The following is a 55,463-nucleotide window of genomic DNA, read 5'->3' on the forward strand; positions in this document are numbered from 1 at the left end:
CCGCACCACGCCGCGAGGAGCCCGAGCAGTCCGGCGCGCTGCAGCCCGAGGGCCATCCCGACCTGGCTCGACGCCGGTCCGGGCAGGAACTGGCACAGCGCGACGAGGTCGGCGTAGGCGTCGTCCCGCAGCCAGCGGCGACGCACCACGAAGGCTTCACGGAAGTACCCGAGGTGTGCGACCGGCCCGCCGAACGAGGTCAGCCCGAGCCGCAGGAACACCAGGAACACCGATGCCGCGGATGACCGCAGGGGCTCAGGGCTCGTCGTCACCGGCTCATCTTGACGACGGCAGATGGTTCAGTCAACATTGAACCGATGAACACCGGGCGGCAGGACCTCGAGCGGCGTGCGGCGCAGCACGCGGCCCTCGGCGACGTCGCCCGCCTGGCGATCGTCGACCTGCTCGCCGCGTCCGACGCCAGCCCGAGCGAGGTGCGGGCCGCCCTCGGGATCTCCGGGCCGCTCCTGGCGCACCACCTGCGCGTCCTCGAGCAGGCCGGTCTGGTCACGCGACGCCGCTCCGACGGCGACGGGCGCCGCAGCTACCTGCACCTCGAGCCGAGCGGCGTCCCGCACGGTTCGGCGGCGGTGTCGGGCCCGGTGTCCCGCGTGCTGTTCGTCTGCACCGGCAACTCCGCGCGCTCCCCGCTGGCGGCCGGCGTCTGGGCGCAGGTCAGCGAGATCGGCTCGCTGTCCGGCGGGACGCGTCCCGCGGCCGCCATCGCCCCCGGGGCGGTCGCCGTCGGGGAACGCCACGGCCTGGACCTCGGCGACCACGTCCCGCGTGCCTTCCGCGACCTCGTCGCCGACGGCGACCTGGTCGTCACGGTCTGCGACCGCGCGCACGAGTCGATCGACGACGGCGACAGCCTGCACTGGTCGCTGCCGAACCCCTCGCGCGTCGGCACGCCGGACGCGTACGAGGCCACCTACGCGGACCTCCGGTCCCGCGCCACCGCGCTCGCTGCGCGCCTCGCCGCCTGACGCGGCCCCACGAACGGAACGCCCCGATGAGATCCCCCCTCCTCATCGGGGCGTTCTCCTTGCTCGACCGCCTGCGGACTGGAGGCCCGGGGCGGGCCCGCACCGCGCCTCCAGTCCGTCCCGTGGTGCGCCCAGGGCGGTGTGCGCTCACGGGGGAGCCGTCACTCAGGGCCGGCAGCTGCCGGCGACCAGCCGGAGGACCTGATCGGTGTGCCGCTCCGCCGTCGCGAGCCGCGCGTGCTCGATGGCGGCGGCGGTGTGCGGCCGCAGCAGCGTCCGGTCCGAGGCGAGTTCGATGATCGTCGTGGCGAGCCCGAACGCGGTCTCGTCGTCGGTCAGGACGGCGGCGGAGCCGAACTCGCTCGCCAGGCGGATGTCGGACACGATGACCGGACGGTGGTCCCGGAACGCCTCGAGCGCGGTCATCGGCTGGCCGTCGTGCTCGAGCGAGCAGACCACCGCCGCGTGCCCGCACAGCAGCAGGTCGTGGACGGCCTGCGACGACAGGCGGCCGTGGACACGGACCGACACCGGCGTGCGGGTCGGGGGAACGGTCCCGCCGGCGACGTCGACCCGCACGGCGTGTGCCCCGAGCCGGATCTCCACCAGCCGGATCGCGTTGAGGAGGACGTCGAGGCGCTTGTCCGGGGTGAACCGCGACGCCCAGACGAGCCGGAGCGGGCCGAGTTCCGGCGCCGGCGGCGGTTCGACCGGCCGACGGCCGAGTGCGTTGGGCACGACGTGGACCGGGCCGACGCCGGCCTCGCGGAGGACACGGGCCTGCCGCGTCGTCGGGGTGACGACGACGTCGGCCGCCCCGGAGACGGCCACGGCCATGTTGCGGCGAGCGTCGTCCATGGGGTGCCCCGTGAAGCGGTGCCGTGTGGGCCGGATCCCGGTCACCACACGGTGCGCGTGCCGTGCGAGGGGCGCCATCGCCGCCGCGGTCCGGCCCCGGACCGGCGCCGAGCCGTGCACGGTGTGGATCGTCGGCAGCTCGAGGGAGCGCGCCGTGGTCAGCGCCGCCGCGGCGAGGCCGAAGTCCGAGTGGGTGACGACGAGGTCGATCCGTTCCTCGAGCATCAGCGTGCCGAGGCACCGGCGGACACGGACCGAGTTGCGGACCACCGGCAGGTCGCTCTCCGGCGCGCTGATCGACGGTTCGACCTCGAACAGGCGGACGCCGTGCTTCCGCAGCTCTGCGGTCTCGCTCGAGCGCGGAGTCGCCACCCAGACGACGTGACCGGACTCCGCGAAGGCCTTCGCCTGCTCGACCAACGCGGCGCGTTCACCCCGCATCGCCGACAGGGGGAAGTCGCTCACGAGCAGGACGGTCGCCTTCGCCGCGGCCACGTCAGCGGCCGGTCTCGAGCACGGTGGTCTGGCGGGGGCTGCGCATGCGGTCTCTCACGGTTCGGGAGCGGAACGGGGTGCTGGGAACCGTAGGCGTTCAGAAGACGATCGTCTAGTGAACTGCGGCGCTGCTGAGCGGGCCTTCACGAGTCCCCGGGCGGACGCCCAGCCGGGCGCGCGGCGGACGGTCGGGCACTGTCCGGTTCCTGCGGAACATGGACACGTCTGAGCCGTGGTCGACGTACAGTCTCCGGAAGCTACCCCGCCGGACCCTATCGGCGGGTGCCCGACCCCCCGTTCCCGGGCTGGCCTCGTCATGACCACCGCGTCGAACCCGACGGCGTCGTAGCGCGAGGACGTCTGCTCCTGACCCGAACTCGTGGCAGACGTCCTCGCACCTTCCCGCTGTCGTCGAGCGGACGGCGGGTCCCCGACCTCGGGCGCCGCGTAGGACGTGGAAGTGGCCGACCAGCCCGAGGACTGATCGGCCACTACGCGGTGTCCGACGACTAGCGGTCGGACGCCTCGACGACGCAGCTCTCGACCTGCTCGGCGGCCTTCGAGTCGTCGGCGAACGGCGTCGGCGCATCCGAGGTGGTGGTCGTCTCGTCGGCGACGGCCTGCTTGGCGACGTCGTTCACGGCGTACAGCGGGCCGTCGAAGTCGTCGGCCGTGGGGTCGGCGGTGGTCGCCCAGATGGTGACCTCGTCGTCGTTCGAGTCGTTGCTGTCCGCGGGGACGATGGCGGCACCGAGGTACCAGCCGCCGTCACCCTTCTGGATGTTCGCGAACTCGGTGGTGTCGTGCGAACCGACCGCCTTGTCGATCATGTCGACGGCGGCGCTGGCGGCCACGTCGCACTGGGCCGACTGCGACTTCTCCTCGGAGCCGGGGACCTTGCCGACGGGGTTGATGTTCTGCGCTCCGCCGGGGTCGCAGGCGGTTAGCAGGAGGGCTACGGTGGCGGCGCCGAACAGCGCCGTGACGGTCTTCGCTCGCGTGGACATGGCCCTGAACGTAGGCCGGCCCCGGTGGGCGGCGGTTCAGCCAGGAGCGTCCCCCGACGACGGACGGGAGGCCCGGCGCACGTCGTGCCCCGGGCCTCCCGTCCGTCACCTGGTCCCGTTGCCGGACCGGCGTCCCGTCACAGGATCGGGGTGCCGCCGGTGACGGCGACCCGCGCGCCGGAGACGTAGCTGCCGTCGTCACTGGCGAGCAGCACGTAGACGGGCGCGAGTTCGGCCGGCTGGCCGGGACGGCCGAGCGGCGACTGCTTGCCGAACTGCTCGACCTGCTCCGGCGGCATCGTCGACGGGATCAGCGGCGTCCAGATCGGACCGGGGGCGACGCTGTTCACGCGGATCCCGCGTTCCCCGAGCAGCTGCGCCAGCGCGGCCGACAGGTTCGCGACGCCGGCCTTCGTGACGTCGTAGGGCGCCAGGTTCGGCTTCGGGTTGTCGGAGTTGACCGAGCTCGACCCGATGATCGACGACCCCGGGCCGAGGTGCGGCAGCGCGGCCTTGACGAGGTGGAAGTAGGCGCTGAGGTTCGTCGCGAGGGTGTGGTCCCACTCCTCGTCGCTGATCTCCTCGATCGTCTCGTGGGTCATCTGGTAGGCGGCGTTGTTCACGAGGACGTCGAGCCCGCCGAGTTCCGAGACCGCCTGGTCGATGACGGATCGGCAGTACGCGGGATCGCTCACGTCGCCCGGGAACAGCACGGCCTTCCGACCGGCTTCCTCGATCCAGCGCTTCGTGTCCTGCGCGTCGTCCTCCTCTTCCGGCAGGTAGCTGATCAGGACGTCAGCGCCCTCGCGCGCGAACGCGATCGCGACGGCCTTCCCGATGCCGCTGTCCCCGCCGGTGATGACGGCGCGCTTGCCGGTGAGCTTGCCGGAGCCGCGGTACGACTCCTCGCCGTGGTCGGCCTTCGGGGTGAGTTCCTGGTCGCTCCCCGGGGGCTGCTGCTGCTCGGTCATGTCTCTCCCTGTGGTCGGTTTCCCTGGACGTCCCCGATGCTGGGCGGGCGCCACTGAACGCCTGTCCAGGGTCACGGCGTACCCCGTTCGGTGCCCGAAGATGTGTACCCGGCACGACGGCGGCCTACCGTGGCACCGGATCAGGGAACCGTCACCGCGACGGAAGCTCCTCTTCACCAGGGAGCAACGTTGAAGTACGTGAACTACGCGGGCACGGTCCGTGTCCTGACGAGCGACACGATCGCCGACGCGGTGATCCGGTACGCCGCCGCACTGCACCAGAGCCGGCTGAGCGACGTCGTGTCAATCCCGACGGCCGACGACTTCGGGGTGGCGAGCACGATCGAGGTGCTCCTGGCCCCGGCGATCCCGGTCGCCCTCGAGCCTGCTCCGGACGACGACCTCGAACCCGAGGGCGAGGCGTTCCTGCTCGAACTCGACCGGCGCACCGAGGCCGCGCTCGCCGTCGACACCAACGCGTCGCCGCCGGACTTCGGGCGCTGAGCCGGCGCCCCTACGCCACCGGCCCCTCGGTCAGGTCCGTCCGGGTGTCCGCGTGGATCACCTCGTCGTGCTCGAACGTCAGCGCGGCGGCCCGCAGCCGTGCCACGAACACCGTGTCCTCGCGCTCGAGTTCGTCCTCCTCGGCGTCCTCGACCACGAGCTGACTCGACGGACCGATGAGGACCTTGGTGGTCGTCATGGTGCCGTCCGTCGCCACCGAGGGGATCGCGACGGTGTCCGCCCGGTTGCCACCGGCCAGGGCCGCGGCGTACTCGATCACGGCATCGGCCACGTCGTCGCTCGTCAAGATCGTGGAACGGTCGTACTGGATCTGCTTCATGTCCGGGCCTCCATCTGCACAGCCAACAGCGCCGTTGCTGGCCGCCGTACAGGAACACGGCGCGTCGCTCGTTGCGCCGACGCCGACTTGTCGTCAGGATCATCACGTGCCCGAGACCATGCACCGCCTGCTGCGGGAGATCCAGACCGCCGAGCCGTCGGTGGCGGCCGAGGCGATGGCCCGGACGCACATCACCCACGGACTGTCGGTCGAACCGACGGACGCCGAGTTCGTGTTCGAGGAGCGCGTGCGCGGAACGGCGCTGCTGTCGCTCGAGTCGACCCGCTGCACCGGGGTCCTGAGCGGCACGATCGAGCCCGGCGACGCGATGATGATCTTCTGGATGAAGTCCGGGGTCGCCCAGCTCGACGAGAACACCGTGAAGATCGGCCGGCCGACGCTCTTCCGTCAGGGGCCCCAGCGCTTCCGCTGGATCGCCTGCAACAAGGACGTCCTGCGGATCGACCGCTCGATCGTCGAACAGGTCGCGGCCGAGCGCGGCGACTGGGCCCCGGGTCCCATCGAGTTCCGTCCGCGGCACGTCCCCGAGGGCGCGCCGCTCGCTGCCTGGTGGCTCATGGTGCGGTCCATCGCACAAGAGGTCCTGGCCGGACCGGACGCCGTCCCGGTCGAACGCGAGCGGGAGCTCGCGCGCTTCGCCGCCGGTGGGCTGCTCACCGCGATCCCGCACTGGCCCGTCGGGCAGCACGAGCCGGCGATGGCCGCCACCGCCCGCTTCGCCCGTGCCGAGACCTTCCTGCTCGAGCACGCCACCGAGCAGATCACCGTCGACGACGTCGCCGAGGCCGCCGGCCTGAGCGTGCGCGGCGTGCAGGCGGCGTTCCAGCGACACCACGGCATCACCCCGACCATGTACCTGCGTCGCATCCGGCTGCTGCTCGCCCGCGAACAGCTCGAGTCGGGCGACGGGCGGAGCATCGCCGAGATCGCCCGGGCCACCGGGTTCGCCCACCTCGGCCGGTTCGCGGGGAGCTACCGCGAGGAGTTCGGCGAGCTGCCCCGGCAGACGGCGTCCACCGCGCGGGACGGCGCCCGCGCCTAGCGAGCAGCCGCGCGGGCCCGCAAGAATCCCGCAACCGCCCGCCGTCCGGCCGATCGCCGACGATCGTCGCCCTACGTTTGCGCTGCACGGACACGCAGCCACGACGACTGGAGACCCCATGGCCGGCTCAGCAGCACCACCCGTCCCGACCACGGCCGTCCCGCCGACGACCGATCCGTCGACGTTCGGCCGTCGGCTCGTCGAGGACGCCTCCTACGCCCGTGAGCACTTCGTCTTCACGGCACTGCTCGGATCCCCGCTGCTGCCCCGGATCGTCCGGCGGCTGCTGCTCCGTGCCGCCGGGGCACGCGCCGAGTCCGGTGTGGGGACCGGGTTCTCGCTGACGGGTGACCCGAAGCACCTCACCATCGGCCGGGGCGTCTTCTGCAACCGCAACGTGACCGTCGAGGCCGTGGCCCCCGTGACGATCGGTGCGAACACCGCGATCGGGATGCAGGTGCTCATCATGACGAGCCACCACGAGATCGACGCCGAGGGCCGGTGGAGCGACGTCGCGACCGGCCGCCCGGTGGTCGTCGAGGAGCACGTCTGGATCGGCGGCCGCGCCACGATCCTGCCGGGCGCCCACATCGAGCACGACGTCGTGGTCGCCGCCGGCGCCGTGGTCGTCGGCCGCCTGGCGGCGCACGGCGTCTACGCCGGCGTCCCCGCGAAGCGGATCCGTGAGCTCGCCCCGTCCGCGCGACCGCCGGTGGTGGACTCCGCCGTGTGACGGCATGGAGGCCCGTGGCGGCGCCGTCACGCGCCTCCCGTCCGGCGTTGGTGCTGCTTCGAACACGCCGGTGTGTTGCTGCGACGCCGTGCCGTCGTCGAGACGCCGCCGAATGTGGAGGCGTCTCGACGACCTGGCGGCGCCGAACGAAGACGACGGCGTCTCCTTCCGCGGGGTCGCGCACTCTGCCAGCATGATCACGACGCGGACGACGACGCCCGCGCAGGACGAGGGAGACCGTCATGACCGTTCGCCTCAACCCCTACCTCGGGTTCCGGAGCGGCGCCCGCGAAGCGCTCGAGTTCTACCACTCGGTCTTCGGCGGGACGCTCACCATCGGCACGTTCGGTGAAGCCGGCATGAGCCTGGACCCCGCCGACGCCGACAAGGTGATGCACGGGCAGCTCGACGGCGACCAGGGCCTGCTCCTGATGGCCTCGGACGCGCCGTCCGGCATGCCGACACCGGCGGAGAGCAGCATCTCGCTGTCGCTCAGCGGTGACGACCACGAGCTGCTGACACGGTGGTGGAACGGCCTGGCCCAGGGCGCGACGATCGTCGAACCACTCACCACCGCGCCCTGGGGCGACACCTTCGGCATGCTGACCGACCGCCACGGGGTGTCGTGGCTGGTCAACATCAGCGGCGCGACGAGCTGAGCGGCAGCGAACCCACGCGCGCCGGCACCGGCCACCGCGGCACCCAGCACCGGACCTGCTCGGCGTAGCGGCGGAAGTCGTCGCCGAACCGTTCCGCCAGGTCCGATTCCTCGAGCGGGCGGACGATGCAGTTCCAGACCACGGAACCGGCGACCGCGTAGACGACGACCAGCCACGACGACAGCAGCAGCCCGACGGCGACGCCCTGCGTGATGCCGGCCAGGGCCATCGGGTTCCGCACCGACCGGTACGGCCCGGCGACCACCAGGCGGTTCGCGGTGGCCGAGGGCAGCGGCGTGCCCTCGCCCTTCGTCGACATCGCCGCTGCCGACGCGATGCCGAGCGCGCTGGCCAGCAGGAGTACGACCACACCGACGACGGTGAGGGTGGTGACGAAGGGTGCGGGCAGGTCCGGGTGCAGGCCCCAGCGCTGCTCGGCGAACGCGATGAGCAGGGGGAGCACCCCGAGGAACAGGCCCCAGAAGACGACGATCTGCAGCACGGTCGCGGTGACGTGCCGGGAGCGCGGGGCCGCGGCGTCAGCGGTCCGGATCCGCAGCGGACCGCTCGTCACCCACTCCGTCGGGACCCGTCCGAGCAGGACGAGGGCGAGCGCGAGGACCGAGCCGATCGTCGCGGCGAGCATGACGAGCACGCCCCAGCCGGCCTCGCCGGTCACGGTGGCCCAGACGCTCAGGGCGACGAGCACCAGGGCGGTCCACACCGTCGTGACCACCGCGGCGGCCCGGACACCGGCGGCGGCGAGCGCCGAGGCGACGACGAACAGCGGAACGTCGAACACGGCGACGAGCACCGGGTCGAGCGAGCCGAGCGTCGCCGTGCGGATCCAGGGCAGCGTCGCGACGGCGATCCACCAGGCCGCTCCACCGACGGCTTGCAGCGCGTAGTACCGCCGGCCCCAGGACATGGGTGCACGGTAGCAGTGCGCGGCGAGGGGCCGGGCCGTCGGCGGACCGTGCGTGCCGTCGCTCCCGACGGTGGGTCAGTCGGTGTGGTTGATCTGTCCGAGCCAGCGACCGAAGGACGGGGTGCGCTCGTCGTGCAGGGTGGGCAGGACCGGCTTCGGCAGGCAGGCGAGCTCGTCGGTGACTGTTCCGGCGCCGGTGCTCTTGTGGAGGTCGAGGCTCATGGTGGGCTCCTTCGTGGTCGGTGGAGTGTTCGACACCGGGCGGGGCCGTTCCATTCCCATCTGACCCGGCCCGCCCTGCGCAGTCGTCCAGCACCGTCGGGTTGTCTCGACCGCATGAGCGAGCACGACGACGAGCAGACCCGGGCCGACTTCGACGAGACGGTGAACATGACCGCCACCGAGCTGCGGAAGTGGCTCGACACCGACGAGTCGAAGTCCGTCGGGCAGAAGCCCTCGGGCGGCGGCGAGTCGACCGGGCACGAGAGCGGTCGGCACATCGTCCGCATCCTCGAGAAGCACAAGGCCGACCGCACCGACGACGACCTGGCGCACATGCGGAGGTCGTCGGCTACGTCGCCCGGCACTCGGAGCAGCGTCCTGACGGCGACGTGCACGACACCCCCTGGCGGTACTCGCTCATGAACTGGGGCCACGACCCGGAGAAGCACTGACGGCATCGGGCAGAATGGGTGGTGTGAACGAGACGGGCATGCCGCGCTTCCGACGGATCTGGTCGACCGTGCAGGTCGGTGTCCTCGCGATCGCCGTCGCGTTCTGCGTCGTGATGCTCGTGATCGGGCAGGGCAAGCTCGACCGGGTCTACGCGGTCGCCGCGGTGTTCTTCGGACTCGCCCTGGTCGGGCACAGCACGTACCTGTGGCTCGTCGCCCGGGCGAACCGCCGTCCCTGACGCTCGTCCGCTTCGGCGATCCCCGGCTAGGCGTTCTGGTGGACCCGCAGCCAGTCGATGGTCATCTGCTGCGGGAACCGTGTCGAGGCGTCGGGCGAACCCGGCCAGTTCCCGCCGACCGCGACGTTGAGGATCACGAAGAACGGCTTGTCGAACACCCACGGAGCCGAGCCGACGTCGGCCCGGGTGACCGTCCGGTACGCGACACCGTCGACCGTCCAGGTGATCGAGCTGGGGCGCCAGTCGACCCCGTACACGTGGAAGTCGTCGGCGAACGCTGCTCCGGACGCGTTCGTGTACGCCGCCGAGATGCCCTGCGCGCCGGAGTACCCGGGCCCGTGCACCGTTCCGTGCACGATCCCCGGCTCGTACCCGACGTTCTCCATGACGTCGATCTCCCCGCACGCCGGCCAGCCGACCTGCCCGATGTCCGCGCCGAGCATCCAGAACGCCGGCCAGATGCCCTGGCCGCGGGGGATGCGGATCCGCGCCTCGATGCGGCCGTACTGCGCGGTGTAGGTGCTCTCGGACTTCAGCCGGGCCGATGAGTACGACCCGTCGGCCTCGCGGCGTGCGGTGATCACGAGGTTGCCGGCACCGTCGAGCGCCGCGTTCCGCCGCGAGTCCGTGTAGGTCTGCAGCTCCGCGTTGCCCCAGCCGCCGGAACCCAGGTCGTACCGCCAGATCCCGGGGTTCGGCGCGCTGCCGGTCGGGCCGTCGAACTCGTCGGCGGCGAGCAGCACGGGCGCAGCGGTCGGCGCCGCAGCTCCGGTCACGGCCTGTGCCGAGCCGTCCGGGATCGCCGTCGCGCCGAGGGCGGTCGTCGCGGCTCCGGCGAGTCCGAGCGTCATGAAGCGCCGTCGATCGATGTGCTGGTCCATGTCGTGCTCCCTGCAGCGCGATGGTGGTGTGGTCGTCGGATCATGCACCATCAGACCGCACCTGAACAGGCCCACATCCCGCTTCGTCCGCGGGGCGCACCGGTCAGCCGAACCGCATCGCCAGCGGCACGAGCAGGCCCGCGACCCAGACGAGCACCATCACGAGGGCGCCGACCGCGATGAGCCGTCGGCGACGCCGCAGCTTCGGGCTCCGCTCCTCGCCCCACATCTGTGCACGGACCAGCACCCGGTTCGCCTGCTCGACGACCTTCCGCACCTCGGGGTCGTCGACGTCGAGGACACCGGCGCGGGCGTGTTCGGCGATGACCGCGGCTTCGTCGACGGTCAGGTCGTCCTTGCGCATGCTCCATCTTCGCACCGCGTGCAGGGGTACGACCCGGCTGTGCGGGAACGGACCACGGCCGGGTACCAAGGACACATGGGACATCGGTACCGCGGGAAGATCGTCGTCATCACCGGAGCATCGAGCGGCATCGGGAGGGCCGCCGCACACGAGTTCGCCCGGCAGGGCGCCACGCTCGTGCTCGCCGCACGCGGGCACGACTCGCTCGAGGCCGCAGCAGCCGAGTGCCGGAAGCTCGGCGCCGAGGCGATCGCGATCCCGACCGACGTCGCCGACGAGCACCAGGTCAAGGACCTCATCGGCACCGTGACGACCCGCTTCGGTCGCATCGACGTCTTCGTCGGCAACGCGGCCCTGTTCGTCTACGGCCTGTTCGAGCAGACCCCCACCGAGGCGTTCAAGCGCGTCGTCGACACGAACCTGTACGGGCACCTCAACGCCATCACGCACCTGCTGCCGCACTGGAAGCAGCGCGGGAAGGGCACCTACGTGCTCGTCGGCTCGATCCAGTCGCTGCTCTCGGCGCCGTACCAGTCGGCGTACGTGACGAGCAAGCACGCTGCGCTCGGCCTGGTCGACGTGCTCGGTGACGAGTTCGCGGGCACCGGCATCAAGTTCACCGCGCTGCTGCCGTCCACGATCGACACCCCGATCTACCAGAACGGCGCCAACTACACCGGCAAGACCTCGCACCCGCTCCCGCCCACCGTCTCGGTCGAGCGGGCCGGACGCGCCGTCGTGCAGGCCGCCACGCACCCCAAGCGCTACCGCTTCGTCGGACGCATCCAGGCATCGCTCGTGCCGCTGCAGTACGTGTTCCCGGGCCTGTTCCACAAGATCACGAAGCCGATGGTGGAGACGTTCGCGCTCCGTGGCAAGGGCGCCCCGAGCGACGGGAACCTCTACGCCCCCGCCGACGCCGCGAACGCGACGAACGGCGGCTGGGTCGCGAAGCGTCGGCGCGTCACGCGGCCCCTCGTCTGGCTCGGCGTCGCCGCTGCGGGCGCGGCGGTCGTGCTCGGCCGCTCGCGTCGGTAGACGCATCCGCTGACGGCCTGGAGGCCCGGTGCCAGCTGGCACCGGGCCTCCCGTTCGTCCGTGCGCGCGTGCACAGCCGGGCGTACCTCGCGGAATCGGGCGTACCTGCCCGAACCGGGCGTACCTGGCGGAATCGGGCGTACCTGCCGGAACCGGGCGTACCTGCCCGAACCGGGCGTACCTGCCGAAACCGGGCGTACCTGCCGTGCTCTTCTTGGCAGGTACGCCCGATCTCACCAGGTACCGCAGCCGTTCTGGGAAGGAACGGGCGGCTAGAAGAGCTTCGCGCTCGCGCGCCGGGCACCCTCACCGAGCGACTCGAGCTTCGCCGCGGCGATCTGCGGGTGCACGCGGCCGCCGAGGCCGCAGTCGGTGCCGGCGATGACGCGCTCGCGCCCGACGACCGAGGCGAACCGCTCGATGCGCTGCGCGACGAGGTCGGGGTGCTCGACGACGTTCGTGGCGTGGCCGACGACACCGGGGACGATGACCTTGCCCTCGGGCAGGGTGACGTCCTGCCAGACGGTCCACTCGTGCTCGTGGCGGGCGTTCGCGGCCTCGAACGAGTACGCACCGGCGTCGATCTCGAGCATCAGGTCGACGATGTGGCGGAGCTCGATGTCGGTGGTGTGCGGTCCGTGCCAGGAACCCCAGCACAGGTGGAAGCGCACGCGGCTGGTGTCGAGGCCCCGCAGTGCGTGGTTGAGCGCCTCGACACGGATGCGGGTGAAGGCGCGGTAGTCCTCGATGCTCGGCTCGGGGTTGATCTGGTCCCAGTTCTCGGCGATCGAGGGGTCGTCGATCTGCAGCACGAGGCCGGCGTCGAGGATCGTCGTGTACTCCTCGCGCAGGGCGTCCGCCCACGCCCAGATGTGTTCTTCCTCGGTCGCGTAGTACTCGTTCGCGATGCGGGCGGCGGAACCGGGGGAGAGCGCCGTGATGAAGCCGTTGTCCGCGCCGGCGGCCTCGACCGCGTGCTTGAGGTTGGCGGCGTCGGTGGCCGCGGCCTCGTGGCCGGTGTAGGTGATCGGGCCGGTCGTGGTCGGGAACGCGGTGGCGTTCTTGCCGGTGCCGATGCCCGACTCGGGGTCGGTGTAGGCGTCGTGGAAGATCGTCCAGTCGCGCCGGTCCGGGAAGCTCGTGAGCCGGATGTTCCCCTGGGTGGACCGGACCGGCTGCTGCGAGAAGATGTTCTCGTCGGTCAGGCTCAGGCCGCTGACACGCTGGAACGAGTAGCCCCACCACGCGCCGTAGTCGACGCTGTTCGACATCGCCTTGCCGAACTCGCCGTCACCGGGCTGCGTGATGCCGAGCGCGGTCTGCCGTGCGACGACGTCGTCGACGGCCGCGCTCGTCAGGGCACGGACCTCGTCGGTGGTCTCGAGCGTGAAGCCGTCGGCGGCCACGGGCCGTGCGGCGTTCGCGGCGATGAGCTCGGGGGTGCGGGGGAGCGATCCGGCCGTGGTGGCCTGGATGCGGTCGGTGTTCTCGAAGGGCATGCGCTGCCTTCCTCTCGATGGGTGCGGACTGTCGGGAGTCGGGGGCCGCGCGCGAGGCTTCGCGGTGCGCTGCAGTGCCACTCTGCCACGAGCGATCGGGCCCGTTACGTTGCGCGACTGTGGCTTCGTGCGGACGCCGAACGACAGGGTCGATGTCGTACGACACCGACTCGGTCGCCTCTTGCGTGCGCGGACGGTTGCAGGCGCGTGCGAACGACAGGGTCGATGTCGCCCGACGTCGACGGTGTCGTTCCGCATCGGCTCGCCCCCGCCCGCCCCGCGCGCGCCCCGGCCCGCCCCGCCCGCCCCGCCGCCCGCCGACGCACGGCGACACGATCGTCGCGCCACCGGGCCACGAGTCGTACGGTCGACCCATGAGCACGACGACCCCGACGAGCGACACCACCACGACGACCCCGACGGCACCGACCTTCGCGGAAGCATGGACCACGTGGCACGACGACCACGAGCAGGCCCGGGCGAGCGAGCACGGCTTCCTCGCGATCACGAGCATCCGCTGGCTCACCGCCACGCCGGAACGCTTCGAGGACGCCCCGGGCAGCTGGTCGACGGACGAGGACGGCCCGGTGGTCGCACTGACCGACGACGAGACGATCGAGGTCGACGGACAGCCGGTCACCGGGACGCACCGGTTCGGCCCGCTGCCGGAGCGCTCGAGCACGAACGTGGTGTGGCACGACGGCGACGAGACCGTGGTGATCGAGGTCGCCCGGCGCGGCGGCAGTGACCTGCTCCGCCCGCGGCACCCGTCGAACCCGACCCGCGTCGGCTACCAGGGCACCCCGGCGTACTCGGCCGCTGAGCGCTTCGTCGTGGACGCGCACTTCGAGCCGTTCGACACCCCGCGCGAGGTCACCGTCGGCAGCGTCGTCGACGGCCTGCTGCACGTCTACGAGGCCCCCGGCGTCCTGACGTTCGACCTCGACGGGCCGCGGTCGCTCCTGGCGTTCAACGGGCACGCCGGCGGTCTGCACGTGCTGTTCACCGACCGCACGAGCGGGGTCACGACGTACGCGGCGAACCGGAGTCTCGACATCGCCGCACCGGATGCCGACGGTGCCACCCGCATCGACTTCAACCGGGCGACGAACCTGCCGTGCGCGTACACCCCGCACGCGACCTGCCCGCTGCCGCCCGCCGAGAACCGGCTCGACGTCGCGGTCGAGGCGGGCGAGCAACTGCCCGCAGCCTGACCGCCGAGCACACACGGCCCGCGGGCACGCACGCCCCGCCGCGCACGCACGGCCCCGGGCGCGCACCGGCACACCCGACCCGTCCAGGACAATGGGGGAGCCATGCCACGACCCACCTCCCGCATCCCGCTCAACACCCTCGCCGTCCCGTTCGGCCTCGCCGGCTTCGCCGAGACGTGGTCGTACGCCGCCCCCGTGCTGCACCTGCCCGCCGTGGTGCCGCAGGTGTTCTGGGCGATCGCGGCCGTCGCGTGGGTGTGGCTGCTCGGTGCGCACATCGTCCGGGGCGCACGTGTCAGCGAACGGCTGGTCGACCAGCTCCGCCACCCGGCGCAGGGCCCGATCGCCGCGCTCGTCCCCGCGACCGCGATGCTGCTCGGCGTCGACCTGGCGCGGTTCGCCCCCGTCGCCGGGCAGGTCGTGGTGCTCGCCGCCGTGGCCACCGCGGCCGGGTTCGCCGCCTGGCTGCTGAGCACCTGGTTCGAGGGCCGGCTCGCCCTGGAGTCCGTGCACGGCGGCTACCTGCTGCCGACCGTCGCCGCGGCCCTGGTCGCCTCGGTCGCCACGCACGAGGTCGGCGTCGGCTGGCTGTCCTGGCCGGCCCTCGGTGTCGGCGTGTTCTTCTGGGGCGTCATGACCGGCCTGCTGCTCATCCGGCTGGCGTTCCGGCCGGCGCTGCCGGGGCCGCTCGTGCCGACGATGGCGATCCTGGTCGCGCCGCCGGCGGTCGCCACCCTGTCGGTGTTCGCCCTCACCGACGGCGCTGTGACGCTGCCCGTGCAGGCCATCGCGGGGCTCGGCGTCCTGATGGTCCTCGTGCAGCTGGCCCTGCTGCCGCGGTACGTCCGCCTGGCGTTCTCGCTCGGGTTCTGGTCGTTCGTGTTCCCGGCAGCCGCGGTCGCCACCGCCGCAGTGGAGTGGTTCCGGGCACTCGCGCTGCCGTCCGCCTGGATCCCCACCGCCACGTTGCTGGCGCTGCTCAGCGTGCTCGTCGCGGTCGTCGGTGCGCGCTCGATCGGCCTCGCCGTGCACCACCTGCTCGGGCAGGCCGAGCGCACCCTGCACGACGCCGACGACGAGGACGCCGCCCCCGGTCCCGTGACGGGCGCGACGCGCGTGGTCTGACGAGCGGGGCGGTCGGGCCGCGCAGGCGGCGGACGGGAGGGCCGTGGCGGCCCCGCCCCGTGCCTCCCGTCAGGTCGCTGGGACGCGTCTCCAGCCGCTGGTCGCCCGCCAGGCGGGCGCGTCGAAGTGGAAGACGCTGCCCATGCCGGGCTGGTCGAGCGCGCGCGTGATCGGGACGCCGCGCAGGTGTGCCAGGAGCAGCGTGCCGACCGCACCGTGCGACACGATCGTGACGTCGCCGGTGGCGCAGTGCCGGCGGACGGCCGCGACGATGCGCTCCTGGGCGTCGATCGCGCGCTCCCAGCCGCGGACCGACTGCTCGGGTGCGGCGAAGAACGCGTCGACGACGGCCTCGAACTCGGACGGCGGCAGGTAGCCGGTCGCGCTCCGGTCGATCTCGCCGAGCAGCGGGTCGTGCTCGACCGACAGCCCGACGGCGCTGGCGAGCAGGTCGGCGGTCTCGACGGCCTTGCGCTCGGTGCTCGAGACGATCCGCCGGGAGCCCGGCGTCCACGCGAGCCGGTGTGCGGCGGCGGCCCGGACGCGGCCCTCAGGTGACAGTCCCCACGACTCGATCGGGACCGCGGGGTCGACCACCACTTCCGCGTGGGTCAGGAACGACGAGACCATCCGGCGATCCTCGCACGGTGCGCCGCGCGTCACACGGCGACACCGTCGGTCACGTTCCGCAACACCGCTTCGCCGCCCGGCCGAACCGTCCTAGCGTCGCCCCATGACCGTGCCCGACCGAATCACCCTCGTCACCGCGCTGCAGGGCGCCGGGTGGCACCCCGCCGCCTGGCGCGCCGCCGGCCCGGCAGCGCAGCGCCTCACGAGCCTCCGGCACTGGCGCGACGTCGTCGTCGAGCAGGACCGGCTCGGCGTCGACGCCGTCACCCTCGAGGACTCCTTCACCGCCGGCCCCACCGACCCCGACGGCGACCTCGACACGTCGACCGTCGTCGGCCGCCTCGACGCCCTCCTGGTCGCGAGCGCGGTCGCCCCCGCGACCCGCGCGATCGGTCTGGTGCCGACCGTCTCGGTCACGCACACCGAACCGTTCCACGTCGCCACGGGCCTCCAGACCCTCGACCACGTCTCGCTGGGGCGGGCCGGATGGCGGATCCAGGTGAGTCCGACGACCCGGGAGGCCGCGCTGTTCGGCCGCCGCCCCGGCGGCGACGACGCTGCCACGCTGTTCGACGAGGCCCGCGAGGCCGCCGAGGTCGTCTCCCGCCTCTGGGACAGCTGGGACGACGACGCGATCATCCGCGACGTCACGACCGGCCGCTTCATCGACCGCGACCGCATCCACAACGCGGCGTTCTCCGGCTCGTTCGTGTCGGTGCACGGCGCGTCGATCGTGCCGCGGTCGCCGCAGGGGAGGCCGCCGGTGTTCGCGCTCGCGCACCGCTCCGACGCGGCGGCGTTCGCGGTGGACGCCGCGGACGTCGTGCTGGTCACGCCCGGCTTCGACGGCCTGGAGGATCGTGCTGCGCTGGCACTCGTCCGTGACGCCGAGCAGGCGGCCGGGTCCGACCTCCGTCGTCCGGTCCTCGCGGACCTCGCGGTGCTCATCGGGTCGTCGCCGGCAGCCGCCGCCGACGAGCTCGCCGCGCTCGACGCGGCCGCCGGCGGCCAGTACGCCGTCGGCTCCGGGTCGGACACGTCCGTCCTCGCGACGACGGTGCCGGACCTCGTGGCACGGATCGCGGACCTGCGGGCGCTCGGGTACGCCGGCGTCCGGCTCCGTCCGCTGCGCATCCCGATCGACTCGACCGCGATCGCCCGGCAGCTCGTCCCGGCGCTCGTCACCGCGGGGCTCCGCGCCGACGTGGCGTCCCGTCCCACCGCCGACCTGCGCACGCGGCTCGGCATCGTGCCGGCGATCAGCCGGTACGCGCGTCCTGCCGTCACCGGTGCCGGTGTCGGTTCCGTCTCCTCGGGGGTCTCAGCATGAGCGCCAAGCGTCAGGTCCACCTCGCCGCCCACTTCCCGGGCGTCAACAACACCACGGTCTGGAGCGACGACCGCGCCGAGAGCCAGATCGCGTTCTCGTCGTTCGAGCACTTCGCCCGGAACGCCGAGCGGGGGTGCTTCGACTTCCTGTTCCTCGCCGAGGGGCTGCGGCTGCGCGAGCAGAAGGGACGCATCCACGACCTCGACGTCGTCGGGCGCCCGAACACGCTCGCGATCCTGGCCGCGCTGGCCGGCGTCACCGATCACATCGGGCTCGTCGGCACGCTGCAGACGACCTTCAACGAGCCCGTCGAGCTCGCGAAGCAGCTCGCCACGCTCGACCACCTGACTGACGGCCGCGCCGGTTGGAACGTCGTGACGAGCTCGGACGCGTTCCACGGCGCGAACTTCCGCCGTGGCGGGTTCCTCGACCACGCCGACCGGTACACGCGAGCCGCCGAGTTCGTGGAGCTGTCGCGCGAGCTCTGGGACTCGTGGGAGTCGGACGCGATCGTGGCGAACGGGTCGGGCGCCGCCGGGACCCTGGGCGTCGGGGCCTTCGCCGACCGCTCCCGCATCCACGACGTCGACCACCACGGCCCGCAGTTCGACGTGACCGGCACGTTCCCGGTGCCGCGCAGCCCCCAGCGGCACCCCGTGGTCGTGCAGGCCGGCGACTCCGACGAGGGCCGCGACCTCGCCGCCGGGCACGCCGAGGTGGTCTTCTCGCTGCACACCGAGTTCGACGACGCGCAGTCGTTCTACCGCGATGTCACCGAGCGACTCGAACGGGTCGGCCGGTCGAAGGACGAGCTGCTGATCCTGCCCGGCGCGACCTTCGTGCTCGGCGACACGGCGGACGAGGCCGAGGAACGTTCCCGGGCGATCCGCCGCGCCCAGGTCAGCCCGGCGACGGCGATCGCGTTCCTCGAACAGGTGTGGAACCGTGACCTGTCGTCGTACGACGTCGACGGGCCGTTGCCCTCGATCGAGCCGGACCTGGAGGGCGCCGACATCACCCGCGGCCGCGTCCGCCACACCCGCGACGTGCCCGCGCTGGTGCAGTCGTGGCGTGACCTCGCCGCGGCCGAACACCTGTCGATCCGTGACCTGGTCATCCGCGCCTCCACCCGTGGCGGCTTCGTCGGCACGCCCGCACACATCGCCGCCGAGATCGACCGGTACGTGCAGGAGCGCGCCACCGACGGGTTCGTCGTCGTGCCGCACACCAACCCGTACGGGCTCGACGAGTTCGTCGACCGGGTCGTCCCGCTGCTGCAGGAGCGCGGCGTCTACCGGCAGTCGTACGACGAGGGCGCCACGCTCCGGCAGACGCTCGACCTGCCCGGACGGGTCCTCGACCGGCAGCGGGTCCTCGCATGAGCCGCGTCCCGCTCTCCGTCCTCGACCTCGTCCCGGTGAGCACCGGGACGACGCCGGCCCAGGCCCTGGCGAACACGGTCGACCTGGCCGTCGCCGCGGAACGTGCTGGGTACGCCCGCTACTGGCTCGCCGAGCACCACCTGAACCCAGGCGTCGCGGGCAGTGCCCCGACGATCGTCATCGGTGCGGTCGCCGCAGCCACCTCGACCATCCGGGTCGGCAGCGCCGCGACCCTGGTCGGCAACACCCGGGGGCTGCAGATCGCCGAGACCTTCGGCACGCTCGCCGCGCTGTACGGTCCGCGGATCGACCTCGGGCTCGGCCGCTCCGGAGCACCAGCACCGGGCGCCCCGAAGCCGCCGTCGCTCGCCCCGCGGACCGACCAGGTCGTCGACGGCCTGCTCGTCCCCGCGCCGTTCGAGTTCCGCATCGCGCCGGGCAGCCGGTTCGCCCTGCAGGGGGAGCTGCTCGGGCGGGTGCCGGGCGACGTCGAACGGTTCGCGGGCGAACTCGACCTGATCCGCGGCCTGTTCGCGGGCACGTGGTCGCGGGACGGTGCGGTGGTCGAGGCCCCACCGGCCGCGAGCGCCGCCGTCGAGCTGTGGATCCACGGCTCCACCGGCGGCGAGAGTGCCCGGATCGCCGGCGCGCTCGGCCTGCCGTACGGCGCGAACTACCACTCGTCCCCGGGCACGGTCCTGGCGTCGGTGCAGGCCTACCGCGACGCGTTCCGCCCGGGCGTGCTCGACGCGCCGCACGTCATCGTGTCGGCCGACGTGCTCGTGGCGCCGACCGCGGCCGAGGCGGACGAGCTCGGGCTCGGGTACGCCCAGTGGGTGCACTCGATCCGCTCCGGCGTCGGGGCGATCGAGTACCCCACCCCGGACCAGGCTCGGCAGCTGCGGCTCCCCGCTGAGGCCGAGGCGTCGGTGGCGGACCGGCTCGCGACCCGGTTCGTCGGCGAACCGGCACACGTCGCGGAACGGCTCGAGACGCTCCGACGGGTCACGGGAGCGGACGAGTTGCTCGTCACGACGATCGCGCACGACCACGACGCCCGGGTGCGCTCCTACGAGCTGCTCGCTGCGGAGTGGGCGGCTCGGGGCGCGGGTGCCGTCGAGGGGGAGTCCGCTCTGGCTGGGCGCTAACTCGCTGCGTGTGCATGTTCCGACGTCCCACCTGTCGTTCGACGGGTGGGACGTCGTTCGTTGCGCACGCATCGGCTGCGTGTGCATGTTCCGACGATCCACGAGTCGTTCCCCTCGTGGATCGTCGATTGTCGATCGTCGATCGGGGAGTGCCCCCCGACCCCCGCACGCACGACACCCCCGCGACCACGACGGCCACGGGGGTGTCACGGCACGGCCTCAGCTGTTGTCGAGCGGCAGACCCTCGGGGTTCACCTCGGACGTCTTCACGGCCTCGTTCGACAGGTTGTAGGCCGCGAGCCACTTCGCGTAGGTGCCGTCCTCGATCAGCTCGTTGATCGCCGCCGCGACGGGCTTCGCGACCCCGCTGCCCTGCTTCGTCGTCGCGGCGATGAGCCCCTGCAGTGACGAGCCGGCGCCGGAGTACGTGCCCGCGGTCTTCGTTTCCTTCGCGGTGCCCTTGCTCTGCGTGTTCTGGTAGGCGATCGTCGGGTTCGGGCCGAAGTATGCGTCGATCTTGCCCGAGTCGAGCGCGAGCTTGATCGCGTTGCCGTCCGGGTAGTACTTGATCGTGAAGTCCTCGCCCTTCGCCCGGAGTTCCTTCTGCCACTCGAGCAGGATGTTCTCCTGGTTCGTGCCGGAACTCACGGACAGGGTCTTCCCGGCGAGCACGGACGGGTCGCCGTCGAAGCGCAGCGAGCTCGACGCCAGCACCTGGAACGCCAGGTTGTCCTGCCGGTACGAGGCGAAGTCGTACTTCTCCTTGCGCTCCTCGGTCACCGTGACGTTCGAGAACCCGGCGTCGTACTTGCCGCTGTCGATGCCGACGAACAGGTTGTCCCACGTGGCGTTCTGCACGTCCGCGCGCAGCCCGAGCTTCGCGGCGACGAGCCGTCCGAGGTCGGGCTCCGAACCGGTGATCGTCTTCTGGTCGTCACCGGTGAAGGCGAGCGGTGGGAACCCGGCGGGCAGGGCCCCCACGCCGATCGTGAGCTTGCCGGACTTCCGGACCGCGGCGGGGAGCGCGTCGTGCAGCTTCGTGTCCTCGGTGACCTCGACGGTCGTCTCCTTGGCCGCACCGTTCGAGGCGGCGCCGATGGTGACGGAGCCGTCGGGTGCGCCGCTCGTGTCGGCGGAAGCGCCCGCGGAGCACCCGGCGAGGGCGACGACGACGCCGGCTGCGAGGACGAGGAAACCGGCGCGGTTGCGCCAGCGGGACGGGGTGGTCGTGGACATGGTTCTCCTTGGGGTGCGTGCGGGGATCAGGGGTCAGGGGTCAGTGGACGCGGGACAGGAAGTCGCGCGTGCGGGTGTGCTGCGGGTGGTCGAGCACCTGGGCCGGCGGCCCCTGCTCGACGACCCGCCCGTGGTCGAGGAACACGACGTGGTCGGCGACCTCGCGGGCGAAGGCGATCTCGTGGGTGACGATGACGAGCGTGGTGCCCGTGTCCGCCAACCCCCGGATGACCCCGAGCACCTCGCCGACGAGCTCCGGGTCGAGCGCCGAGGTCGGCTCGTCGAGCAGGACGACCGACGGCTCGAGCGCCAGGGCCCGGGCGATCGCGACGCGCTGCTGCTGCCCGCCGGACAGCTGCCGGGGGCGGGCCGCGCCGCGGTCGCCGAGTCCGACCCGATCGAGCAGGGTCTGTGCCCGCGCTCGGGCCGTGGCGACGGGGACTCCGGCGGCGATCGGCCCCTCGGCGACGTTCTCGAGCGCGGTGAGGTGCGGGAACAGGTTGAAGTGCTGGAACACGAACCCGATCCGGGCACGCTGCCGCAGGATGTGCCGCTCGGGCAGCTCCTTCCAGCGGGGGACCCCGTCGCGGCCGGTGCGCAGGCGGACGCCGATGGGCTCGTCGCCGACGGTGACGACTCCGCGGTCGAGCGGTTCGAGGTGGTTGATCGCCCGGAGCAGCGTGGACTTGCCGGAACCGGAGGGGCCGAGGACGACGGTCACGCTGCCGGACGGCAGCGACAGGTCGATGCCGTCGATGACGACGCTGTCCCCGAACGCCTTGACGGCTCCGTGGATCGCGATGGCGGCGCTCATCAGATGCTCCTGTCGTCGACGGTGGAAGCAGACCCGGACGCGACTGCGCGATCGGCGGCGGTTGCCTGTGTGCGGCGACCCGCGCCTCCAGGCCGTCCCGGACCACGTCCGGTCCCGCCGCCCCGCAGCACGCTCCGCACCCGCTGCCACGGTGTCGGCGGCAGCGCACGGACCGACCCGCGGGCCGTCCAGCGCTCGACGTAGTACTGCACGATCGAGACCGCGCTGGTGAGCACGAGGTACCAGATGGTGGCAACGACGAGCAGCGGGATGATGTCGCCCGGGTACGTGCTCGACAGGTTCTGCACCACGCCGAACAGGTCGAGCAGCGACACGTAGAACAGCAGCGACGAGGCCTTCAGCAGGCCGACGACCTGGTTCACGAACGCCGGGACGATCGACCGCAGCGCCTGCGGCATGATCACCCGCACGAACTGCCGGCGACGGGGGAGCCCGAGCGCCTGCGCGGCCTCGTGCTGGCCGTGGTCGACGGCGAGCACCCCGGCGCGGACGATCTCGGACGCGTAGGCGATCTCACTGAGGCTCAGCCCGATGACCCCGATCGCCAGGTCCCCGAGCAGGTTCGCGGTCGGCACCTCGAGCTGCGGCCCGAAGGGGATCCCGATGCCGATGGTCGGGTACAGCGACCCGAGGTTGTACAGGAAGACGAGCACCAGGATGAGCGGCACCGACCGGAACAGCCACACGTACCCCCACGCCAGCCCGGACAGCACCGGGTTGTGCGACAGCCGGGCGATGGCCACCAGGATCCCGCCGGCGAAGCTGATCACGGCGCTCAGCGCGGTGGCGGTGAGCGTCAGCTGCAGGCCGGTCAGGACCGCCGGACTGAACAGCCACTTGCCGACGGCCGGCCAGCCCCACTGCTCGTTCGTGAACAGCGTCTCGCCGAAGTTCAGCAGCACGACGAGCACGAGGGCCGCGGCGATCCACCGCAGCGGGTGCCGCAACGGCACGACGGAACGGTCGAGTGCGGCGTGTCCGGCAGCGTCGATGGTCGCGGTCTCCGGCCTGGAGGCGCGGCTCGCCCCGGTCGTCCGGCCCGCGTCGTCGACGCTGGTCGCCTCCCACTGCGGGGCCCTGGTGGTGTCGGTCATGTCGCGACCGTAGGAGGGCCGGCCGACGCCGACAACGCCTCGCGCAACACCCCGCCACGCGACGCAACACCGGGCCATCCGGCGCAACGCGGCGTCACGAAACGGTGTCCTGCGTGACGTTCCGTGACGGCAGACGGAGCGCTACCGTTGCGCCATGACAGCGCATCGCGTGACCGCCCCGGTGCCCCCGGCGGACGGCACCAAGGTGAAGGGTCCGGCGTCGTACTTCCCGAGCATCGAGACGACGTACGAGCGCCCGGTGCAGGAGTGGCTCGACCTGGTCGCCGACCGGCTCGACGACCACCAGCACATGGAGGTCGTCGGGTGGCTCAAGGCCGAGCACGGCCTCGGGCACGGGCACGCGAACGCCCTGGTCGCCTACGTGAAGCAGGCGCTGGTCGCCTGAGCGGTCGCGGCGCTCGCCTGTGGTTCGGCGGGTGTCGGTCGCAGTGCGTGGTGCGGCGGGTGTCGGTGGTCGTTCCTAGCGTGGGGGCGTGGCCGAACCCGTCGATGCGTGGTGGCGCCGCCGACAGTGGTCGCGCGGCGAAGCGGTGCCGTACGCCGTCGGACAGTTCCGCGCCGACTGGGCGCCGTACCCTGTGCTCATCCGGCAGTACCACCCCGACTGGAACCACGGCGTCGTCCTGACCCAGGTCCCCCCGGCGGCCGAGGTCCTGCTCACCTGGGAGTGCGACGTCGGGCACGTCTTCGTCGCGACCCCGTCCGAACAGCGGTCCCGCCCGGGCCGTGAGCGCCGCCGCTCCGTCTGGTGCCCCGAGTGCGCGGTGCAGGCCCAGCCGCAGCGGTGGCCGGTGCTGCCGTCGGACTGGCCGCAGGCCGTGCCGGTGCCGCAGCGGGTCGTCCGGAGTGCCGGACGACAGACGCTGCCCGCGGCTCCGGTGCGCGGGGTCCCGGCCGGAGCCGTCGCGTCGAGCCGTTCCCGGTCCCGTCGGCCCGTCGCCGGGTCCGCCGGGTCGGCCGGAGGGGCGCCACGGCGGACTGCCCAGTCCGTTCCCCGCACGATCTGCCCGAAGACCCCGCGGCTGCCGTCGGGTGAGTCGTTCACGAGCGTCTGCGCCCCGGCGACCGCCTCGGCGGTCGAGGCCGAACTCCGCGGCATGCTGTCCGAGCGGTTCGCGTTCACGTACGACCACTCCGCCATCCGACTCGACCGCCCGTTCTTCGACCACGTCGAGGCCTGGCCGGACATCATCCTGCCCGAGCTCCGCGTCGCCATCGAGTACGACTCCACCGGTCGGCACGGCCTCGAGCACGTCGGCCCGCGGCAGGAGACCGACCGGAAGAAGGACCGCGCCGTCCGCGCCGTGGGGTGGGAGGTCGTCCGCATCCGCACCGGGCGGCTCCCCGCGCTCGGCCCGTACGACCTCCAGGTCTCGGGGATCTCCGGCCGGACCGTCGACCGGCTGGCGGACACCCTGCGCGAGCTCCGGGGCGCGCTGTTCGTCGACGCGTACGCCCGGTGACACCGTCGATCGGGGTACACGCGCGACCCGGCGGGGTACGGCCCGGCTGGGAGCGGTCGCGAGCGACGGGTAGGTATACAGGGTGACCACCGTCTTCTGTCTCCACGCCCTCGGCGCGAGTTCCGAGGAGTTCGCGCTGCTGCGCGCCGAACTCCTCGGCGACCTCGACCTGATCGGCATCGACCTGCCCGGCTTCGGCCGCAGCCCGGCGTCGTCCGGCACCACCGTCGAGGAGATGGCCGTCCTGGTGGAGCGCGCGATCGGGGCGAGCGGCTCGACGGAGTGGATGCTCCTCGGGCACTCGATGGGCGGCAAGGTCGCCACGGTGGTGGCCGACCGCACGATCTCCGGCGCGAACGGCCTGTTCGGGCTGCGGGCCGTGGTGCTCCTCGCCGCGTCCCCGCTCGCTCCGGAGCCGATGGACGACGACCGGCGCTGGACGATGCTCTCGTGGGCTGCCGGTGGCCCGATCGGCACCGATGACGCCGAGGAGTTCGTCGCCGCCAACACCGCCGCACCCCTGGCGCCCGCTCGGCACAGCGCGGCGGTGCAGGACGTCGAGCGGACCGACCCCGCCGCCTGGACGGACTGGCTGTCCCGCGGCAGCCGCGAGGACTGGTCGGACGCCGCACCGAACCCCGTGCCCGCCCTGGTGCTCGCCGGCGCCGAGGACGGCGACCTCGATGCCGACGCCCAGCGCCGCCTGACCCTGCCGCACTGGCCGAACAGCGAGCTCCACGTCGTCGACGGCGCCGCACACCTGCTGCCCTGGGAACAGCCCGAGGCCGTGGCCGAGCGCATCCGCGACTTCTGGCAGCGCCGGGTCACGGGGTCGCCGGTCGTCCCCGTGGAGCACGCCCGCGTGATCGCCTCGCCGCGGGTCAGCGCCCGGACCCGCGGCCTGCTCGCCGAGCGTGCGCTGCCCGACGACCCGTCGGCCGCACCCCACGCGCTGACGCCGACGCAGTTGGACACCCTGCGCGCCGTCGCACGGATCGTCGTCCCGCAGCCCGGCACCGACCAGGTCGACCTGGCGCTGCGGGTCGACGCGCAGCTGGCCGCGGGGCTCGGCGACGGCTGGCGGCCGGACGGCCTGCCGGTGGACGCCGAGGCCTACCGTGCCGCGCTCGACGTGCTCGCTGCACCTGCCCGCGACGGCGTGCTCGACCAGGCCCTCGAGTCCGTGGCTGTCGGGCGGTACCGCGCCGACGGCGACCTCGACGCCGAGCAGCTGCGCGCGTGGTTCGAGGACGCCAGCGTCGACCTCGTGAAGCACTGGCTCGCACACCCCGCCACCATGGCCGCCATCGACTTCGACGGCTACGCGAACGGCGGCGACGGCGTCCGCAAGCAGGGCTTCCAGCTGCTCGCGGCGGGCGAGCGCGAGGCCTGGGAACCCGAGGCCCCCGCCGGCACCGCCACGACGATCGACACCGCACCGACGACCGGAGCTGCACGATGAGACTCGACGGACAACGCACGTACGGCACGGACGACGTCGTCGACGTGGTCGTGGTCGGCACCGGGGCCGGGGGAGCACCGCTCCTCGCATCGCTGGCCCGCCGTGGCCTGACGGTCGTCGCGCTCGAAGCTGGCCGCAACACCGAGCCGGGCGACCACGTGCCGGACGAGGTCGCCGCCCCCGGTGACATCAACTGGATGGACGAGCGGCTGAGCGGCGGCGGAGCCCCCACGGCCTTCGGCCCCAACAACAGCGGCACGGGCGTCGGCGGGTCGACGCTGCACTGGGGCGCGTTCACCCCGCGGCCGAGCGAGCACGACCTGCGGCTGCGGACCGAGAGCGGCGCGGGGCAGGACTGGCCGATCAGCCACGCCGAGCTCACCGGCTGGATCGAGCAGGTCGAGCACGACGTCGGCGTCGCCGGCCCCGAGCACTACCCGTGGGACCCCTCCCGCCGCTACCGGATGCGCCCGCCGGCCCGGAACGCCTCATCGGACATGATGATGCGCGGCACCGCGGCCGCCGGGATCACCGCGACCGACGCCCCGGTCGGCCTGACCACCGAGGACCGGCACCAGGAGCACCACGGGCTGCGCCAGGCCTGCGTGTCCTGCGGCTCGTGCCACCAGGGCTGCCGCAACGGCTCGAAGGTCTCGATGGACACGACCTACCTGCCGGCCGCCGTGGCGTTCGGTGCGGAGATCCGTCCGGAGTCCTTCGTGCACGGCATCGAGCTCGACGCGGCGGGACGGGTCGAGGCGGTCCTCTACACCGCCGACGGCCGCGAGCACCGCCAGCGCTGCCGGTCACTCGTCCTCGCAGCGGGTGGTGTCGAGACGCCGCGACTGCTGCTGCACACCGGTGTCGCGAACGGCAGCGGGCAGGTCGGCCGGAACTTCACCGCGCACGGAGCCACCCAGGTGTGGGCGCGGTTCGACGAGTCGATGCGCTCGTACCGTGGGTACCCGTCGTCGATCATCACCGAGGACTTCGTCCGACCGGCGGACGCCGACTTCGCGGGCGGCTACCTCATCCAGAGCCTGGGCGTGCAGCCGCAGACCTTCGCGACCTCGCTGGTCCGGGGCGGCGGACTCCGCGGTGCCGAGCTCGTCCGGGCGCTGCAGGACTACCCGTTCTCGGCCGGCGTCGGCATCAACGCCGAGTGCCTGCCGTACGACGACAACCGCCTCGAGCTGACCGACGAACTCGACGAGCACGGTGTCCCACGTGCCCGGGTCTCGTTCACCCCGGGCTCGAACGAAGAGGCGATCCGCCGCCACGCGGTCCGCACGATGACGACCATCGTCGAGGCCGCTGGCGGTCAGGACGTCCGGGTGCTCGAACGCACGGCGCACACCATCGGCACCGCGCGGATGGGCACCGACCGCGAGACCTCCGTCGTCGACCAGGACGGCCGCTCGTGGGACGTCCCGAACTTGTGGATCGCCGACAACTCGGTGTTCCCGAGCGCGGTCATCGCGAACCCGGCGCTGACGATCATGGCGCTCTCGCTCCGTACCGCCGACCGCATGCTGCAGGCCGCCTGAGCAGGAGCCCCGACCGTCCGGCCGGGGCTCAGCCTCGGAGCGCGAGCGCCTCGCTCGTCCACCGGGCGTGCAGGTCCCACGGGTCGTCGACGCCGGCGGCGACGGTGTCCACGTGGGCCAGGAGCTCCGGCGTCACCCGGAACCACTCGGTACCCGGGTACCGGCTGGCGGCGAACGCGGCATGCCGTCGGCGTTCGAGGGTCCGGTCACCGCGCTCGAACGCCAGCAGGTCCTGGTGCGGGATCGCCGCGAGCCGCTGCCGGGGGTTCATCGTCGTGCCGATCTTGATGCGGTCGCCGAAGTCGTCGCGCATCCGCAGGTAGTAGACGACGTCGACCCGAGGGGGAGCGAGGTCGCCGTCCGGCACGTCACCCCATCGCCACTCGCACCGGGCACACACCATCCCCGAGGGGTAGCGCACCCCGACCCGCGAACCGCACGCCGGGCACGGGCCGGGCAGTGCGTCCTCGATGCCGGGGTGTTCGGCCGCGAGGTCGGCGATGAACGCGACGTGCGCGCCGCACAGGGGGACGCCCGCGAGTCCGTCCGCGAGCACGCCCGCGCAACCCGGCACGCAGCACGACGAGGTGACCATGCGCCGAACGCTAGCCCGACCCACCGACGTGCCCCGGGCCTCCCGGCCGCTCCGCGCGCTGGGCCCACCGGGTCGAACCGTGCGTACCTGGTCGAATCGGGCGTCCCTGGTCCGATCTTCCGACCAGGTATGCCCGTTCCCACCAGCCATCGCGCGCGCTCTGGGAAGGAACGGGCGTACCTGCGGGAACCGGGCGCCCCGCACGTCGGTCGATCCGGGTGTACCGACCGAGATCGGGCGTGCCTGGCGCACCTGGTCGAATCGGGCGTACCTGGTCCGCTCTTCCGACCAGGCACGCCCGTTTCCACCAGCCATCGCGCTCGTTCTGGGATGGAACGGGCGTACCTGCGGGAACCGGGCGCCCCGCACGTCGGTCGATCCGGGTGTACCGACCGAGAACGGGCGTACCTGGTCGAATCGGGCGTACCTGGTCCGTTCTTCTGACCAGGTACGCCCGTTTCCACCAGCCACGGCGCCCGTTCTGGGAAAGAACGGACACGCAGGCCCGCCGTCAGTCGGTGAAGATCACCCCGACGGGCTCGCGCTTCTCCTCCTGGAACTCGTCCTCGCCACGACCGAGCGCCCAGTACGCCGACAGCGACATCTCGCGCTTCTCCAGCCCCCAGTCGTCCTGCAGCAGCCGACGGATCGCCTTCATCGCGGTCCGCTCGCCGTGCGCGAAGACCTGGACCGGCCGGGAGGCACGCGGCAGCCCGCGGGCCGTCTCCAGCAGGGGCGTGCCCGGCTGGGCGCCGGTGGCGTCCCGGTGCAGCCACCGCAGGTCGACCCCGGCCGGGTGCCGGAGGTCCTGCTCGTCCGCGGGCCCGGCCACCTCGACCAGGGCGACCCCGGTGGCGGAGTCGGGCATCGACTCGAGTGCTGCGCCGATCGCGGGCAGGGCGCTGTCGTCACCGAGCAGCACGTGCGTGACCGCCGGGTCGGTGGTGGGCGCGTAACCGCCACCGGGCCCGGACAGGGCGAGCCGGTCGCCCGGCTGCGCGGATGCTGCCCAGGGACCGGCGAGGCCCTCGTCGCCGTGCACGACGAAGTCGATCGCGATGGTCCGCGTGGCGTGGTCGACCGCGCGCACCGTGTAGGTGCGGCGGGCGGGGCGGTCCTGCTTCGGCAGGGACTCGCGCAGGGCCTCGAGGTCGTACGGCGGCACGAGTCCGAGCGACGGCTTCGCGAGCAGGAGCTTGACGTACTTGTCGGTCGAGCCGAGCCGGTCGGGGTCGGCCTGGGCGACGAAGTCCTCGAAGGCCGAGCCGCCCAGGTGCACGCGCACCATGTGGGGCGAGAGCCGTTCGGTGCGGTCGACGACGAAGACGTGCTGGGGGCGTTTGGGTTTCGAGCTCATCGTGGGGGAGCTTCCTCTCGCGGGTTCGGCGCCACCTGGGTGATCCCTGCTTGACGCGCGCTTCACTAAGGTTAGCCTTACCTCATGGACTCGACCGTCATCCCGTTCTCCGAGCTGCTGCGGCGTCGCACGCGGCGCTCGCACGGTGCCTCGGCCACGAGCGGCTTCATGCAGGACCTGCTCGGCGGCGACTGCGACGTCGCCGACTACGCGGACCTGCTCGGACAGTACGCCTTCGTGTACGACGCGCTCGAGCGGGCGGCGGAACGCATGGCCGACCACCCCGTCGCGGCGCCGTTCGTCACCGCGCAGCTCACCCGGATGCCGGCGATCCGTGCCGACCTCGAGTACCTGATCGGCCCGGACTGGTCCGAGCTGGTGTGCCCGCTGCCCGCGACGACCGCGTACGTGCGACGCCTCAACGAGGTCGCGGCGGAGTGGCCCGGCGGCTTCGTGGCGCACCACTACACGCGGTACCTCGGCGACGTGTCCGGCGGGCACGTGATCGGGCAGGTGCTGGCCGAGCAGTTCGGGTTCGACACGAACGGTGTGCTCTTCTACATCTTCGACCAGGTCGCCGACCCGAGCGACTTCGAGCACACCTACCGCGCCCAGCTCGACGCCGCGCCCTGGTCGGCAGAGGAACAGGAGCGGGTGATCGCCGAGGTGGAGCTCGCCTACGAACTGAACCGGGGGCTGCTCGCCGGCCTCGATGCCCGCCGTGCTCCGCTCCGTCAGGAGCCGGGCAGCGCCTCCGTGCCCGCCTGATCCAGCGGCGGAAGGACCGAAGCCCGGCCGCGCGCGGGACCGCCCGGCCCCGCGCGGACCCTTCCCCGCGTCCGTCCGGACCCTGCCCCGCGTCCGTCCGGACCCTGCCCCGCGTCCGTCCGGACCCTGCCCCGCGTCCGTCCGGACGGTCGACGTCATGCGCCCCCGGGTGCCGATACGCTGCTGGGACCCGGGACCAGCCTCCCGGACGACCCGGAAAGGACTCCATGACGGCGATCGACGGATCTGCACGCCACGAGCGCGCGCGGGACGACGTCAGCGGTGCGGTCGACAGTGACCTGCGCGCCGACGTCCGGTACCTCGGCAACCTCCTCGGCCGGGTGCTGCGGGAGAACGGGGGCGACGAACTGCTCCACGACGTGGAGTCGTTGCGCGCCGCCGTGATCGACGCCTACGAGGACGACCACGCCGAGGGTGCAGCGCGTGCCCAGGCGATCGTCTCGGGCATGTCGGCCGAACGCGCCGAGGCTGTGGCACAGGCGTTCACCACCTACTTCCACCTGACGAACCTGGCCGAGGAGCACCACCGCGTGCGGGTCCTCCGGCAGCGCGGTGACGATGGTGGGGTGGCCGGCGACTCGTTCCCCGCCACCTACGCCGAGCTCGTCGCCGAGGTCGGCGAGGCCGAGGCCGCCGAGCGCCTCCGCACCCTGCGGTTCCACCCGGTGCTGACGGCCCACCCGACCGAGGCCCGCCGCCGCGCGGTCACCACGGGTGTCCGCCGCATCACGGACCTCATCGACGAGCGCGACCGCGCCCGGAACGCGACGGCCCGCGCCGAGAACGAGCGCCGCCTGCTCGAGGAGATCACGACCCTCCTGCGCACCTCGCCGCTCCGCACCACCCGGCCGACCCCGCTCGACGAGGTCCGCACCGCGATGAGCGTGTTCGACCAGACCCTGTTCGAGATCGTCCCGCAGGTCTACCGCCTGCTCGACGACCGGCTGCAGGGCGACGACGCCGGCCGCGCATCCGTGATCGCCCCCGCGTTCGTGCGGTTCGGCACCTGGATCGGCGGCGACCGCGACGGCAACCCGCACGTGACGGCCGACGTCACCCGCCAGGCCGCCGAGATCGCGGCGGAGCACATCCTGCTCGGCCTCGCCCGCGCGACCACCCGCATCGGCAGCGCCCTGACGCTCGACGCGAGCGACACCCCCGCCGACGCCGGCCTCACCGCCCTCGTCGCCGCGCAGGAGTCCCTCGACCCGGGCATCGCCGAGCGCATCGGCGTCCGCGCACCGAACGAGACCCACCGTCGTGCGCTCCTGTTCGTCGCCGCGCGCATCGACGCCACCCGGACCGGCACCACCCCGCTGGCCTACGACGGCCCCGAGGCGCTGCTGGCCGACCTCCGCACGATCCAGGCGTCGCTCATCGCAGCCGGCGCGATCCGCCCGGCGAACGGCGAGCTGCAGAACCTGATCTGGCAGGTCGAGACCTTCGGGTTCCACCTGGCCGAGCTCGAGGTCCGCCAGCACTCGCAAGTGCACCGCACGGCCCTGGCGGAGATCCGCGCCGGTGGCGAACTGAGCGAGACCACCGAAGAGGTCCTCGCCGTCTTCCGCACGATCGCCGGGCTGCAGTCCCGCTACGGCGTCCGCGCGGCGAACCGGTACATCGTCTCGTTCACGCAGTCCCCGGCCGACCTGGCGAACGTGCACGAGCTCGCGGTCGCCGCGCTCGGGTCCGCCGAGGCCGCGCCGGTGCTCGACGTCATCCCGCTGTTCGAGACCTTCGCCGACCTGCACGCCAGCGTCGACATCCTCGACGAGGCCGTCCGCACCGAGGCGTTCCAGCGACGCCTCGCCGCGACCGGCCGTCGGCTCGAGGTCATGCTCGGCTACTCGGACTCGTCGAAGGACGTCGGCCCGGTGTCCGCGAACCTGGCGCTGTACGACGCCCAGGCCCGCATCGCCGACTGGGCCCGCGACAACGACATCGAGCTGACCCTGTTCCACGGGCGGGGCGGTTCGCTCGGCCGGGGCGGCGGTCCCGCCAACGAGGCCGTCCTCGCGCAGCCGCCGGGATCGATCGACGGCCGGCTCAAGCTCACCGAGCAGGGCGAGGTCATCTTCGCCCAGTACGGCGACCAGGACATCGCCGCGCGCCACCTCGAGCAGATGGCCTCGGCGACGCTGTTCGCGTCGACGCCGTCGAACGAGGCGCGGACCGCCGCCGCGGCCGCCCGGTTCGCCGACCTCGCCCAGCAGCTCGACGACGTCTCGCGCGTCGCGTTCTACGACCTGGTCAAGGCCGACGGCTTCGCGCCCTGGTTCGCCCGGGTCACCCCGATGGAGGAGATCGGCCTGCTGCCCCTCGGCTCCCGCCCGGCCCGTCGTGGCCTGTCGGTGGAGTCGCTGGAGGACCTCCGCGCCATCCCGTGGGTGTTCTCGTGGACGCAGGCGCGCATCAACCTCGCCGGCTGGTACGGGCTCGGCTCCGCGCTCGAGGCCGTCGGCGACGTCGATGTCCTCCGCGCCGCCTACGCCGACTGGCCGCTCTTCGCCGCGATGATCAAGAACGTCGAGATGTCGCTCGCGAAGACCGACGAGCACATCGCCCGCCGGTACCTCGAGCTCGCCGACCGCGACGACCTCGCCGCGAAGGTGCTCGACGAGATGGTCCGCACCCGCGACTGGGTGCTCCGCGTCTCCGGCGGCAGCGACGTGCTCGAGGACCGACCCGTCCTCGCCCGCGCCGTGCGCCTCCGCAGCCCGTACGTCGACGCACTGTCGCACCTGCAGCTCCGTGCGCTACGTGCCATCCGCACGTCCGGCAGCACGGACCCGACGGACGCCGACCACCGGCTCCTGCTGCTCACCGTCAACGGGATCGCGGCCGGCCTGCAGAACACGGGCTGACGCCCCCACCCCACGGACAGGAGGCCCGGTGCCAGCTGGCACCGGGCCTCCTGTCCGTCCGCGCGCACGTCCCGGGCCGCGCCGTCGAGTGGTCACGAGGCGTCGGCTGCGCCGTCGCCGGACGACGGAACGCGACCACTCGGCGGACGTGAGCGGGGTGTCGTGACCGCGCGCGGCGCCGGACGGGAGGCCCGTGGCGGGCCCGCACCGGGCCTCCCGCCCGTCCGCGCGCACGTCCCGGGCCGCACTTCGTGAGCAGGAACGGTCGCCTCCGGCACCGCGAACCGACCGTTCCTGCTCACGAAGTGCCCGTCGAATCGATTCGGGGACGCGTAGCGTGTCCGAGGTGACGACGGAGCGCAGCCTGGGACCGACGACGACCGTGCTGCCCCCGATCGTGCCGCTGGCGCTCATCGTCGGGGTCTCGCCGTTCGCGACGGACATGTACATCCCCGCACTCCCGGCCATCGCACGCGACCTCGGCACCACGCCCGGCGCGGTGCAGCTGTCGCTCACGGCGTTCCTCGTGGCCTTCGCGGTCGGCCAGCTCCTCGTCGGACCGGTGAGCGACGGGATCGGTCGTCGGCCGATGCTCGTCGCCGGGACCGCCCTGTTCGCCCTCGCGTCGGTCGGCTGCGCGCTCGCCCCCGACGTCGTGACGCTGGTGGTGGCCCGCGTCGCCCAGGGACTCGCCGGTGCCGCGGGCGCCGTGGCCGGTCGGGCGATGGTGTCCGACGTGACGAGCGGCACCCGGATGGCGAAGGTGTTCGGCACGCTCGCGGCCATCAACGCGATCGGGCCGGTGGTGGCCCCGCTGGCCGGGGGAGCGGTGCTCACGGTCGGCACGTGGCGGCTCATGTTCGTCGTGCTGGCCGTGCTCGGTGCCGTGTTCTTCGTGGCGGTGGTCCTGCGGTTCCGCGAGACCCTGCCGCCGGAGCGCCGTGGCGGGGTCGGGTTCGCGGCCAACGGGCAGCGGATCCGCGAGCTCCTGGCGATCCCGCGGTTCCGGGCCTACGTGCTGAGCGGGGTGCTGTCGACGGTGGGGTTCTTCGCCTACATCGCGACGAGCTCGTTCGTGTTCCAGTCGGAGTTCGGGTTCTCCGAGGGGCTGTACACGCTCGTCTTCGCCACGAACGCGTCGATGATGATCGTCACGACGCTGCTGTTCGGCCGGCTCGTCGGACGGTTCAGCGAGGACGCCCTGCTGACCCTGGGCCTGGTCGTCGGGACGGTCGGGGCCACGGCTGTGCTGGTGTCGGCGCTCCTCGGGCTCGGGCCGGTGCCGGTGTGGTGCGCCCTCGCGGTCGTGACGGCCGCGTGGGGCTTCGTCCTGCCGGCGGCGATGACCCGCACGCAGCACGTCGGCGCGGCGCACCCGGGCACGGCGGCTGCCCTGCAGGGCGGCCTGACCTTCGGCATCGGCGGTCTCGGCACCCCGCTCGCCGGCGCCCTCGGCGGCACCGCACTGGCGATGGGCGGGGTGATGGCAGCGCTGATGGCCGCGGCCGTCGTGGTCCAGGTGACGGCGACGCGGCGAAACCGGTCCCACAACTGACGGTCCGAGCCGGTAGGTTGCTGGTTGCAAGGCGCACCGATCTGAGGAGACCCACCGAGATGGACATCGTCGTACACGAGGCGGAGACCGACACCGCCGTCCTGGAGTGCAGCGGCCGGCTCAACATGGTCTCCGCGCCCACCTTCCGCGAGACCGTCGCGCAGATCGTCGGCAACGGACGTTCGCGGCTCGTGGTCGAGCTCTCCGGGGTCGAGTTCATGGACTCCTCCGGCCTCGGCGCCCTGGTCGGCAGCTTGAAGACCGCACGCCAGGCCGGCGGCGACCTCCGCATCGCGGCGCCGTCGGAACAGGTCCAGATGGTGCTCAAGCTCTCCAACATCGACAAGATCCTGCGGACGTACCCCGACGGGGACGCCGCGGTGACCGACTGGTGATGACCGCCCCCGTCGCCGAGCACATGCTCGCACTGGCGTGCCCCCCGGACGACGTGTCCGCCGTGCACGACTTCCTCGCAGGCGTCTGGCAGCACGAGCCGTCCGTCGCCGCCGAGGACCGGATGGCCCTCGAGCTCGCCCTGGTCGAACTCACCTCGAACGTCATCGAGCACGGCGCCCGCCCGGACGGTGTCTCGTGCGAGCTCCGGCTCGAGATCGGCGACGAGCGCTTCCAGGCGCTGCTGTCCGACGACGGGGTCGCGGCGACGGTGGATCCCGACGCCGCCGTGCTGCCCGACGACTTCGCCGAGGGCGGTCGCGGGCTCGCGCTCGTCCGCATGGTCGTCGACGACCTGCGGTACGAACGCGTGGCCGACCGGAACCGCTGGACGGTGCTTCGCTCCCGGCACTGAGCGGGAGCACGGCCGTCATCGATCGGCCGAGTCGCAACGGTCGTCCGCCCAGCGCACTCCGTGGGCCGTAAACCGCAATGACGGGTCGGCGATTGTCGCGTTTCCCGGATACCGTGTCACGATTCGCGCGATGACTGTCGAGCCTGATCCCCGGATCCGGTTCGAGACGTCCGGCGCCGGACTCGACGCGGCCGTGCAACTGTACGAAGAGGCCTACGAGAGCACGGGGTTCTCGGCGTCCCGGACCGATCGTCCGTTCGCGTACCGGTTCCAGGTCGTGGGCGACGGATCGATGACCTTCCGCTCCACCCGGTTCGACGGGCGGATGCAGGGCGAGGTCGAGGTCCCCGACGAGTACGTCGTGATGTGGACGTCGGACGGCGGTGGCCGTGTCGACGTCGGTCGCCAGGAGGTCGACTTCGCACCGGGGGCCCCGCAGGTGTTCCCGACGCGGCGTCCCTTCGTGTTCGACCTGCAGGACGTCCGCCAGAGCCTCGTGCAGTTCGACCGCACGTACCTGGAGGGCGTCGCCGCCGAGGTGCACGGCACCCGGCCCGGCCCCCTCGTGTTCGACCACACCGCAGCGCCCCGGCCCGAGGACCTCCGCGCCTGGAACGCCCGGGTGCAGCGCGCCGCGGCGATCGTGCTCGGCCCGGCACCGCTCACCGCACTGGCCCTCGCCGAGACCGTGCGGGAGACTGCGCTGGCGTTCCTCGACACGTTCCCGCACGAGACCATCGCCTCCGACGTCGCGCTGCCACAGGGTGCCACTGGTCGTGTGCGCGAGGCCGTGGAGTTCATGCACGCCTTCGCCCACACGCCCGTCACGACGACGGACGTCGCCGAGCACGTCGGCCTGAGCGTGCGGGGGCTGCAGCAGGCGTTCCAGCGGCAGGTCGGAACAGCGCCGAACGCGTTGCTGCGGGGGATCCGGCTGGACCGCGTGCACGAGGAACTCCGCCGCGCGTCGGCGGGCGACCTGACGGTGGCGAGCGTTGCCTTGCGCTGGGGCTTCGCGCACCTCGGTCGGTTCTCGGCGGCGTACGCGTCGCGCTTCGGGCAGTACCCGCGCGACACGCTGCAGCAGCCCCGGGGCGCGGTCCCGCAGCTCTGAGCCGGGCAGCGCACCGCGCGTCACACTCCGGAACGGTGCCTCGCTTCTTCGCTACGCTGCCCGGGTGAGCAGACCGCGACCGTGGGTGATCGTCCCCGGCATCTGGAACTCGGACCCGGACCACTGGCAGTCCGTCTGGGAGCGGGAGCAGCAGGACGAGCACGACCAGCGCGGCCAGCACGACCAGCACCAGCAGCGCGCCGCCGTCCGCATCGCCCCCACCTCGTGGAGCGACCCGGACCCGGACGACTGGCGCGCCGCGATCTCCACGGCCGTGGCTTCGTGCCCGGAGCCCTCGGTCCTCATCGCCCACAGCCTCGGCGTCCTGGCCGTCGCCGACTGGCTCGCCACCACGGCGGACGCTCCCGCGCTCGTCGCCGGTGCCTTCCTCGTCGCCCCACCCGACCCGCTCGGCGACACCTTCCCGGACGAGGCATCGGGCTTCGTGGCGCCACGCCCGGTGCCCCCGGCCCAGCGGGTCCCGACGCGCCTCGTCGTGAGCGACGACGACCCGTACTGCAGCGCGGACCGGGCACTCGTGTTCGCCGATGCGATGGGTGCGGACGTCGTCCGTGTCGGCGCTCTCGGGCACGTGAACGTCGCGAGCGGCGTGGGGGACTGGCCCGCGGGCCGGGAACTGCTGCGGGCGTTCGAGGACGGCCTGCGCCCACCTCGGTGACGACGGGCGCGACACGCCGCTCAACTCCACCGCGATATGGCAGGCGGTGCAGCGACACACCGCGGATGTCCCGCGTTTCGGCCCGCGCGATATTTATCCTTCGGACATGGAGACCCAGTCCGGCGCACGCACCCCGCTCGTGGACCCGTTCGGCCGCGAGCTCGAGGAGTGGCTCCGCGACGCACCGGCGACCCGTGCCCCGTACGTGCCGGACCTCGTCGTCCCGCCCGTCACCGGCCCCGTGCAGCGCCCCGGTCACGCCGCGAGCAGCAGCACCGCCGCCGCAGCGACCGCCGATGCGACGACCGCCGACCAGCTGACCCTCCCGGCGCACGTCGCCACCCCGGCACCGGCCGACGAGACGACCCCGTCGGCACCCGTCGCCGCCCCCGCGTTCCGCCGCGACCGCGCCCGCCACGCCGCCGTCTGCGCCCCGTCGTTCCCGGAGCCGCCGGAGCGTCTGGCCCTGCGCATCGAGGACCTCGCGGTGGAGGTGTCGTCGTCCACGGGCCGCAGCAGCATCGAGCGCATCGTCCTGCTCGAGGACGAGGTCCGCCGCCGTGACGAGGACCTGGCTCGCCTCGCCGCGTGGGAGGCCACCGTCGCCGACTCCGACGACCCCGAGGTGACGGCCGCCCGCGCCTTCGCCCACACCGTCTTCGCCGACCTGCTCACCGACGCCGCCGCCGAGGCGGACCGCCGCGACCGTGCCGCAGCCCGCCGCGCAGCGACCGCGCCGGTGGCGCTCGTCACCCGGCCGGCACCCGTGCCGACCCGTGCAGCACCGAGCGTCCCCGCAGCAGCGCAGGCCGCACCCACCGCGGAAGCCGCGCCGGTGGTGGCACTCGTCACCCCGGAACGCGACGAACCCGTCCGACCGGTGCTGGGCCTCCCGGCCGTGTCCCCGGTGTCCGCGGCCACGCGACCCACCCCGCTCGTCCTGCCCGCCACCGGGCCGACGGTCATCGACCGCGCGGCCTTCGCCGCCGCGCTCACCGCGCACCAGGGCGTCACCGCGAGCACGCCGGTCGTCCTGCCGGACGCCGTCGCTGCACCCGTCGTCCCGGCCCCCGTCGCGGACGCGACGGAAGCCGACACCGACACCGACACCGCGGCAGCACCGGCCCCGGCCGGCTGGTGGTCGCGACTCGTCGACCGCCTGCTCGGCCTGCTCGGTCGTCGCTGACGACCCGCGGCCGCGGCGCGGTCGGCTGCACCGCTTCCGGTCACAAGGCCTCCGGCTGCACTGCCTGGAGGCCCGGATCACCCCACACGGACCGGCTGCCCCGTGCGAGGCGGTCGCCTCGGTAGACTGACGGGATGCCGACGCTCCGCGAACTCCAGGCCGTGATCGAGGACCTGTGGCCCGCCGCCGGTGCCGAGTCGTGGGACTCCGTCGGCCTCGTCGCAGGCGACCCGGACGCCACCGTCGAGCACGTGCACCTCGCCGTCGATGCGGTGCCGGCCACCGCCCGTGAAGCCGTCGAAATCGGTGCCGGGCTCCTGCTCACGCACCACCCGTTGCTGCTCCGCGGGGTGACGACGATCGCCGAGTCGACCTACAAGGGCAGCGTCCTCGCGACGCTGGTGCGTGGCGGCAGCGCCCTGCTCGCGGCGCACACCAACGCCGACGTCGTGACGACCGGCACCTCGGCCGTGCTCGCCGACCGCCTCGGGCTCACCGAGCAGCGCCCGCTTGACGCCGGAGCCGACCCCGACACGGGCATCGGTCGCGTCGGTGTGCTGCCCGAGGGGACGACCCTCGGCGCCCTCGCCCGGAAGCTCGTCGACCTGCTGCCGCCCACGGCCACCGGCGTCCGTGTCTCCGGTGACTTCGACCAGCCCGTCCGCACCGTGGCGCTCTGCGCGGGTGCTGGCGACTCGCTGCTCGGCCACCCCGCCGTGCTCGACGCCGACGTCTACATCACGAGCGACCTGCGGCACCACCCGGCCTCGGAGTTCCGCGAACAGGCGCTCCTCGGCGGCGGACCGGCGCTCATCGACACCTCGCACTGGGCCACCGAGTGGCTCTGGCTCGACGTCGCCGCAGAGCAGCTGCGCACCCGGGCCGGGGTCCGCGTCACCGTGAGCGACCTCCGCACCGACCCGTGGGACTTCGCCGTCCTGCCGGCCGCCGAACCCACCACCCCCACAGAAGGAGCCTGACCATGAAGGCAGCACCCGAGGACCAGGTCATCCTCCTCGACGTCCAGCGTCTCGACAACGACGTCACGCGCATCGCGCACCGCATCACGTCGTTGCAGAAGGGCGACCAGCTGACCGAGCTGAGCAAGCAGGCCGCGGCGCTCCGAAGCGAACTCGTCGCCGCCACCGGCGAGGTCGAGGACGCCGAGCGCGACCTCGCCCGCCTGGAGTCCGACACCGCCGTGGCACAGGCCCGTGTCGAACGCGACACCACGATGCTGCAGAACGTCGCGAACGCGAAGGACGCCGCTGGACTGCAGAGCGAGCTCGACTCGCTGCAGCGGCGCATCGGCGGCCTCGAGACCGCCGAGCTCGAGATCATGGAGAACCTCGACGGCCTCCGCGCCCGGGTCGGTGACATCGAGGCCAAGCTCGCCGACGTCGAGGCCGCCCGCGGCGGCCTGGTCGCCGAGCGCGACGCCGAGATCGCCCGGCTCACGGCCGACCGCGAGTCCGCCGAGCAGGCCCGCGCCGACGTCGCCGCCAAGGTGCCGGCCGAGCTGCTCGCCCTGTACGACCGGCAGCGTGCGCGCTACGGCTTCGGCGCCTCGCTGCTGCAGGGTGGCGTGTCGACGGCCTCGGGCGTGGCGCTCAACAACTCCGACCTGCAGACCATCCGCCGGGCTGCGCCCGACGACGTGGTGCTGTGCCCCGACAGCGACGCGATCCTGGTGCGGACGGCCGAGTCCGGGCTGTAGACGCGAGCGACGTCCGTGGCGGAGGCGCGGTGCCAGCTGGCACCGCGCCTCCTGTCCGTTCGTGGGCTGGTCGCAACGCTTCGGGTGCGTGCCGCCGAGCGGTCACGGTCCGTCGGCTGCGGCCGTGCCGGCCGACACTTTGTGACCACTCGGCGAACCTGAGCGGGGAGTCGTGACCGTGCGTGCCGGCCGACGGGAGGCCTGTGGCGGCGCCGCACCGCGCCTCCCGTCCGTCGTGGGCTGGTCGCAACGCGTCGCGCGCCTGCCGCCGAGCGGTCACGAACTGTCGGCTGCGGCCGTGCCGGACGACAGTTGGTGACCACTCGGCGGACCTGAGCGGGGAGTCGTGACCGCGCGCGCCGACCGACGCTGGCCCGCGCGGCACGGAGAAGGGGCGAATGGGCCGGCCGTACGCCGGGTTCTGTCCCGCCGCTTGCACGGCGGTGACGGCCATCTCTCTCGGACCGACGTTGCCGTCGGCCTCCAGCGGTCTACCCGAGGACTCGGCGAGCAGCCTCAACGTCCTCTGTCTGACCTTGCTCCGGGCGAGGTTTACCGAGCGGATCCGGTCACCCGGACCCCTGGTGGTCTCTTACACCACCGTTTCACCCTTACCGACGTTGCCGCCGGCGGTCTGCTTTCTGTGGCACTGTCTCGCGGATTGCTCCGGGTGGGTGTTACCCACCGCCCTGCTCTGTGGAGCCCGGACGTTCCTCGGCGCTCCCGGGGGAGCGACGCGACCGTCTCACCGACCCATTCGCTGGAGCGAGTCTACCCGGCTCCGCGGTGCCCGATGCGAGGGGAGCCCCACGCACACGGATACCTGATGAGAACGGGCGTACCGGGTCGGAAGTTCCGACCGGGTACGCCCGATTCGACCAGGTACGCGCGCGACCAAGTACGCCCGACCAGGTACGCCCGACCCGGACTAGACGCTGCGCGCCGCCAGGGTCGCGGCACCGATGATGCCGGCGTTGTTGCGGAGCGTCGCGGGGATGATGTCGGCCTGCAGGTCGAGCAGCGGGAGGAACTCCTCGTACTGCTTCGAGACCCCGCCGCCGACGACGAACAGCTCGGGGGAGAGCAGTGCCTCGAGCGTCGAGTAGTACTTCTGCAGACGCTTCGCCCAGTGCTTCCACGACAGGTCGTCGCGCTCCTTGGCGGCGAACGAGGCGCGCGACTCGGCGTCGTGCCCCTCGATCTCCAGGTGCCCGAGCTCCGAGTTGACGATGAGCACGCCGTCGTTGATGAGCGCGGTGCCGATGCCGGTGCCGAGCGTCGTCACGATGACCAGGCCGTCCTTGCCCTTGGCCGCACCGAACTGCTGCTCGGCGAACCCGGCGGCGTCGGCGTCGTTGACGAAGTGGATGGAGCGGCCGAGTTCCTTCTCGAACAGCGCCTCGGCCTCGAAGCCGATCCACTTCTTCGACACGTTCGCGGCGGACATCGTCTTGCCGTCCCGCACGATCGCCGGGAAGCAGACGCCCACGGGGACGTCGTCACCGGGGGCGAGCTCACCGATGATCTCCTTGACCACCGCCGTGATGTCCTGGGGCTTCCCGCCCTCGGGCGTGGCCTTCTTGATGCGGTCCGTGGTGAGGGCGCCGGACGCGACGTCGACGATCGCGCCCTTGATGCCCGTACCACCGATGTCGACGCCGACTGCGAGGGAGGTCATGAGGTTGTCGTGCCTTTCGGTTGCCTGCCGGAGGTGTCCGGTCAGGAGACGGTGAGGAGCTCCGCGCCGCGTTCGGTGACGACGAGGGTGTGCTCGAACTGCGCGGTCCACGACTTGTCACGGGTCGAGACCGTCCAGTCGTCGGACCAGATGTCGGCCTCGATGCCGCCGAGCGTGAGCATGGGTTCGATGGTGAACACCATGCCGGGTTCGATCACCGTGTCGTACTGCGGTGCGTCGTAGTGGGGGATGATCAGGCCGGAGTGGAACGCCCGACCGACGCCGTGTCCGGTGTAGTCGCGGACGACTCCGTAGCCGAAGCGCTTGGCGTACGCCTCGATGGCACGGCCGATCACGTTGACCTGCCGACCCGGGGCGACGGCCTTGATGCCGCGACGCAGCGCCTCTTCGGTCCGGGTCACCAGGTCCGACACCTCGGGCGCGGCCTGCCCGACGACGAACGTGCGGTTCGTGTCGCCGTGCATGCCGTCCTTGTAGGCGGTGATGTCGATGTTGACGAGGTCGCCCTCCTGCAGGACGGTGTCGTCGGGGATGCCGTGGCAGATGACCTCGTTGAGGCTCGAGCAGAGCGACTTCGGGTAGCCGCGGTACCCGAGCGTGGAGGGGTAGGCGCCGTGGGCGACGACGAACTCGTGTCCGATGCGGTCCAGCTCGTCGGTGGTCACACCGGGGCGGATGGCTTCGCCGACGGCGTCGATCGCCTGCGACGCGATGCGTCCGGCGACCCGGATGCGCTCGACCTCGTCCGGCGTGTAGGTGTCACCGAGACCGTGCTCGTGGGGCTCGACCTTCCCGACGTACTCCGGACGCTCGATGTCCTTCGGGACGGCGCGGTGCGGGGAGATGCGGCCGGCGGTCAGGTGTCCGTGTTCGTCCCGGGGCATGCGGACCACTCTAGCCGCGGCGCGACGCGCCGAACGCAACCGCCCCAGGGCGCAGCCCGACGCGCCGAGCGCAACGCCCCGGGGTGCGGCCCGACGCGCCGAGCGCAACGCCCCGGGGTGCGGCGCGACGTGGTGGACGTGACTGCCTGGAGGCCCGGTGCCGGTCCGGCGGACCGGCACCGGGCCTCCAGACGGTTGCGTGGGTACGGTGGGCGGCATGAGCGAAGAACGCATCGAGTCCCAGTGGTGGTTCAACGACAAGACCGGCCAGGTCGAGCAGGGCCCGCAGTCCCCGCAGCGCGACCGGATCGGCCCGTTCGCGACGCGCGAGGAGGCGCAGCACGCGCTCGACCGCATCGCCGCGAACAACGAGAAGTGGGACGCCGAGGACCGCTGAGCACCGCGGCCGGCGCTCCGCCGGCGCCCCGGTGACGGCGCGTCGCACGGCCCCGCGCACACCGCCGGACCACTAGCCTGGGACGAGGCCCGCCAGCGGCCACCCGATACACGGAAAGGTCGTGCATGGACAAGCAGACGGACTTCGTGCTCCGCACCATCGAGGAGCGCGGCATCAAGTTCATCCGACTCTGGTTCACGGACGTCATCGGGACGCTGAAGTCGGTGGCGATCGCCCCGGCCGAGGTCGAGGGCGCGTTCGCCGAGGGCATCGGGTTCGACGGCTCCGCGATCGAGGGCCTCACCCGTTCGTACGAGGCCGACGTCCTGGCACACCCGGACCCCTCGACCTTCCAGATCCTGCCGTGGCGCGGCGAGATCGACCCCACCGCGCGGATGTTCTGCGACATCACGACGCCGGACGGGCAGCCCGCCGTGGCCGACCCCCGCAACGTGCTGAAGCGCACCCTGGCCCGGGCGAGCGATCGCGGGTTCACGTTCTACACGCACCCTGAGATCGAGTTCTACCTGCTGAAGAGCCGCGAGTGGAAGGACGGCGGCCCGCAGCCCGTCGACCAGGCCGGCTACTTCGACAACGTCCCCGGCGGCAGCGCGCACGACTTCCGCCGCCGGTCGGTCCGGATGCTCGAGGACCTCGGCATCTCGGTCGAGTTCTCGCACCACGAGGCCGGCCCCGGGCAGAACGAGATCGACCTCCGCTACGCCGACGCACTGACGATGGCGGACAACATCATGACCTTCCGCACCGTGGTGAAGGAAGTCGCGATCGAGCAGGGCGTCTACGCGACGTTCATGCCGAAGCCGATCTCCGGCCAGCCCGGTTCCGGCATGCACACCCACGTCTCGCTGTTCGAGGGCGACCAGAACGCCTTCTACGAGGCCGGTGGCCAGTACCAGCTGTCGCAGACGGCCAAGCACTTCATCGCCGGCGTGCTCAAGCACGCGCCGGAGATCACCGCGGTGACGAACCAGTTCGTCAACTCGTACAAGCGGCTCTGGGGCGGCGACGAGGCCCCGTCCTTCGTCACCTGGGGCCACAACAACCGCTCGGCCCTGGTGCGCGTGCCGCTCTACAAGCCGAACAAGGGCCAGTCCTCGCGCATCGAGTACCGCGGCATCGACTCGGCGGCGAACCCGTACCTGGCGTACTCGCTGCTGCTCGCCGCCGGCCTCAAGGGCATCGAGGAAGAGTACGAGCTCCCCGCCGAGGCCGAGGACAACGTCTGGAGCCTCAGCGACTCGGAGCGTCGGGCCCTGGGCTACAGCCAGCTGCCCGCGAGCCTCGACCACGCGCTGAGCCTCATGGAGGACTCCGAGCTGGTGGCCGAGACCCTCGGCGAGCAGGTGTTCAACTTCGTGCTGCTCAACAAGCGGCAGGAGTGGAAGCGCTACCGCGACCAGGTCACCCCGTTCGAGCTCGACACCAACCTCGGCGCGCTCTAGAACCGAGCGCCCTGACCCCTCGGGAGCACGTTCCACATGACCGGTCGGACGACGACGTCACGTTCGGAGCTGGCCCGTCTGGGGTTCGCCGAGCTGTCGGAGAGCCTCGAGCGGGCTGCCGACCTGGAGGCCCGGTTCGGCCCCGACGTGCCGCTGCCGGTCGCCGGGTCTGCCGCGCTCTGGGGCGGCACCGCTGATCCGGACGGTGCCCTGCGGATGCTCGAGCGGCTGCTCGAGCGCGCGCCGGACGAGCTCCGCCCCGTCCTGACGGACGACGCGGCGACCGAGCGCCTGATCCGCCTGCTCGGCGCCTCGAGCGGTCTCGGGGAGTTCCTGCACCGGCGTCCCGCCGAGCTGGCTCTGCTGCTCGAACCGGTCGGCGAACCGTGGTCGCAGGAGCGGTACACGGCGTCGCTGACCGAGGCCGTCGACGGTGCCACGGGTGAGGACGCCCGGATGCGCCTGCGGGTGCGCTACCGCCGGCACCTGGCCCAGATCGCCCTGTTCGACGTGCTGCACGCCGTGCCGACCGATGCCTTCCCGGCCGTCGCGGCGGGACTCGCCGACCTGGCGGGCGCCACCCTCGACGCCGCCGTCGACATCGCCCGGCGCGAGGTGCCGTTCCCGGCGGCCGACGTCGCGGCGACTCCGCTCGCGGTGATCGCGATGGGCAAGGCCGGTGCGCGCGAGCTCAACTACGTCAGCGACGTCGACGTCATCTTCGTCACGGAGCCCACCGACGACGTCTCCACCGACCGGGCCGTCCTCGTCTCCACCCGCATCGCGATCGCCGCCATGCACGCGATCACCGACCTCGCCGCCGAACCCGCCCTGTGGGAGGTCGACGCGAACCTCCGGCCCGAGGGCAAGGACGGCGCACTCGTCCGCACCCTCGACTCGCACGTGGCGTACTACGAGCGCTGGGCGAAGGGGTGGGAGTTCCAGGCGCTGCTCAAGGCCCGCCCGATCGCCGGATCCGCCGACCTGGGTGCCCGGTACGCCGAGGCCGTCGCGTCGTTCGTGTGGAACTCCTCCACCCGGCCGGGATTCGTGGAATCCGTGCAGCGCATGCGCGAGCGGGTGACCGAGCACATCCCCGACGCCGACGTCGACCGGCAGCTCAAGCTCGGCCCCGGTGGCCTGCGGGACGTCGAGTTCACCGTGCAGCTCCTGCAGCTCGTGCACGGCCGTGACGACCCGTCCGTGCGGGTGCGATCGACGCTCGAGGCGATGGACGCCCTGACCGACGCCGGGTACGTCGGCCGTGCCGAGGCCGCTCGGTTCGGCCCGGACTACGCGCTGCTCCGGGTGCTCGAGCACCGCATCCAGCTCCGGCGCCTGCAGCGGACGCACCTCATGCCCTCCGACGAAGAGGAGCTGCGGGTGCTCGCCCGGTCGAGCGGCGTCGCGGCGTCGGCGCCGGCGCTCGAGGCCCGCTGGCGCGCCGTGAAGCTCGAGGTCCGCGGGCTCCACGAGCGTCTGTTCTACCGGCCGCTGCTGTCCGCCGTGGCCTCGACCGAGGACGAGATCGTCCTGACCAACGACCAGGTCGTCGACCGGCTCGCCGGTGTCGGGTTCGTCGACCCCGCCGGAGCCGTCGGCCACATCCGCGCCCTCACGCAGGGCACGAGCCGGCGCGCGGCGATCCAGCGGAACCTGCTCCCGGTGCTCCTGCGCTGGATGGCCGAGGGGCCTGCGCCGGACCGTGCGCTGCTGGCCTTCCGGCGGTTGAGCGACGGGCTGGGGGAGTCGAGCTGGTTCCTCCGCATGCTGCGCGACTCGTCCGGCGCCGCACACTCGCTCACCACCGTGCTGTCCGAGTCGGCGTTCCTGTCCGGGCTGCTCGAGCGGTTCCCCGAGGCGGTCGCCTGGCTCGACGAACCCGAGGCGCTCCTGCGTCCGCGGCCGATCGAGTCCCTGCTCGCCGAGATGACCGCGACCACCGCCCGGCACGGCAACGACGTCGACGGCTCCGCGGCTCTGCTGCGCTCGGCCCGACGTCGGGAGACCCTGCGGCTTGGCATGGCCGCCGTGCTCGGCTCCCTCGACGTCGACGGCCTGGGCCCGGCCCTGAGTGATGTCACCGAGGCCACCCTCGCCGGCGCCCTCGCGCTCGCCCGCCGTGACGCCCCCGAGGGCTTCGAGTTCGGCATCATCGCGATGGGCCGGTACGGCGGGCGGGAGCTCGGCTTCGGGTCGGACGCCGACGTGCTGTACGTGTACCGGGCCCCCGACCTGGCGCCCGAGGTCGCGTCCCGGACCGCCCAGACCATCGTGCGCGAGCTCAACCGCCTGACCGAGGACACCATCCACCCGCTCGACCTCGACATCGACCTGCGCCCCGAGGGCAAGAACGGTCCCGTCGTGCGGACGCTCGAGTCCTACGGCGCCTACTACGCCCGCTGGTCGCTCACGTGGGAGGCGCAGGCGCTCCTCCGTGCCCGCGGTGCCGTCGGTGACGCACAGCTCCTGCGTGACTTCGAGCACCTCGCCGACCGCACGCGGTACCCCGAGCGGATCGACGACCACCAGGTGCGCGAGGTCCGCCGCATCAAGGCCCGCGTCGAGTCGGAGCGGCTGCCCCGCGGCGCCGACCCGGCCCGGCACCTCAAGCTCGGTCGCGGGTCGCTCAGCGACGTCGAGTGGTTCGTGCAGCTCCTGCAGCTGCAGCACGCGCTCGAGATCCCGTCGCTCCGGACCACGTCGACGCTCGAGGCGCTCGACGCCGCGGTCGACGCCGGACTCGTCGGTGCCGAGGACGGCGAGCGGCTCGGGGCCGCCTGGCGCTTCGCATCGCGCACCCGGAGCGCCCTCGTGCTGTGGTCGGGGAAGACCACCGACGTGCTGCCCGTCGACCGCGTGCAGCTCGAGGGCGTCGCCCGCCTGATGGAGTACCCGCCGGGCTCCGCGAGCCGCCTCGAGGACGACTACCTCGGCGTCACGCGGCGCGCACGGCAGGTGTTCGAGCGCGAGTTCTACGGCGCCTGACCCGCCCGCGACACGGCGCCTGACCCGCCCGCGAGGGAGCGCCTGACCCGCGCCGACGCAGCGCCGAGCACCCCCGCGACACGCCCGAGCGTCTGCGGACGGACCCGACCTGAGCAGCCATCGAAGGTTAATTCTCCGTGTCGCACGACGTCCCCCGACGGCACCCTCTTCGTACCCCTGTTCGAAACAGAGCCCCGCTCGTTACCGGGCCGTGACCGAACTCCCACCGGACCGCCAGGGGACCTTTTCCGACGTCCCCCGACACGCCGCGTGACCACCTGCTGACCTGGGCTTTCCGTCGGACCCGACCCGTGCCTCCAGGCCGCACCTGTCGCCCATCGGGGCGACCCTGCGTCGAGGCGTGGTCCGCAGGAGTGCTGTCAGCACCACGGGGGACCACTCCGACCGGCCGAGAGGGGGACCGGTGTGTACCCCGTAACGCGCCCGTAACGCCCCCGGACGGGGGCCGCGTTGCGCGCGCGTTCAGGTTCTGCATCAATTGCATCACCCGAACCGGCCCTGATTCCCCGATGAAGCGGAATCTCCACCTCGAACGTTGAAGCAGGGATCAGTGTTCACCTTCATTCTGCAGATCAGGCAGATGGTCGAAGGCCACCCCGAGTTCTACCTGTTCGCCGTGTACTCCGCGGTGATCTGGTTGCTCTGGTTGCTCAAGGTCGTCATCTCCGCCCGCTACCGCCCCTTCACCGGCACCTTCGTCGGTACCACCAGCGTCGTCGTCCCCGTCGTGGACGAACCGCTCGACCTCTTCCGTGACGTCATCGGCCGCATGGTCGAGCAGCAGCCCGGCGAGATCATCGTCGTCATCAACGGTGCCCGCAACGAGGCGCTCGAGGAGGTCTGCGACGAGTTCGCCCCGCTCGTCCGCTGGACCCACACGCCCATCCCGGGCAAGCGCAACGCCGTCAAGGTCGGCACCGAGATGTCCAACGGCGACATCACCGTGCTGGTCGACTCCGACACCGTCTGGACCCCCGGCGCGCTCGAGGAACTCCTCAAGCCGTTCGCCGACGAGTCCGTCGGTGGTGTGACGACCCGGCAGCGCATCCTCGAACCGGAGCGCAGCTGGATCACCCGCTGGGCCGACTGGCTCGAGAACTCGCGGGCGCTCTACTCGATGCCGGCACAGAGTGTCCTCGGGCAGATCGGCTGCCTGCCCGGGCGCACCATCGCGTTCCGCCGGAGCATCCTCATGCGGGTGATGGACCGGTTCATGCACGAGAAGTTCATGGGCGTGTTCCTCGAGGTCTCGGACGACCGGACGCTGACGAACCTCACGCTCAAGGAGGGGTACCGGACCGTCTACCAGTACACGTCGCTGGTCTACACGGACGCCCCGCTGCAGGTGAAGAAGCTGTTCAAGCAGCAGCTCCGCTGGGCCCGCGGCTCGCAGTACAACACGCTGCGGATGCTGCCGTGGATGCTCGGCCACGCCCCGGTCCTGGCGGCGTTCTTCATCACCGACATCATCCTGCCGTTCATGCTCTTCGGCGTGATCGCGGGCTGGATCTACCGTGCCTTCACCGGCCAGGGCGAGAACCTGTACCAGGGCATCCTGTCGCAGTACGGCTTCTCGACCGGGTTCGTCTACGTCGCGGCGCTCATGGTGATCTCGAGCGTGCTGAGCATGGCGATCCGCCAGATGCGGCACCTGTCCGAGAAGCCGAGCGACTTCTTCCGCCTGCCGATGTTCATCATCGTGTCGACGTTCTTCCTGATGCCGATCCGGCTCATCGGCTTCTTCCGCCTGGCGCACGCGTCCGGCTGGGGGACCCGGGCCGGTGCCTACGCCGGTGGTCCGATGCAGGAGGACCCTGCGGACGCCGTCCAGCCGCTGTCCTCCACGGCGCAGATCCCGGTCAGTCCGATCGACGCCGAGCGTGCCCGGTCGGCCGGGTCCGGGCAGGCGGGTTCGGGCGCTGGTTCGCCCGCTCCGCTCGAGACCGTCGACCAGGTGGCCGTGGACCGTGCGTTCGACGAGCTCTTCGGCGCCGACGCGGCGACCAACTCCACCACCACCGTCCTCGCCACCCGCCGCGAGGCCGCAGCAGCGGTCGCGCAGCAGGAGGCCCAGCGAGCAGCCGCGCCGGCCCCCGCCCGAGCCCGCCGGTACAACCCGTACGCAGCGATCCCGTACGTGATCGGCATCGCGATCTTCGCCCTGGAGGCGTTCCTCATTGTCTGACTTCATCCGTTCCTCGAGTGCTTGGTGGGCGCAGTCCAGCAAGCACGCCCGCCGGACGGCCATCGGCACGACGGCCATCGTGCTGGCGCTCGGCCTCATCACCTGGTCGGTGTGGATCTCGCCCTCCGGCCCCGTCTCGACCGCCGTGCACCAGGCGCTGGGCGTCGAGGCGCCGAAGGCCAAGACGGTGTCCGCCGCCGAGCTGCAGACGCAGCTCGACGCCGCCCAGGAGCGCATCTGGTCGCTCGAGGGCAAGCTCGACTCCCGCACGGCCCAGGCCGGGTCGCGTGGCGACCAGATCTCGGAACTCAAGGCGCAGATCGCGTCGCTGCAGTCCCAGCTCGGTGCCGCGAAGGACTCGGGAGGCTCGTCCAACGTCAACGCCGCGGGTTCCGGCAGCGGTGGCTCGGGTTCCGGCGGGTCCGGTGCCGGTTCGGCCGCCGGGTCCGGCTCGGGCTCGTCCGACAACGGGTCCGGCAGCGGCTCCGGTTCCGGCAACGGCTCCGGGTCCGGGTCCGGCTCTGGCTCCGGCAACGGTGGCGGCTCGAAGCCGAACCCCGGTCCCTCGACCGACCCGGGTGCCACCCCGGTCGTCACACCGACCAAGGCCGAGATCCTCGGCCAGCAGTCGCGCTGGTACGGCCTGTACACCGCGCAGTCCCCGTTCAACTGGGCCGAGTACGACGAGGTCTCCCGTCAGGTCGGCACCGCGTCGAACATGACCGGCTTCTTCCAGGGCTTCGACCAGGAGTTCAACGCCCCCGCGGTGCAGCGCTCCTGGGCCAACGGCCGTGTCCCGCTCATGACGTGGGAGACCGTGCCGGCGCAGACCGGCAACGACCAGAAGTACGTCCCCGGGTACACCAACGAGGACATCTCCGGTGGGTCGTTCGACGCCTACCTGACGAAGTACGCCAAGGCGCTGGCGGCCAACGGACAGCCGATGGTCATCCGTCTCGACCACGAGATGAACGGCTCCTGGTACAACTGGTCCGAGGGTGACGACCAGAAGAACCCGGCCGGCTCCTACGTGAAGATGTGGCAGCACGTGCACGACGTCTTCCAGGCGAACGGTGCGAACAAGTACGTCATCTGGGACTGGTCCCCGAGCCGCATCGACAAGCTCGGCAACCCGAAGTACCAGACGCTCGACTACATGCGGCAGTACTACCCGGGTGCGGACTACGTGGACTGGGTCGGCATGAGCGGCTACTACCGCGACGCCACCGAGCAGCCGACGTTCGGCACGACCTTCGGAGCGACGCTCACGCAGCTCCGCCAGATCGCGCCGGGCAAGGGCATCATGCTCAACGAGATCGGGGCGACCGAGACCGGCACGAGTGTCGCGAACCCGCAGAAGACGCAGTGGATCAACTCGCTCTTCGATGCGCTGGCGGACCCCGCCAACAAGGACATCGTCGGCTTCGCGTACTTCAGCGAGACCGCGACCACCATCATCGACGGCAAGCGCACCACGAACGACTGGCGTCTCAACTCCCGCGCCGATTCCCTCAAGGCCTTCGCCGAGGGCATCAAGCGCAACGACATCGACTACGACCTGCAGGAGGTCACGCAATGAGCGAGTCCAAGAAGTCGACCGCATCGGCCGACACCCGCCCCGCACCCGTCATCAGCGTCATCGGCACCGGCTACCTCGGCGCCACCCACGCGGCCGCCATGGCCGAGATGGGCTTCGAGACCATCGGTGTCGACATCGACCCGTCGAAGCTCGCCGCACTGTCCGCCGGTGAGGTCCCGTTCTTCGAGCCCGGGCTGCCCGAGCTCATCACGAAGCACGTCGCCAGCGGCAAGCTCCGCTTCACCTCCGACATCGCCTCGGCCGTCGCCGCTGCGGACGTCCACTTCGTGTGCGTCGGCACCCCGCAGAAGGCCGGGTCGCACGCCGCGAACCTGGCCTACGTCGAGAGCGCCACCCGTGGCGTCGCCGAGAACCTCACCCACCCGGGCCTCATCGTCGGCAAGTCGACGGTCCCGGTCGGCACCGCAGCGCGACTCCGTGGCATCGTCCGCGAGTTCACGCCCGCCGGGATCGACGCCGAGCTCATCTGGAACCCCGAGTTCCTGCGTGAGGGCAAGGCCGTCGAGGACACCCTGCACCCGGACCGTCTGGTCTGGGGTGGAGCCTCCGAGGCCGCCGACGCCGTGATCCGCGAGGTCTACGCCGCGCCCATCAGCGAGGGCACCCCGGTCATCACCACCGACCTCGCCACCGCGGAGCTCGTCAAGGTGAGCGCCAACGCGTTCCTCGCCACGAAGATCTCGTTCATCAACGCGATCTCCGAGATGTGCGCCATCACCGGCGCCGACGTCTCCACGCTCGCCGACGCCCTCGGCCACGACGCCCGCATCGGCCGCAAGTTCCTGAACGCCGGCCTCGGCTTCGGCGGCGGCTGCCTGCCGAAGGACATCCGGGCGCTCATGTACCGCGCGAACGAGATCGGTGCCGGCCAGGTCGTCGGCCTCATGCAGCAGGTCGACGAGATCAACATGGGGCAGCGCCAGCGGGTCATCGACATGGCGATCGACTCGGCCGGGGGATCGGTGCTCAACCGTCGCGTGGCTGTCATCGGTGCCGCGTTCAAGCCCCTGACCGACGACGTCCGGGACTCCCCGGCGCTCAACGTCGCCGCAGCGCTGCACCTCCGCGGCGCGCAGGTGACGCTCTGGGACCCCGAGGCAATGGAGCCCGCGAAGCGCTCGTTCCCGACGCTGAGCTACGCCGCCTCGATGACGGACGCGATCGAGGGCGCCGACGTCGTCCTCGTGCTCACCGAGTGGGACGACATCATCACCGCCGACCCGGTCGCCCTCGGTGACCTCGTCGGGCGCCGCGTCGTGATCGACGCGCGCAACTGCCTCCCGGTCCTCGACTGGGTGAAAGCGGGGTGGACCGTCCGTTCCCTGGGACGTCCCACGCCGGTCACGGGTGCACCCGTGAGCGTCGCAGCGGGGACGAACGACGCGTTGGCCACGAGCCGCTAGTCACCGTTCGCGAGACGGGGTCCGTGCCGGGCGGCGCGGGCCCCGTTCCCGTGCGCCCGGGGCTTGGTCTGTCCGGGCGTCCCTGGTCGAATCGGGCGTACCGGGTCGAATCGGGCGTCCCTGGTCGGGAGTTCTGACCAGGTACGCCCGATTCCGCTTTCCAGTCCGGCTGCTATGGGAAGGAACGTGCGCCGCGACCGCCTGGAGGCCCGACACCCGCCCGCCGGACCGGCACCGGGCCTCCAGGCGGTCGCGTCAGCACCCCGCGCGCACGGTGGCAGCGTCCTCTCGCGCTGGGCGACACCTCACGCGCGGCGCAGCCCGTGAGGTGTCGCCCAGCCCGAAACGTGGCCGGCACGGCGAAGGGCCCCGCACCTGACGGTGCGGGGCCCTTCGTGTGGTGTCAGCGGGACTCAGACCCCGAAGTACAGCTCGTACTCGAACGGGTGCGGGCGCTGGGCCAGCGGGAGGATCTCGTTCTCACGCTTGTAGTCGATCCAGGTCTGGATGAGGTCCTCGGTGAAGACGTTGCCCTTCGTGAGGAACTCGTGGTCCGCCTCGAGCGCGTCGAGCGCCTCGTCGAGGGAGCCGGGGACCTGGGGGATGCCCTTGGCCTCCTCGGGCGGGAGCTCGTAGAGGTCCTTGTCGACCGGCTCGTGCGGCTCGATGCGGTTCTGGATACCGTCGAGGCCCGCCATCAGCTGCGCGGCGAAGGCGAGGTACGGGTTGCCGGAGGCGTCGGGCGCGCGGAACTCGATGCGCTTGGCCTTCGGGTTGGTGCCCGTGATCGGGATGCGGATCGCCGCCGAGCGGTTGCCGGCCGAGTAGACCAGGTTGACCGGAGCCTCGAAGCCCTTGACCAGACGGTGGTACGAGTTGATCGACGGGTTGGTGAAGGCGAGCAGCGCCGAGGCGTGCTTCAGGATGCCGCCGATGTACCAGCGGGCGAGGTCCGACAGGCCGCCGTAGCCGTTCTCGTCGTAGAAGAGCGGCTTGCCGTCCGACCAGAGCGACTGGTGGGTGTGCATGCCCGAGCCGTTGTCGCCGAAGAGCGGCTTCGGCATGAACGTGGCGACCTTGCCCCACTGGTCGGCCGTGTTCTTGACGATGTACTTGAACTTCAGGATGTCGTCCGCGGCGTGGACCATCGTGTCGAACTTGTAGTTGATCTCCTGCTGGCCGCCGGTGCCCACCTCGTGGTGCGAGCGCTCGAGCTCGAAGCCGGCGTCGATCAGCTTGAGGGTGATGTCGTCGCGCAGGTCGGCGGTCTTGTCGACCGGCGACACGGGGAAGTAGCCGCCCTTGTACGGGGTCTTGTTGGCGAGGTTGCCGCCCTCTTCGTCCCGACCGGTGTTCCAGGCGCCCTCTTCGGAGTCGACCGCGTAGAAGGACTCGTTCTGCGTGACCGAGTAGCGGACGTCGTCGAAGATGTAGAACTCGGCCTCGGGGGCGAAGAACGCGGTGTCCGCGATGCCCGTCGACGCGAGGTACTTCTCGGCCTTCTTCGCCACCTGGCGCGGGTCGCGGCCGTAGATCTCGCCGTTCCGCGGGTTGTAGATGTCGAAGATCATGATGAGCGTGCGCTCGGCGCGGAACTGGTCGACGTACGCCGTGGTGACATCGGGGATCAGCTGCATGTCGGACTCGTGGATCGACGCGAAGCCGCGGATGGAGGAGCCGTCGAACAGCTGGCCGACCGAGAAGAAGTCCTCGTCGACGGTGGATGCCGGGATGTTGAAGTGCTGCTGCACACCGGGCAGGTCCGTGAAGCGGATGTCGAGGAACTTGACGTCGGTGTCCTTGATGAAGGCCAGGACCTCGGAGGAATCGCTGAACATGGGGCCGATCTCCAATGGGTTGGGTGATGTCGGAGGCACCGGTCAAGGCACCTCCGACGAGGCTATTGACACGGGGTTTCCCGGACATGACTGGTTTGTTTCGGGCGTGTTACGCCCGGGCTGTCGCCTACGCTGGGGACCATGGCCCGCAGCACTCCCAGTCCGTCCGCGCCCTCCGAGCACCCGGACGGATGGCCGGGCAAGGACCTCGGTCTGCCCGAGTCCGGTCCCCGGAGTGTGGGGCGGATCGGGCGGCGGGTCGTCGCGCTCCTCATCGACGGCGCACTTGCTGACCTGGTCGCCTACGTCACCGGGGTCTGGTCGCCGGTGAACGGTTCGGGCGACATCGCGCACTCCTGGGTGCAGATCGCCATCTTCGCCGTGCTGCAGATCGTGTTCATCTGCCTGCTGTCCGGGTCGTTCGGGCACATCTGCGTCGGACTCCGGGTCGTCCCGATGCGTGGAGGCTACGTGGGGGTGTGGCGGCCGATCCTCCGGACGGTGCTGCTTTGCCTGGTGGTCCCGGCGCTCATCATCGACCGCGACAGCCGGGGTGCGCACGACCGCATCGCGGGGACGGTGCTCGTCCGCCGCT

53 protein-coding genes and 1 other RNA gene (2 of these 54 running past the window's edge) are annotated in these 55,463 nt (G+C 72.0%); 34 read left to right on the forward strand and 20 right to left on the reverse strand.

All coding sequences use genetic code 11. From position 1 onward, the window contains the following. On the reverse strand, positions 1–272 hold the beginning of the coding sequence (gene chrA, locus DEJ11_RS08065; RefSeq protein ID WP_111103909.1) for a chromate efflux transporter. 952 nt of this gene lie to the left of the window's left edge; 272 of the gene's 1,224 nt are visible here — the first part of the coding sequence; it begins with the start codon at positions 270–272; its stop codon lies off the left edge, out of view. Positions 273–317: 45 nt separating this feature from the next. Between chrA and DEJ11_RS08070 the strand changes: the two genes are divergently transcribed. After that, entirely contained in the window at positions 318–986 is a 669-nt protein-coding gene (locus tag DEJ11_RS08070) for an arsenate reductase/protein-tyrosine-phosphatase family protein (RefSeq protein ID WP_111103907.1), read from the forward strand. Positions 987–1,151: 165 nt separating this feature from the next. Here the strand turns inward: DEJ11_RS08070 and DEJ11_RS08075 are convergent, their stop codons facing one another. From DEJ11_RS08075 to DEJ11_RS08085, 3 genes are all read right to left on the reverse strand, one after another. Continuing rightward, the gene (locus tag DEJ11_RS08075) at positions 1,152–2,309 is read right to left on the reverse strand and encodes a glycosyltransferase family 4 protein (RefSeq protein ID WP_146245064.1); all 1,158 of its coding nucleotides are present in this window, start codon (positions 2,307–2,309) and stop codon (positions 1,152–1,154) included. A gap of 539 nt (positions 2,310–2,848) precedes the next feature. After that, a complete protein-coding gene (locus tag DEJ11_RS08080; RefSeq protein WP_110863897.1) occupies positions 2,849–3,346 on the reverse strand; it encodes a hypothetical protein in 498 nt (165 codons plus the stop codon). A gap of 137 nt (positions 3,347–3,483) precedes the next feature. After that, on the reverse strand, positions 3,484–4,317 hold the full coding sequence (locus tag DEJ11_RS08085) for an SDR family oxidoreductase (RefSeq protein WP_071405286.1): 834 nt from the start codon (positions 4,315–4,317) through the stop codon (positions 3,484–3,486). Between the two features lie 189 nt (positions 4,318–4,506). On the opposite strand from DEJ11_RS08085, the gene DEJ11_RS08090 reads away from it, so the two are divergent. Next, the gene (locus DEJ11_RS08090) at positions 4,507–4,821 is read left to right on the forward strand and encodes a hypothetical protein (protein WP_146250071.1); all 315 of its coding nucleotides are present in this window, start codon (positions 4,507–4,509) and stop codon (positions 4,819–4,821) included. A gap of 10 nt (positions 4,822–4,831) precedes the next feature. Here DEJ11_RS08090 and DEJ11_RS08095 read toward each other — a convergent pair whose 3' ends face one another. Next, a complete protein-coding gene (locus tag DEJ11_RS08095; RefSeq protein ID WP_071405284.1) occupies positions 4,832–5,161 on the reverse strand; it encodes a hypothetical protein in 330 nt (109 codons plus the stop codon). A gap of 106 nt (positions 5,162–5,267) precedes the next feature. Between DEJ11_RS08095 and DEJ11_RS08100 the strand changes: the two genes are divergently transcribed. The 3 genes from DEJ11_RS08100 (at position 5,268) to DEJ11_RS08110 (ending at position 7,616) form a co-directional block, all read left to right on the forward strand. Continuing rightward, complete coding sequence (locus DEJ11_RS08100; protein ID WP_181433108.1) at positions 5,268–6,224, forward strand: AraC family transcriptional regulator; 957 nt, start codon at positions 5,268–5,270, stop codon at positions 6,222–6,224. 118 nt (positions 6,225–6,342) lie between these two features. Continuing rightward, positions 6,343–6,957 carry a DapH/DapD/GlmU-related protein gene (locus DEJ11_RS08105; RefSeq protein ID WP_111103903.1) on the forward strand — a complete coding sequence of 205 codons (615 nt, stop codon included), beginning with the start codon at positions 6,343–6,345 and terminating at the stop codon, positions 6,955–6,957. Positions 6,958–7,199: 242 nt separating this feature from the next. Beyond that, on the forward strand, positions 7,200–7,616 hold the full coding sequence (locus tag DEJ11_RS08110) for a VOC family protein (RefSeq protein ID WP_111103901.1): 417 nt from the start codon (positions 7,200–7,202) through the stop codon (positions 7,614–7,616). On the opposite strand, the gene DEJ11_RS08115 is transcribed toward DEJ11_RS08110, so the two are convergent. Then, entirely contained in the window at positions 7,597–8,544 is a 948-nt protein-coding gene (locus DEJ11_RS08115; protein WP_111103899.1) for a methyltransferase family protein, read from the reverse strand. The genes DEJ11_RS08110 and DEJ11_RS08115 overlap by 20 nt on opposite strands. A gap of 75 nt (positions 8,545–8,619) precedes the next feature. Beyond that, on the reverse strand, positions 8,620–8,766 hold the full coding sequence (locus DEJ11_RS08120) for a hypothetical protein (RefSeq protein ID WP_181440856.1): 147 nt from the start codon (positions 8,764–8,766) through the stop codon (positions 8,620–8,622). A gap of 114 nt (positions 8,767–8,880) precedes the next feature. Between DEJ11_RS08120 and DEJ11_RS08125 the strand changes: the two genes are divergently transcribed. Together DEJ11_RS08125 and DEJ11_RS08130 are read left to right on the forward strand one after the other, a co-directional pair. Continuing rightward, positions 8,881–9,189 carry a DUF3140 domain-containing protein gene (locus tag DEJ11_RS08125; RefSeq protein WP_349775177.1) on the forward strand — a complete coding sequence of 103 codons (309 nt, stop codon included), beginning with the start codon at positions 8,881–8,883 and terminating at the stop codon, positions 9,187–9,189. Between the two features lie 67 nt (positions 9,190–9,256). After that, on the forward strand, positions 9,257–9,457 hold the full coding sequence (locus DEJ11_RS08130; protein WP_111110269.1) for a hypothetical protein: 201 nt from the start codon (positions 9,257–9,259) through the stop codon (positions 9,455–9,457). A 26-nt stretch (positions 9,458–9,483) separates the two neighbouring features. On the opposite strand, the gene DEJ11_RS08135 is transcribed toward DEJ11_RS08130, so the two are convergent. Both DEJ11_RS08135 and DEJ11_RS08140 read right to left on the reverse strand, forming a co-directional pair. Then, positions 9,484–10,338 (reverse strand): glycoside hydrolase family 16 protein, encoded by an 855-nt coding sequence (locus DEJ11_RS08135; RefSeq protein WP_111103988.1) that lies wholly within the window; start codon positions 10,336–10,338, stop codon positions 9,484–9,486. 103 nt (positions 10,339–10,441) lie between these two features. Continuing rightward, positions 10,442–10,702: a hypothetical protein gene (locus tag DEJ11_RS08140; protein WP_071405277.1), complete on the reverse strand. Its 261-nt coding sequence runs from the start codon at positions 10,700–10,702 to the stop codon at positions 10,442–10,444. Positions 10,703–10,777: 75 nt separating this feature from the next. Between DEJ11_RS08140 and DEJ11_RS08145 the strand changes: the two genes are divergently transcribed. Then, complete coding sequence (locus tag DEJ11_RS08145) at positions 10,778–11,740, forward strand: SDR family NAD(P)-dependent oxidoreductase (protein ID WP_181433107.1); 963 nt, start codon at positions 10,778–10,780, stop codon at positions 11,738–11,740. Positions 11,741–12,012: 272 nt separating this feature from the next. On the opposite strand, the gene DEJ11_RS08150 is transcribed toward DEJ11_RS08145, so the two are convergent. Continuing rightward, the gene (locus DEJ11_RS08150) at positions 12,013–13,239 is read right to left on the reverse strand and encodes a cobalamin-independent methionine synthase II family protein (protein ID WP_111103893.1); all 1,227 of its coding nucleotides are present in this window, start codon (positions 13,237–13,239) and stop codon (positions 12,013–12,015) included. Positions 13,240–13,613: 374 nt separating this feature from the next. Between DEJ11_RS08150 and DEJ11_RS08155 the strand changes: the two genes are divergently transcribed. Both DEJ11_RS08155 and DEJ11_RS08160 read left to right on the forward strand, forming a co-directional pair. Next, entirely contained in the window at positions 13,614–14,453 is an 840-nt protein-coding gene (locus DEJ11_RS08155) for a DUF1684 domain-containing protein (RefSeq protein ID WP_111104374.1), read from the forward strand. A 102-nt stretch (positions 14,454–14,555) separates the two neighbouring features. Next, positions 14,556–15,578, forward strand: a complete 1,023-nt coding sequence (locus tag DEJ11_RS08160) for an SLAC1 family transporter (protein WP_111104373.1) — start codon at positions 14,556–14,558, stop codon at positions 15,576–15,578. A 69-nt stretch (positions 15,579–15,647) separates the two neighbouring features. On the opposite strand, the gene DEJ11_RS08165 is transcribed toward DEJ11_RS08160, so the two are convergent. Then, on the reverse strand, positions 15,648–16,208 hold the full coding sequence (locus DEJ11_RS08165) for a histidine phosphatase family protein (RefSeq protein ID WP_111104372.1): 561 nt from the start codon (positions 16,206–16,208) through the stop codon (positions 15,648–15,650). 103 nt (positions 16,209–16,311) lie between these two features. Between DEJ11_RS08165 and DEJ11_RS08170 the strand changes: the two genes are divergently transcribed. The 3 genes from DEJ11_RS08170 to DEJ11_RS08180 are packed head-to-tail and all read left to right on the forward strand — an operon-like array spanning position 16,312 to position 20,068. Next, positions 16,312–17,538 carry an LLM class flavin-dependent oxidoreductase gene (locus DEJ11_RS08170; protein WP_111104371.1) on the forward strand — a complete coding sequence of 409 codons (1,227 nt, stop codon included), beginning with the start codon at positions 16,312–16,314 and terminating at the stop codon, positions 17,536–17,538. Continuing rightward, positions 17,535–18,920: an NtaA/DmoA family FMN-dependent monooxygenase gene (locus DEJ11_RS08175; RefSeq protein ID WP_111104370.1), complete on the forward strand. Its 1,386-nt coding sequence runs from the start codon at positions 17,535–17,537 to the stop codon at positions 18,918–18,920. Before DEJ11_RS08170 ends, DEJ11_RS08175 begins: the two co-directional genes overlap by 4 nt. Next, positions 18,917–20,068: an LLM class flavin-dependent oxidoreductase gene (locus tag DEJ11_RS08180; protein WP_111104368.1), complete on the forward strand. Its 1,152-nt coding sequence runs from the start codon at positions 18,917–18,919 to the stop codon at positions 20,066–20,068. Before DEJ11_RS08175 ends, DEJ11_RS08180 begins: the two co-directional genes overlap by 4 nt. Positions 20,069–20,287: 219 nt before the next feature. Here DEJ11_RS08180 and DEJ11_RS08185 read toward each other — a convergent pair whose 3' ends face one another. Genes DEJ11_RS08185 through DEJ11_RS08195 form a run of 3 tightly spaced genes read right to left on the reverse strand, consistent with a single transcriptional unit; the run spans position 20,288 to position 23,233 of the window. Beyond that, positions 20,288–21,304 carry a transporter substrate-binding domain-containing protein gene (locus tag DEJ11_RS08185; protein WP_111104367.1) on the reverse strand — a complete coding sequence of 339 codons (1,017 nt, stop codon included), beginning with the start codon at positions 21,302–21,304 and terminating at the stop codon, positions 20,288–20,290. Between the two features lie 40 nt (positions 21,305–21,344). Then, positions 21,345–22,118: an amino acid ABC transporter ATP-binding protein gene (locus tag DEJ11_RS08190; protein WP_111104366.1), complete on the reverse strand. Its 774-nt coding sequence runs from the start codon at positions 22,116–22,118 to the stop codon at positions 21,345–21,347. Then, positions 22,118–23,233, reverse strand: coding sequence for an amino acid ABC transporter permease (locus tag DEJ11_RS08195; RefSeq protein WP_111104365.1), 1,116 nt, complete (start codon positions 23,231–23,233; stop codon positions 22,118–22,120). Before DEJ11_RS08195 ends, DEJ11_RS08190 begins: the two co-directional genes overlap by 1 nt. Before the next feature lie 154 nt (positions 23,234–23,387). Here DEJ11_RS08195 and DEJ11_RS08200 point away from each other — a divergent pair, with 154 nt between their 5' ends. From DEJ11_RS08200 to DEJ11_RS08215, 4 genes are all read left to right on the forward strand, one after another. Beyond that, on the forward strand, positions 23,388–23,639 hold the full coding sequence (locus DEJ11_RS08200; protein ID WP_111104364.1) for a DUF4287 domain-containing protein: 252 nt from the start codon (positions 23,388–23,390) through the stop codon (positions 23,637–23,639). 88 nt (positions 23,640–23,727) lie between these two features. Then, positions 23,728–24,717 (forward strand): putative endonuclease domain-containing protein, encoded by a 990-nt coding sequence (locus DEJ11_RS08205; protein WP_111104363.1) that lies wholly within the window; start codon positions 23,728–23,730, stop codon positions 24,715–24,717. Between the two features lie 82 nt (positions 24,718–24,799). Next, positions 24,800–26,179, forward strand: coding sequence for an alpha/beta fold hydrolase (locus DEJ11_RS08210; protein ID WP_111104362.1), 1,380 nt, complete (start codon positions 24,800–24,802; stop codon positions 26,177–26,179). Then, positions 26,176–27,726, forward strand: a complete 1,551-nt coding sequence (locus DEJ11_RS08215) for a GMC family oxidoreductase (RefSeq protein WP_111104360.1) — start codon at positions 26,176–26,178, stop codon at positions 27,724–27,726. Before DEJ11_RS08210 ends, DEJ11_RS08215 begins: the two co-directional genes overlap by 4 nt. A gap of 28 nt (positions 27,727–27,754) precedes the next feature. On the opposite strand, the gene DEJ11_RS08220 is transcribed toward DEJ11_RS08215, so the two are convergent. Continuing rightward, positions 27,755–28,321 (reverse strand): GIY-YIG nuclease family protein, encoded by a 567-nt coding sequence (locus DEJ11_RS08220; protein ID WP_111104359.1) that lies wholly within the window; start codon positions 28,319–28,321, stop codon positions 27,755–27,757. A 511-nt stretch (positions 28,322–28,832) separates the two neighbouring features. Beyond that, positions 28,833–29,678, reverse strand: a complete 846-nt coding sequence (locus tag DEJ11_RS08225) for a siderophore-interacting protein (RefSeq protein WP_111104358.1) — start codon at positions 29,676–29,678, stop codon at positions 28,833–28,835. Between the two features lie 84 nt (positions 29,679–29,762). On the opposite strand from DEJ11_RS08225, the gene DEJ11_RS08230 reads away from it, so the two are divergent. From DEJ11_RS08230 to DEJ11_RS08275, 10 genes are all read left to right on the forward strand, one after another. Beyond that, entirely contained in the window at positions 29,763–30,446 is a 684-nt protein-coding gene (locus tag DEJ11_RS08230; protein WP_111104357.1) for a biliverdin-producing heme oxygenase, read from the forward strand. A gap of 227 nt (positions 30,447–30,673) precedes the next feature. After that, the gene (locus DEJ11_RS08235) at positions 30,674–33,331 is read left to right on the forward strand and encodes a phosphoenolpyruvate carboxylase (protein WP_111104356.1); all 2,658 of its coding nucleotides are present in this window, start codon (positions 30,674–30,676) and stop codon (positions 33,329–33,331) included. Between the two features lie 346 nt (positions 33,332–33,677). Then, the gene (locus DEJ11_RS08240; protein ID WP_258375497.1) at positions 33,678–34,886 is read left to right on the forward strand and encodes a multidrug effflux MFS transporter; all 1,209 of its coding nucleotides are present in this window, start codon (positions 33,678–33,680) and stop codon (positions 34,884–34,886) included. A 59-nt stretch (positions 34,887–34,945) separates the two neighbouring features. Continuing rightward, positions 34,946–35,281 carry an STAS domain-containing protein gene (locus DEJ11_RS08245; protein ID WP_017886068.1) on the forward strand — a complete coding sequence of 112 codons (336 nt, stop codon included), beginning with the start codon at positions 34,946–34,948 and terminating at the stop codon, positions 35,279–35,281. After that, the gene (locus DEJ11_RS08250; protein WP_035808261.1) at positions 35,281–35,694 is read left to right on the forward strand and encodes an ATP-binding protein; all 414 of its coding nucleotides are present in this window, start codon (positions 35,281–35,283) and stop codon (positions 35,692–35,694) included. The genes DEJ11_RS08245 and DEJ11_RS08250 overlap by 1 nt, the downstream gene beginning before the upstream one ends. A 130-nt stretch (positions 35,695–35,824) precedes the next feature. Beyond that, a complete protein-coding gene (locus DEJ11_RS08255) occupies positions 35,825–36,808 on the forward strand; it encodes a helix-turn-helix transcriptional regulator (protein ID WP_111104353.1) in 984 nt (327 codons plus the stop codon). Between the two features lie 64 nt (positions 36,809–36,872). Continuing rightward, entirely contained in the window at positions 36,873–37,487 is a 615-nt protein-coding gene (locus tag DEJ11_RS08260; protein ID WP_111104352.1) for an RBBP9/YdeN family alpha/beta hydrolase, read from the forward strand. 106 nt (positions 37,488–37,593) lie between these two features. Beyond that, positions 37,594–38,673, forward strand: coding sequence for a hypothetical protein (locus DEJ11_RS08265; RefSeq protein WP_111104351.1), 1,080 nt, complete (start codon positions 37,594–37,596; stop codon positions 38,671–38,673). A 134-nt stretch (positions 38,674–38,807) separates the two neighbouring features. Then, entirely contained in the window at positions 38,808–39,653 is an 846-nt protein-coding gene (locus DEJ11_RS08270) for a Nif3-like dinuclear metal center hexameric protein (protein ID WP_111104350.1), read from the forward strand. A 2-nt stretch (positions 39,654–39,655) separates the two neighbouring features. Further along, a complete protein-coding gene (locus DEJ11_RS08275; RefSeq protein ID WP_027465445.1) occupies positions 39,656–40,390 on the forward strand; it encodes a zinc ribbon domain-containing protein in 735 nt (244 codons plus the stop codon). Positions 40,391–40,785: 395 nt separating this feature from the next. Here the strand turns inward: DEJ11_RS08275 and rnpB are convergent. The 3 genes from rnpB to map form a co-directional block, all read right to left on the reverse strand. Next, positions 40,786–41,146, reverse strand: an RNA gene (gene rnpB, locus DEJ11_RS08280) — RNase P RNA component class A. Positions 41,147–41,318: 172 nt separating this feature from the next. Further along, positions 41,319–42,068 (reverse strand): polyphosphate--glucose phosphotransferase, encoded by a 750-nt coding sequence (ppgK, locus tag DEJ11_RS08285; protein WP_027465446.1) that lies wholly within the window; start codon positions 42,066–42,068, stop codon positions 41,319–41,321. Positions 42,069–42,109: 41 nt separating this feature from the next. Then, positions 42,110–42,973 carry a type I methionyl aminopeptidase gene (map, locus tag DEJ11_RS08290; protein WP_071403965.1) on the reverse strand — a complete coding sequence of 288 codons (864 nt, stop codon included), beginning with the start codon at positions 42,971–42,973 and terminating at the stop codon, positions 42,110–42,112. Between the two features lie 217 nt (positions 42,974–43,190). On the opposite strand from map, the gene DEJ11_RS08295 reads away from it, so the two are divergent. The 6 genes from DEJ11_RS08295 to DEJ11_RS08320 all read left to right on the forward strand — a co-directional run bounded on the left by DEJ11_RS08295 (position 43,191) and on the right by DEJ11_RS08320 (position 53,030). Beyond that, the gene (locus DEJ11_RS08295; RefSeq protein ID WP_111023013.1) at positions 43,191–43,370 is read left to right on the forward strand and encodes an SPOR domain-containing protein; all 180 of its coding nucleotides are present in this window, start codon (positions 43,191–43,193) and stop codon (positions 43,368–43,370) included. Positions 43,371–43,495: 125 nt separating this feature from the next. Then, a complete protein-coding gene (gene glnA / locus DEJ11_RS08300) occupies positions 43,496–44,833 on the forward strand; it encodes a type I glutamate--ammonia ligase (RefSeq protein WP_027465449.1) in 1,338 nt (445 codons plus the stop codon). 36 nt (positions 44,834–44,869) lie between these two features. Continuing rightward, positions 44,870–47,821 carry a bifunctional [glutamine synthetase] adenylyltransferase/[glutamine synthetase]-adenylyl-L-tyrosine phosphorylase gene (locus tag DEJ11_RS08305; RefSeq protein WP_111104349.1) on the forward strand — a complete coding sequence of 984 codons (2,952 nt, stop codon included), beginning with the start codon at positions 44,870–44,872 and terminating at the stop codon, positions 47,819–47,821. A 571-nt stretch (positions 47,822–48,392) separates the two neighbouring features. Next, on the forward strand, positions 48,393–50,027 hold the full coding sequence (locus tag DEJ11_RS08310; protein WP_111046873.1) for a glycosyltransferase family 2 protein: 1,635 nt from the start codon (positions 48,393–48,395) through the stop codon (positions 50,025–50,027). Continuing rightward, positions 50,020–51,606, forward strand: a complete 1,587-nt coding sequence (locus DEJ11_RS08315; protein WP_111104348.1) for a glycoside hydrolase family 26 protein — start codon at positions 50,020–50,022, stop codon at positions 51,604–51,606. The genes DEJ11_RS08310 and DEJ11_RS08315 overlap by 8 nt, the downstream gene beginning before the upstream one ends. Next, positions 51,603–53,030 (forward strand): UDP-glucose dehydrogenase family protein, encoded by a 1,428-nt coding sequence (locus tag DEJ11_RS08320; protein WP_071403961.1) that lies wholly within the window; start codon positions 51,603–51,605, stop codon positions 53,028–53,030. Before DEJ11_RS08315 ends, DEJ11_RS08320 begins: the two co-directional genes overlap by 4 nt. Positions 53,031–53,443: 413 nt before the next feature. On the opposite strand, the gene glnA (DEJ11_RS08325) is transcribed toward DEJ11_RS08320, so the two are convergent. After that, entirely contained in the window at positions 53,444–54,868 is a 1,425-nt protein-coding gene (glnA, locus tag DEJ11_RS08325; RefSeq protein WP_027465453.1) for a type I glutamate--ammonia ligase, read from the reverse strand. 141 nt (positions 54,869–55,009) lie between these two features. Here glnA (DEJ11_RS08325) and DEJ11_RS08330 point away from each other — a divergent pair, with 141 nt between their 5' ends. Beyond that, positions 55,010–55,463, forward strand: the 5' portion of a protein-coding gene (locus tag DEJ11_RS08330) for an RDD family protein (protein ID WP_071244549.1). It continues 2 nt past the right edge of the window; 454 of the gene's 456 nt are visible here — the first part of the coding sequence; the start codon lies at positions 55,010–55,012; its stop codon straddles the right edge of the window (only 1 of its three bases is visible, at position 55,463).

The organism is Curtobacterium sp. MCLR17_058, assembly GCF_003234705.2.
Lineage (GTDB): Bacteria > Actinomycetota > Actinomycetes > Actinomycetales > Microbacteriaceae > Curtobacterium > Curtobacterium flaccumfaciens.

Bases quoted from the DNA above. Each gene is read 5' to 3' on its own strand.
- DEJ11_RS08070 (WP_111103907.1), top strand. From the start codon at position 318: ATGAACACCGGGCGGCAGGACCTCGAGCGGCGTGCGGCGCAGCACGCG.
- DEJ11_RS08080 (WP_110863897.1), bottom strand. From the start codon at position 3,346: ATGTCCACGCGAGCGAAGACCGTCACGGCGCTGTTCGGCGCCGCCACC.
- DEJ11_RS08085 (WP_071405286.1), bottom strand. From the start codon at position 4,317: ATGACCGAGCAGCAGCAGCCCCCGGGGAGCGACCAGGAACTCACCCCG.
- DEJ11_RS08095 (WP_071405284.1), bottom strand. From the start codon at position 5,161: ATGAAGCAGATCCAGTACGACCGTTCCACGATCTTGACGAGCGACGAC.
- DEJ11_RS08105 (WP_111103903.1), top strand. From the start codon at position 6,343: ATGGCCGGCTCAGCAGCACCACCCGTCCCGACCACGGCCGTCCCGCCG.
- DEJ11_RS08110 (WP_111103901.1), top strand. From the start codon at position 7,200: ATGACCGTTCGCCTCAACCCCTACCTCGGGTTCCGGAGCGGCGCCCGC.
- DEJ11_RS08115 (WP_111103899.1), bottom strand. From the start codon at position 8,544: ATGTCCTGGGGCCGGCGGTACTACGCGCTGCAAGCCGTCGGTGGAGCG.
- DEJ11_RS08120 (WP_181440856.1), bottom strand. From the start codon at position 8,766: ATGAGCCTCGACCTCCACAAGAGCACCGGCGCCGGAACAGTCACCGAC.
- DEJ11_RS08125 (WP_349775177.1), top strand. From the start codon at position 8,881: ATGAGCGAGCACGACGACGAGCAGACCCGGGCCGACTTCGACGAGACG.
- DEJ11_RS08130 (WP_111110269.1), top strand. From the start codon at position 9,257: ATGCCGCGCTTCCGACGGATCTGGTCGACCGTGCAGGTCGGTGTCCTC.
- DEJ11_RS08135 (WP_111103988.1), bottom strand. From the start codon at position 10,338: ATGGACCAGCACATCGATCGACGGCGCTTCATGACGCTCGGACTCGCC.
- DEJ11_RS08140 (WP_071405277.1), bottom strand. From the start codon at position 10,702: ATGCGCAAGGACGACCTGACCGTCGACGAAGCCGCGGTCATCGCCGAA.
- DEJ11_RS08145 (WP_181433107.1), top strand. From the start codon at position 10,778: ATGGGACATCGGTACCGCGGGAAGATCGTCGTCATCACCGGAGCATCG.
- DEJ11_RS08150 (WP_111103893.1), bottom strand. From the start codon at position 13,239: ATGCCCTTCGAGAACACCGACCGCATCCAGGCCACCACGGCCGGATCG.
- DEJ11_RS08155 (WP_111104374.1), top strand. From the start codon at position 13,614: ATGAGCACGACGACCCCGACGAGCGACACCACCACGACGACCCCGACG.
- DEJ11_RS08160 (WP_111104373.1), top strand. From the start codon at position 14,556: ATGCCACGACCCACCTCCCGCATCCCGCTCAACACCCTCGCCGTCCCG.
- DEJ11_RS08165 (WP_111104372.1), bottom strand. From the start codon at position 16,208: ATGGTCTCGTCGTTCCTGACCCACGCGGAAGTGGTGGTCGACCCCGCG.
- DEJ11_RS08170 (WP_111104371.1), top strand. From the start codon at position 16,312: ATGACCGTGCCCGACCGAATCACCCTCGTCACCGCGCTGCAGGGCGCC.
- DEJ11_RS08175 (WP_111104370.1), top strand. From the start codon at position 17,535: ATGAGCGCCAAGCGTCAGGTCCACCTCGCCGCCCACTTCCCGGGCGTC.
- DEJ11_RS08180 (WP_111104368.1), top strand. From the start codon at position 18,917: ATGAGCCGCGTCCCGCTCTCCGTCCTCGACCTCGTCCCGGTGAGCACC.
- DEJ11_RS08185 (WP_111104367.1), bottom strand. From the start codon at position 21,304: ATGTCCACGACCACCCCGTCCCGCTGGCGCAACCGCGCCGGTTTCCTC.
- DEJ11_RS08190 (WP_111104366.1), bottom strand. From the start codon at position 22,118: ATGAGCGCCGCCATCGCGATCCACGGAGCCGTCAAGGCGTTCGGGGAC.
- DEJ11_RS08195 (WP_111104365.1), bottom strand. From the start codon at position 23,233: ATGACCGACACCACCAGGGCCCCGCAGTGGGAGGCGACCAGCGTCGAC.
- DEJ11_RS08200 (WP_111104364.1), top strand. From the start codon at position 23,388: ATGACAGCGCATCGCGTGACCGCCCCGGTGCCCCCGGCGGACGGCACC.
- DEJ11_RS08215 (WP_111104360.1), top strand. From the start codon at position 26,176: ATGAGACTCGACGGACAACGCACGTACGGCACGGACGACGTCGTCGAC.
- DEJ11_RS08220 (WP_111104359.1), bottom strand. From the start codon at position 28,321: ATGGTCACCTCGTCGTGCTGCGTGCCGGGTTGCGCGGGCGTGCTCGCG.
- DEJ11_RS08225 (WP_111104358.1), bottom strand. From the start codon at position 29,678: ATGAGCTCGAAACCCAAACGCCCCCAGCACGTCTTCGTCGTCGACCGC.
- DEJ11_RS08230 (WP_111104357.1), top strand. From the start codon at position 29,763: ATGGACTCGACCGTCATCCCGTTCTCCGAGCTGCTGCGGCGTCGCACG.
- DEJ11_RS08235 (WP_111104356.1), top strand. From the start codon at position 30,674: ATGACGGCGATCGACGGATCTGCACGCCACGAGCGCGCGCGGGACGAC.
- DEJ11_RS08245 (WP_017886068.1), top strand. From the start codon at position 34,946: ATGGACATCGTCGTACACGAGGCGGAGACCGACACCGCCGTCCTGGAG.
- DEJ11_RS08250 (WP_035808261.1), top strand. From the start codon at position 35,281: ATGACCGCCCCCGTCGCCGAGCACATGCTCGCACTGGCGTGCCCCCCG.
- DEJ11_RS08255 (WP_111104353.1), top strand. From the start codon at position 35,825: ATGACTGTCGAGCCTGATCCCCGGATCCGGTTCGAGACGTCCGGCGCC.
- DEJ11_RS08265 (WP_111104351.1), top strand. From the start codon at position 37,594: ATGGAGACCCAGTCCGGCGCACGCACCCCGCTCGTGGACCCGTTCGGC.
- DEJ11_RS08270 (WP_111104350.1), top strand. From the start codon at position 38,808: ATGCCGACGCTCCGCGAACTCCAGGCCGTGATCGAGGACCTGTGGCCC.
- DEJ11_RS08275 (WP_027465445.1), top strand. From the start codon at position 39,656: ATGAAGGCAGCACCCGAGGACCAGGTCATCCTCCTCGACGTCCAGCGT.
- ppgK (WP_027465446.1), bottom strand. From the start codon at position 42,068: ATGACCTCCCTCGCAGTCGGCGTCGACATCGGTGGTACGGGCATCAAG.
- map (WP_071403965.1), bottom strand. From the start codon at position 42,973: ATGCCCCGGGACGAACACGGACACCTGACCGCCGGCCGCATCTCCCCG.
- DEJ11_RS08295 (WP_111023013.1), top strand. From the start codon at position 43,191: ATGAGCGAAGAACGCATCGAGTCCCAGTGGTGGTTCAACGACAAGACC.
- glnA (WP_027465449.1), top strand. From the start codon at position 43,496: ATGGACAAGCAGACGGACTTCGTGCTCCGCACCATCGAGGAGCGCGGC.
- DEJ11_RS08305 (WP_111104349.1), top strand. From the start codon at position 44,870: ATGACCGGTCGGACGACGACGTCACGTTCGGAGCTGGCCCGTCTGGGG.
- DEJ11_RS08320 (WP_071403961.1), top strand. From the start codon at position 51,603: ATGAGCGAGTCCAAGAAGTCGACCGCATCGGCCGACACCCGCCCCGCA.
- glnA (WP_027465453.1), bottom strand. From the start codon at position 54,868: ATGTTCAGCGATTCCTCCGAGGTCCTGGCCTTCATCAAGGACACCGAC.